The sequence below is a fragment of the Kribbella turkmenica genome (genome assembly GCF_004348725.1).
GTDB classification, from domain to species: domain Bacteria; phylum Actinomycetota; class Actinomycetes; order Propionibacteriales; family Kribbellaceae; genus Kribbella; species Kribbella turkmenica.
Map to the genome: position 1 here is coordinate 1 of NZ_SMKR01000003.1, position 56,541 is coordinate 56,541.

General features: G+C 69.7%; 54 protein-coding genes and 2 pseudogenes (1 of these 56 only partly in view). 37 read left to right on the top strand and 19 right to left on the bottom strand.

Annotated features, from left to right (window positions below):
* The 4 genes and pseudogenes from E1218_RS35850 to E1218_RS01065 all read left to right on the top strand — a co-directional run.
* Window positions 1–485 (top strand): annotated as a pseudogene (locus E1218_RS35850) (hypothetical protein); the annotation flags it as partial.
* Complete coding sequence (locus E1218_RS01055) at window positions 485–961, top strand: hypothetical protein (RefSeq protein WP_132315227.1); 477 nt, start codon at window positions 485–487, stop codon at window positions 959–961. The pseudogene E1218_RS35850 and the gene E1218_RS01055, both read left to right, overlap by 1 nt.
* Before the next feature lie 222 nt (window positions 962–1,183).
* Complete coding sequence (locus E1218_RS01060) at window positions 1,184–1,405, top strand: hypothetical protein (protein WP_132315229.1); 222 nt, start codon at window positions 1,184–1,186, stop codon at window positions 1,403–1,405.
* A complete protein-coding gene (locus tag E1218_RS01065; RefSeq protein ID WP_233711920.1) occupies window positions 1,402–1,800 on the top strand; it encodes a hypothetical protein in 399 nt (132 codons plus the stop codon). The genes E1218_RS01060 and E1218_RS01065 overlap by 4 nt, the downstream gene beginning before the upstream one ends.
* Before the next feature lie 161 nt (window positions 1,801–1,961).
* Here the strand turns inward: E1218_RS01065 and E1218_RS01070 are convergent, their stop codons facing one another.
* Window positions 1,962–2,270: a hypothetical protein gene (locus E1218_RS01070; RefSeq protein WP_132315231.1), complete on the bottom strand. Its 309-nt coding sequence runs from the start codon at window positions 2,268–2,270 to the stop codon at window positions 1,962–1,964.
* Between the two features lie 148 nt (window positions 2,271–2,418).
* Between E1218_RS01070 and E1218_RS01075 the strand changes: the two genes are divergently transcribed.
* Together E1218_RS01075 and E1218_RS01080 are read left to right on the top strand one after the other, a co-directional pair.
* The gene (locus E1218_RS01075) at window positions 2,419–3,408 is read left to right on the top strand and encodes an NAD-dependent epimerase/dehydratase family protein (protein WP_132315233.1); all 990 of its coding nucleotides are present in this window, start codon (window positions 2,419–2,421) and stop codon (window positions 3,406–3,408) included.
* An 11-nt stretch (window positions 3,409–3,419) separates the two neighbouring features.
* Window positions 3,420–3,911: a metallophosphoesterase family protein gene (locus E1218_RS01080; RefSeq protein WP_132315235.1), complete on the top strand. Its 492-nt coding sequence runs from the start codon at window positions 3,420–3,422 to the stop codon at window positions 3,909–3,911.
* A 35-nt stretch (window positions 3,912–3,946) separates the two neighbouring features.
* Here the strand turns inward: E1218_RS01080 and E1218_RS35855 are convergent, their stop codons facing one another.
* On the bottom strand, window positions 3,947–4,102 hold the full coding sequence (locus tag E1218_RS35855) for a hypothetical protein (RefSeq protein ID WP_165546543.1): 156 nt from the start codon (window positions 4,100–4,102) through the stop codon (window positions 3,947–3,949).
* Window positions 4,103–4,119: 17 nt separating this feature from the next.
* Here E1218_RS35855 and E1218_RS01085 point away from each other — a divergent pair, with 17 nt between their 5' ends.
* From E1218_RS01085 to E1218_RS01095, 3 genes are all read left to right on the top strand, one after another.
* Window positions 4,120–4,752, top strand: a complete 633-nt coding sequence (locus E1218_RS01085; protein WP_132315237.1) for a hypothetical protein — start codon at window positions 4,120–4,122, stop codon at window positions 4,750–4,752.
* Window positions 4,753–4,816: 64 nt separating this feature from the next.
* Entirely contained in the window at window positions 4,817–6,082 is a 1,266-nt protein-coding gene (locus tag E1218_RS01090) for an exonuclease domain-containing protein (protein WP_132315239.1), read from the top strand.
* Window positions 6,083–6,102: 20 nt separating this feature from the next.
* Window positions 6,103–6,639, top strand: a complete 537-nt coding sequence (locus E1218_RS01095) for an orotate phosphoribosyltransferase (protein ID WP_132315241.1) — start codon at window positions 6,103–6,105, stop codon at window positions 6,637–6,639.
* A 66-nt stretch (window positions 6,640–6,705) separates the two neighbouring features.
* On the opposite strand, the gene E1218_RS01100 is transcribed toward E1218_RS01095, so the two are convergent.
* Both E1218_RS01100 and E1218_RS01105 read right to left on the bottom strand, forming a co-directional pair.
* Window positions 6,706–6,966 carry a hypothetical protein gene (locus E1218_RS01100; RefSeq protein WP_132315243.1) on the bottom strand — a complete coding sequence of 87 codons (261 nt, stop codon included), beginning with the start codon at window positions 6,964–6,966 and terminating at the stop codon, window positions 6,706–6,708.
* Between the two features lie 75 nt (window positions 6,967–7,041).
* Window positions 7,042–7,530, bottom strand: a complete 489-nt coding sequence (locus E1218_RS01105; RefSeq protein WP_132315245.1) for an FBP domain-containing protein — start codon at window positions 7,528–7,530, stop codon at window positions 7,042–7,044.
* Between the two features lie 214 nt (window positions 7,531–7,744).
* Between E1218_RS01105 and E1218_RS01110 the strand changes: the two genes are divergently transcribed.
* Both E1218_RS01110 and E1218_RS01115 read left to right on the top strand, forming a co-directional pair.
* Window positions 7,745–8,296: a YceI family protein gene (locus tag E1218_RS01110; RefSeq protein ID WP_132315247.1), complete on the top strand. Its 552-nt coding sequence runs from the start codon at window positions 7,745–7,747 to the stop codon at window positions 8,294–8,296.
* Window positions 8,297–8,456: 160 nt separating this feature from the next.
* Window positions 8,457–8,960 carry a hypothetical protein gene (locus E1218_RS01115; protein ID WP_132315249.1) on the top strand — a complete coding sequence of 168 codons (504 nt, stop codon included), beginning with the start codon at window positions 8,457–8,459 and terminating at the stop codon, window positions 8,958–8,960.
* Window positions 8,961–9,108: 148 nt separating this feature from the next.
* Here E1218_RS01115 and E1218_RS01120 read toward each other — a convergent pair whose 3' ends face one another.
* Entirely contained in the window at window positions 9,109–9,657 is a 549-nt protein-coding gene (locus E1218_RS01120) for a hypothetical protein (protein WP_132315251.1), read from the bottom strand.
* A 419-nt stretch (window positions 9,658–10,076) separates the two neighbouring features.
* Here E1218_RS01120 and E1218_RS01125 point away from each other — a divergent pair, with 419 nt between their 5' ends.
* Window positions 10,077–10,439, top strand: a complete 363-nt coding sequence (locus E1218_RS01125; protein ID WP_132315253.1) for an MmcQ/YjbR family DNA-binding protein — start codon at window positions 10,077–10,079, stop codon at window positions 10,437–10,439.
* 18 nt (window positions 10,440–10,457) lie between these two features.
* The gene (locus E1218_RS01130) at window positions 10,458–11,516 is read left to right on the top strand and encodes a DUF2332 domain-containing protein (RefSeq protein WP_132315255.1); all 1,059 of its coding nucleotides are present in this window, start codon (window positions 10,458–10,460) and stop codon (window positions 11,514–11,516) included.
* Here the strand turns inward: E1218_RS01130 and E1218_RS01135 are convergent.
* Together E1218_RS01135 and E1218_RS01140 are read right to left on the bottom strand one after the other, a co-directional pair.
* Window positions 11,513–12,325 (bottom strand): MerR family transcriptional regulator, encoded by an 813-nt coding sequence (locus tag E1218_RS01135; protein ID WP_202865697.1) that lies wholly within the window; start codon window positions 12,323–12,325, stop codon window positions 11,513–11,515. The two genes, E1218_RS01130 and E1218_RS01135, sit on opposite strands and share 4 nt — an antisense overlap.
* A gap of 13 nt (window positions 12,326–12,338) precedes the next feature.
* Entirely contained in the window at window positions 12,339–12,827 is a 489-nt protein-coding gene (locus E1218_RS01140) for a VOC family protein (RefSeq protein ID WP_132315257.1), read from the bottom strand.
* 162 nt (window positions 12,828–12,989) lie between these two features.
* Here E1218_RS01140 and E1218_RS01145 point away from each other — a divergent pair, with 162 nt between their 5' ends.
* Together E1218_RS01145 and pgm are read left to right on the top strand one after the other, a co-directional pair.
* Window positions 12,990–14,456, top strand: a complete 1,467-nt coding sequence (locus tag E1218_RS01145) for a fused MFS/spermidine synthase (protein WP_132315259.1) — start codon at window positions 12,990–12,992, stop codon at window positions 14,454–14,456.
* Window positions 14,457–14,508: 52 nt separating this feature from the next.
* Window positions 14,509–16,134 carry a phosphoglucomutase (alpha-D-glucose-1,6-bisphosphate-dependent) gene (gene pgm, locus E1218_RS01150; protein ID WP_132315261.1) on the top strand — a complete coding sequence of 542 codons (1,626 nt, stop codon included), beginning with the start codon at window positions 14,509–14,511 and terminating at the stop codon, window positions 16,132–16,134.
* Here the strand turns inward: pgm and E1218_RS01155 are convergent.
* Window positions 16,131–16,517: a DUF3037 domain-containing protein gene (locus tag E1218_RS01155; RefSeq protein WP_202865698.1), complete on the bottom strand. Its 387-nt coding sequence runs from the start codon at window positions 16,515–16,517 to the stop codon at window positions 16,131–16,133. The two genes, pgm and E1218_RS01155, sit on opposite strands and share 4 nt — an antisense overlap.
* Window positions 16,514–17,251 carry a HipA family kinase gene (locus E1218_RS01160; RefSeq protein WP_132315263.1) on the bottom strand — a complete coding sequence of 246 codons (738 nt, stop codon included), beginning with the start codon at window positions 17,249–17,251 and terminating at the stop codon, window positions 16,514–16,516. Before E1218_RS01160 ends, E1218_RS01155 begins: the two co-directional genes overlap by 4 nt.
* Before the next feature lie 56 nt (window positions 17,252–17,307).
* Between E1218_RS01160 and E1218_RS01165 the strand changes: the two genes are divergently transcribed.
* Window positions 17,308–18,363 (top strand): carboxylate-amine ligase, encoded by a 1,056-nt coding sequence (locus E1218_RS01165; protein WP_233711921.1) that lies wholly within the window; start codon window positions 17,308–17,310, stop codon window positions 18,361–18,363.
* On the opposite strand, the gene E1218_RS01170 is transcribed toward E1218_RS01165, so the two are convergent.
* The 4 genes from E1218_RS01170 to E1218_RS01185 form a co-directional block, all read right to left on the bottom strand.
* Window positions 18,360–20,135, bottom strand: a complete 1,776-nt coding sequence (locus E1218_RS01170; protein WP_132315265.1) for a glycerophosphodiester phosphodiesterase family protein — start codon at window positions 20,133–20,135, stop codon at window positions 18,360–18,362. The genes E1218_RS01165 and E1218_RS01170 overlap by 4 nt on opposite strands.
* 259 nt (window positions 20,136–20,394) lie before the next feature.
* Window positions 20,395–21,483, bottom strand: coding sequence for a hypothetical protein (locus E1218_RS01175; protein WP_132315267.1), 1,089 nt, complete (start codon window positions 21,481–21,483; stop codon window positions 20,395–20,397).
* 20 nt (window positions 21,484–21,503) lie between these two features.
* The gene (locus E1218_RS01180) at window positions 21,504–24,788 is read right to left on the bottom strand and encodes a tectonin domain-containing protein (RefSeq protein WP_132315269.1); all 3,285 of its coding nucleotides are present in this window, start codon (window positions 24,786–24,788) and stop codon (window positions 21,504–21,506) included.
* A 161-nt stretch (window positions 24,789–24,949) separates the two neighbouring features.
* Window positions 24,950–25,882, bottom strand: coding sequence for a helix-turn-helix domain-containing protein (locus tag E1218_RS01185; RefSeq protein WP_165949075.1), 933 nt, complete (start codon window positions 25,880–25,882; stop codon window positions 24,950–24,952).
* 375 nt (window positions 25,883–26,257) lie between these two features.
* Here E1218_RS01185 and E1218_RS01190 point away from each other — a divergent pair, with 375 nt between their 5' ends.
* Window positions 26,258–26,818 (top strand): hypothetical protein, encoded by a 561-nt coding sequence (locus E1218_RS01190; RefSeq protein WP_132315273.1) that lies wholly within the window; start codon window positions 26,258–26,260, stop codon window positions 26,816–26,818.
* A 317-nt stretch (window positions 26,819–27,135) separates the two neighbouring features.
* On the opposite strand, the gene E1218_RS01195 is transcribed toward E1218_RS01190, so the two are convergent.
* A complete protein-coding gene (locus tag E1218_RS01195; RefSeq protein WP_132315275.1) occupies window positions 27,136–27,741 on the bottom strand; it encodes a hypothetical protein in 606 nt (201 codons plus the stop codon).
* A gap of 68 nt (window positions 27,742–27,809) precedes the next feature.
* Between E1218_RS01195 and E1218_RS01200 the strand changes: the two genes are divergently transcribed.
* The 9 genes from E1218_RS01200 (at window position 27,810) to E1218_RS01240 (ending at window position 36,734) form a co-directional block, all read left to right on the top strand.
* Entirely contained in the window at window positions 27,810–28,208 is a 399-nt protein-coding gene (locus E1218_RS01200; protein ID WP_233711922.1) for a hypothetical protein, read from the top strand.
* 90 nt (window positions 28,209–28,298) lie between these two features.
* The gene (locus tag E1218_RS01205) at window positions 28,299–29,414 is read left to right on the top strand and encodes a GNAT family N-acetyltransferase (RefSeq protein WP_132315277.1); all 1,116 of its coding nucleotides are present in this window, start codon (window positions 28,299–28,301) and stop codon (window positions 29,412–29,414) included.
* Window positions 29,386–30,336 (top strand): potassium channel family protein, encoded by a 951-nt coding sequence (locus E1218_RS01210; RefSeq protein WP_132315279.1) that lies wholly within the window; start codon window positions 29,386–29,388, stop codon window positions 30,334–30,336. The genes E1218_RS01205 and E1218_RS01210 overlap by 29 nt, the downstream gene beginning before the upstream one ends.
* Window positions 30,337–30,399: 63 nt before the next feature.
* Window positions 30,400–31,314: a zinc metalloprotease gene (locus E1218_RS01215; protein ID WP_132315281.1), complete on the top strand. Its 915-nt coding sequence runs from the start codon at window positions 30,400–30,402 to the stop codon at window positions 31,312–31,314.
* A gap of 124 nt (window positions 31,315–31,438) precedes the next feature.
* Window positions 31,439–32,428: a LacI family DNA-binding transcriptional regulator gene (locus tag E1218_RS01220; RefSeq protein ID WP_132315283.1), complete on the top strand. Its 990-nt coding sequence runs from the start codon at window positions 31,439–31,441 to the stop codon at window positions 32,426–32,428.
* Window positions 32,429–32,552: 124 nt separating this feature from the next.
* Entirely contained in the window at window positions 32,553–33,476 is a 924-nt protein-coding gene (locus E1218_RS01225; RefSeq protein ID WP_132315285.1) for a carbohydrate ABC transporter permease, read from the top strand.
* Window positions 33,473–34,306: a carbohydrate ABC transporter permease gene (locus E1218_RS01230; protein WP_132315287.1), complete on the top strand. Its 834-nt coding sequence runs from the start codon at window positions 33,473–33,475 to the stop codon at window positions 34,304–34,306. The genes E1218_RS01225 and E1218_RS01230 overlap by 4 nt, the downstream gene beginning before the upstream one ends.
* Before the next feature lie 8 nt (window positions 34,307–34,314).
* Entirely contained in the window at window positions 34,315–35,601 is a 1,287-nt protein-coding gene (locus tag E1218_RS01235) for an ABC transporter substrate-binding protein (protein WP_132315289.1), read from the top strand.
* Window positions 35,601–36,734, top strand: a complete 1,134-nt coding sequence (locus tag E1218_RS01240; protein ID WP_132315291.1) for an ADP-ribosylglycohydrolase family protein — start codon at window positions 35,601–35,603, stop codon at window positions 36,732–36,734. The genes E1218_RS01235 and E1218_RS01240 overlap by 1 nt, the downstream gene beginning before the upstream one ends.
* A gap of 3 nt (window positions 36,735–36,737) precedes the next feature.
* Here E1218_RS01240 and E1218_RS01245 read toward each other — a convergent pair whose 3' ends face one another.
* A complete protein-coding gene (locus E1218_RS01245; RefSeq protein ID WP_132315293.1) occupies window positions 36,738–37,565 on the bottom strand; it encodes a galactose-binding domain-containing protein in 828 nt (275 codons plus the stop codon).
* A 12-nt stretch (window positions 37,566–37,577) separates the two neighbouring features.
* Window positions 37,578–39,143: pseudogene (locus tag E1218_RS01250) on the bottom strand (alkaline phosphatase D family protein).
* Between the two features lie 80 nt (window positions 39,144–39,223).
* Between E1218_RS01250 and E1218_RS01255 the strand changes: the two are divergent.
* From E1218_RS01255 to E1218_RS01290, 8 genes are read left to right on the top strand one after another with little or no spacing between them, the layout of a single operon-like run.
* Complete coding sequence (locus E1218_RS01255; RefSeq protein ID WP_132315295.1) at window positions 39,224–40,525, top strand: ADP-ribosylglycohydrolase family protein; 1,302 nt, start codon at window positions 39,224–39,226, stop codon at window positions 40,523–40,525.
* Window positions 40,512–41,417 (top strand): ribokinase, encoded by a 906-nt coding sequence (locus tag E1218_RS01260; RefSeq protein WP_233711923.1) that lies wholly within the window; start codon window positions 40,512–40,514, stop codon window positions 41,415–41,417. Before E1218_RS01255 ends, E1218_RS01260 begins: the two co-directional genes overlap by 14 nt.
* Window positions 41,414–43,402 (top strand): SUMF1/EgtB/PvdO family nonheme iron enzyme, encoded by a 1,989-nt coding sequence (locus tag E1218_RS01265; RefSeq protein ID WP_132315297.1) that lies wholly within the window; start codon window positions 41,414–41,416, stop codon window positions 43,400–43,402. The genes E1218_RS01260 and E1218_RS01265 overlap by 4 nt, the downstream gene beginning before the upstream one ends.
* Window positions 43,399–44,610, top strand: coding sequence for a CaiB/BaiF CoA transferase family protein (locus E1218_RS01270; protein ID WP_132315299.1), 1,212 nt, complete (start codon window positions 43,399–43,401; stop codon window positions 44,608–44,610). Before E1218_RS01265 ends, E1218_RS01270 begins: the two co-directional genes overlap by 4 nt.
* Window positions 44,611–45,438, top strand: a complete 828-nt coding sequence (locus tag E1218_RS01275) for an HpcH/HpaI aldolase/citrate lyase family protein (protein ID WP_132315301.1) — start codon at window positions 44,611–44,613, stop codon at window positions 45,436–45,438. It abuts the gene before it with no gap.
* Window positions 45,439–45,447: 9 nt separating this feature from the next.
* Window positions 45,448–47,040 (top strand): phytoene desaturase family protein, encoded by a 1,593-nt coding sequence (locus E1218_RS01280; RefSeq protein ID WP_132315303.1) that lies wholly within the window; start codon window positions 45,448–45,450, stop codon window positions 47,038–47,040.
* Window position 47,041: 1 nt separating this feature from the next.
* Complete coding sequence (locus tag E1218_RS01285) at window positions 47,042–47,449, top strand: TIGR03668 family PPOX class F420-dependent oxidoreductase (RefSeq protein WP_132315305.1); 408 nt, start codon at window positions 47,042–47,044, stop codon at window positions 47,447–47,449.
* Window positions 47,450–47,506: 57 nt separating this feature from the next.
* Window positions 47,507–48,766, top strand: coding sequence for an RNA polymerase sigma factor (locus tag E1218_RS01290; protein WP_132315307.1), 1,260 nt, complete (start codon window positions 47,507–47,509; stop codon window positions 48,764–48,766).
* A 98-nt stretch (window positions 48,767–48,864) separates the two neighbouring features.
* Here the strand turns inward: E1218_RS01290 and E1218_RS01295 are convergent, their stop codons facing one another.
* Window positions 48,865–49,947, bottom strand: coding sequence for an SAM-dependent methyltransferase (locus tag E1218_RS01295; protein WP_132315309.1), 1,083 nt, complete (start codon window positions 49,945–49,947; stop codon window positions 48,865–48,867).
* A gap of 62 nt (window positions 49,948–50,009) precedes the next feature.
* Here E1218_RS01295 and E1218_RS01300 point away from each other — a divergent pair, with 62 nt between their 5' ends.
* Window positions 50,010–51,317 (top strand): acyl-CoA dehydrogenase family protein, encoded by a 1,308-nt coding sequence (locus E1218_RS01300; protein ID WP_132315311.1) that lies wholly within the window; start codon window positions 50,010–50,012, stop codon window positions 51,315–51,317.
* Window positions 51,317–52,525 carry an acyl-CoA dehydrogenase family protein gene (locus tag E1218_RS01305; protein WP_132315313.1) on the top strand — a complete coding sequence of 403 codons (1,209 nt, stop codon included), beginning with the start codon at window positions 51,317–51,319 and terminating at the stop codon, window positions 52,523–52,525. The genes E1218_RS01300 and E1218_RS01305 overlap by 1 nt, the downstream gene beginning before the upstream one ends.
* A gap of 94 nt (window positions 52,526–52,619) precedes the next feature.
* Here E1218_RS01305 and E1218_RS01310 read toward each other — a convergent pair whose 3' ends face one another.
* Entirely contained in the window at window positions 52,620–53,846 is a 1,227-nt protein-coding gene (locus tag E1218_RS01310) for an anthranilate synthase component I family protein (RefSeq protein WP_132315315.1), read from the bottom strand.
* Entirely contained in the window at window positions 53,843–54,427 is a 585-nt protein-coding gene (locus E1218_RS01315) for an anthranilate synthase component II (protein ID WP_132315317.1), read from the bottom strand. The genes E1218_RS01310 and E1218_RS01315 overlap by 4 nt, the downstream gene beginning before the upstream one ends.
* 139 nt (window positions 54,428–54,566) lie before the next feature.
* On the opposite strand from E1218_RS01315, the gene E1218_RS01320 reads away from it, so the two are divergent.
* Window positions 54,567–56,541: the 5' portion of a GcvT family protein gene (locus E1218_RS01320; RefSeq protein WP_132315319.1), read on the top strand. The gene runs 464 nt beyond the window's last position; the window shows 1,975 of its 2,439 coding nt (coding positions 1–1,975); its start codon is at window positions 54,567–54,569; the stop codon falls past the right edge of the window.

A 56,541-nucleotide genomic window follows, 5' to 3' on the forward strand; every position in this document is an offset into this window, starting at 1 on the left:
CCCTCCCGAAGCCCTCCATCGCCGGCTTCGACCCAGCCCTGGACCTCCACCCCCTCGGCCCCGATTTCGCTTCCGGTGTCCACGATCCGCTGCGCCGCTTTCTGGCGAAGGAACGTGAGCTCGCCGAGCGCCTCGACCAAGAGGGATGGCGCGTCGACGCCCGGCCCGAGAACCACACGACCCAGCGAGAGAAGAACCCGGACGCGACGCTGCGCCGGAGCGGATCCGACGAGGGGACGATCGTCGAGTTCAAGACGCTGGAGCGTGCCTCGCTGTCGGCGGTGAAGCGCAACATCCATCGCGCCCAGGAGCACGTCGGTGCGCACGGCGAGATCTTCATCGACGGCCGGAACGTCGAGCTGTCCGAGGCGATGGCGCACCGGGGATTCCGGATGGCCCTGGGCCAGCCTGGCAAGACGGTCTCGGCTGATGTTCATGTCATCCTCGGTGACGGGCGGTTGGTCACCTTCACGAAGGAGCGGTGATGTCGGCGAACGACAACGTGTTTCTGGCTGCGGACGAGCCGATCGGGGCGGTCGCCGAGTGGCTGGCCGTCGTCCTCGACCTCGAGCCGGTCGCGGATCCGGAGTTGAAGGAGCACGAACGCCTGTTCCGGACCTCCGCCGCCGGAGCACAGCGTGAGCTCGGCCTGCTGGTTCGTCCCAACCGCTACGCCGAGTCGGCCCCCGGGCCGGACGAGATCCAGGCGCTGGACAAGTACCCGGTGGATCTCGACATCCGGCTCGTCGGACCGAAGGACGAGAATCTGCAGCTGCGCGAGACCACGGTGGTTTTCGACAGGTTGGTTGCCGCGCGGAGCGACGTACCGATGCTGCTGATCCACAACCTGGACACGCTCGTCGCCGCGCATCTGCCCGGCACCGGCACGCACACCTTCAGCCCTCCGATCACCCCGGACGCTCCCGACCTCGAGACCTGGCGGCCCTGGGTCGTCGGCTGAGGCGGTGCGCGCACGCAGCGGCGATCGAGCGGTAGCCGGTAGGGGTGACGGGTCGAACAGGTGTGCGAAGTCGGGAAGTTCGGGGGAACCGCGTCATGAAGCTTCCCGGCGGCCGTCACTTCTTGTGAACCCATCCCCACAGGGAAGTGGAAGTGATCGGTGTGGAACTTTGTTCGATGTCGCTGACGGGAACGCGCCGGCCGGGTAGGCGGGTGCATTGAGATGTCCGATCCTGTTCCTCAACGTCGCCGCGTGCGGGTGTGGTTCGGGGACCACGTCGTCGCGGACTTCCGGGCGGAGGCCGAGGTGGCCGAACGCTATGCCGCGGTCATGTCGCGCCGGTTCGCCGGGCTGCGGGTGACCTGCGAGCCGATCCCCGGCGCCGAGCCGGGCCCGGACCGTGCGCTGCCGGGTGAGCGGCTGTGGGAGGTAGCCCCGAAATGACCTCTCGTCGCTTCCGGCTGATCCGCCATCACGACGTCTCCGGGGTGAGTGGCACCGGGCCGGTCGCCGAGGGCGTCCAGTTCACCGACGGGGCGGTCGCGCTCCGCTGGTACGGCGACTATCCGACGACCACGGTCTGGGACGGCATCGACTCCGTCGTCGCGATCCACGGCCACGGCGGCGCCACCGTCGTCGAGTGGATCGACGACGAGGAGCCGGGCCCCGACCCCGACCTGAAACTGCCACCCCGCGAGACCCTCCCGCCGAGACCTTGGCCGGAGCTGCACACCGGCCCCGAGCCACAGGACCCCGACCCCCTGCACCACGAGCGCGACAGCGGTTCGTACGGCAGTGCGCCGCCGAGCGGCTGGTCGTCGTACCGGGTGTTCCGCTGAGCCGGACCGGGTCCGGCGCCGCGGACCCGGTCCGAAGAACGGGCGGCCGGTGCCGAGTCCTTCCTTCCGGCACCGGCCGGCCGTACTCGTTGCCCAAGGCATCGGGCAGGGCTCGGGCCCAGCCGGACTCGCGGTGGCGGCTGGGCCCGAGGTTCGGTCGGTCAGCCGAAGTCCTGCCGGTGCACGACGTCGAGGTTGTAGAACGTCGGCTGCCCGTCGCACAACTCCATCAGCTTGGCCGCGTACTCGCTCGTGTCGGCGCGGTTGGAGTTCTCCATCGCCTCCTCATAGGACGCGAACTCGACCACGGCGAAGTACCGCCCGGGTTCGTCCCGGTCGGCGCCGGTGAGTTCGCGTGTCGGCGACGGGCCGTCGCCCGCCGCCATCCGGTTCTTGGTGAACTGCTCGCTGAGCGCCGCGACCTCGTCCGGTCTGGACGTGCGGTACTCGATGATCTGAACGAACGCCATTCTGTCCCCCCTGTGTCCACGGCCCCCGAACACGGTTGCCCTCTGCTTCGAGGCTGCGCCCGGATCGGCGTCACCGCAAGGCCTTTTCGCCTTCTGCCGTCAGCAGACCGTCTGGGAATCGTCCGCGGGCCCTGATTGGCTTGCGGACATGCAGATTCTGGTACTGGGCGGTACCGCATGGCTGGGCCGGGAGCTCGCGGCCCAGGCGCTGGCCCGCGGACATTCGGTGACGTGTGTGGCGCGCGGCGAGAGCGGCGAGGTGGCCGAGGGAGCGGCCCTCGTCCCGGCCGATCGCAGCCGCCCGGACGCGTACGACGCCGTACCCGATCGGGACTGGGACGCGGTGTTCGAGGTGTCGTGGCAGCCCGGGTTCGTGCGTGCGGCCCTGGCCGCGTTCGGGGCGAAGGCGAAGCACTGGACGTACGTGTCGTCGAACAACGCGTACGAGAAGTACGACACGCCTGGTGCCGACGAGTCCGCGGTACTGCGGAAGCCGGCCGAGCTCGACGTGGTCGACCGGGAGCAGTACGGCGAGGCGAAGGTCGCGTGCGAACTCGCGTCGGTCGGGGCGGTCGGGGACCGGCTGGTGATCGCGCGGGCCGGCCTGATCGGTGGGCCGGGGGACCGCAGCGACCGGGCCGGCGCGTGGGTGGCGCGGGCTGCCCGGGCACCCGAGGAGCCGCTGCTGCTGCCGGACACGCCGGACCTGGACACCTCGGTGATCGACGTACGGGATCTCGCGTCCTGGTTGCTGGACAACGCCGCCGGGGGACGGACCGGGACGTTCGACACGTTCGGGCCGGTGGTGCCGTTCGGGGAATGGGTCGAGTTGTCGCGCGAGGTCGGTGGCCACTCCGGGCCGGTGGTGCTCGCGCCGCGGGAGTGGCTGGAGGAGCGGCAGGTCGAGCAGTACATGGGGCCGGAATCGCTCGCGATGTGGCTGACCGAGCCGGGGTACGAGGGCTGGTCGAACCGGAGCGGTGCGGCGGCGCGGGCGGCCGGGCTGACGCATCGGCCACGGCGGGAGTTCCTGCGGGACACGCTGGCGTGGGAGCGCGAGCTCGGCCTGGAGCGCGAGCGGAAGGCCGGTCTGAGCCTCGCGCGGGAACAGGAGTTGATCCAGTCCCTGCGGGCGTAGAGAGTGGGCGCATGCGCTTGGTGCTGATCTCGGACACTCATCTGCCGGTCCGCGCACGGAAGCTGCCCGAGCCGGTCTGGGCCGCGATCGACCAGGCCGACGTGGTGATCCACGCCGGCGACTGGGTGAGCGTCGAGTTGCTGGACGAGCTGGAGGCCCGGGCCGCACGGCTGATCGGGTGCTGGGGCAACAACGACGGTCCGGAGCTGCGGGCCCGGCTGCCCGAGGTCGCCCGGGTGACGCTCGACGGGGTGTCGCTCGCGGTCGTGCACGAGACCGGGCCGGCCAAGGGCCGCGAGGAGCGGTGCGAGCGGGCGTACCCGGGTGTGGACGTGCTGGTGTTCGGTCACAGTCACATCCCCTGGGACACGACCAGCCGGGGCGGCCTGCGGCTGCTGAACCCGGGATCGCCGACCGATCGCCGCCGGCAGCCGTACTGCACCTACCAGACGGCGACGGTCACGTCCGGCCGGCTGGAGAAGGTTGCTCTCCACAACCTTTAGTCAGGGTGCCCCGCCACGGTGGGCAGGACCTGGAGCTAGGCGTTCGCCGCTTCCTTGACCCGGGTCTTGAGACGGTCGCGTACCTCTTCCGGCGTGTAGGCGCGGCGCTTCCGCTCGCCCCGCGCGATCACCACGCCCGTCGCGGCCACGCCGACGAGCCCTGCAAGCCCTACGACCTTCCATACCTTCATGGGACTAACCTAGCGACGTGGAGAGCCGGATTTCGCTGGATGACGCTACGGAACTGACACGAACCGGTGACATCTGGCTGTTCCGCGGGGGGAGTGCGGCCGACCGGGCCATCCAGCTGACCACGAACAGCCCCGTCAACCACGTCGGCATGGCGATCGTCGTCGAGGACCTGCCGCCGCTGATGTGGCACGCCGAGCTGGGCCGGTCCCTGCCGGACGTCTGGACGGGAAAGCATCACCGCGGTGTGCAGTTGCACGACCTGCGGGACGCGGTGCTGGTGTGGTCGCGGAAGTACGGTCAGCGGGCCTGGCTGCGGCAGTTGGACCATCCGGTGACGCGGGAGATGGAGGACGCCGTACTGCGGACCGTCGCGCGCCTCGATGGTACGCCGTTCCCGTCGACGGCCCGGCTGGCGTCGCGGTGGGCCCTTGGGCGGATCCCGGCGCTCCGGCGCGGATCCCGCGAGCTCGCGCTCGAGTCGGCGTACTGCGCCGAGGTGGTGGCGGTGACGTACGAGGAGATGGGGCTGCTGCACGGGCGGTCGCCGAGCTGGTACGACCCGGGGCGGTTCTGGAGCGGCGACGACCTCCGGCTGTCCTCTGGGGCCCGGCTCGGGGAGGAGATCGCGGTCGACGTCCCGGTGGAGTAGAACTGTCGGCGACCTGTGATTGGGTTGTTCCGGGTCGGTAACCGAGCCGGAGGAGTCGCCGCTGATGTACGCCGTCATCGACACCGAGACGACCGGCTTGCTGCCGAGCCATCGGCACCGGGTGATCGAGATCGCCGTCGTGCTGCTGGATGCGCGCGGGCAGGTGGAGCACGAGTGGGTGACGTTGCTGAATCCCCACCGCGATCTGGGCCCGCAGCACATTCACGGGATCCTGACCGCCGACGTGCTCGCGGCGCCGGAGTTCGGTGACGTCGCGCGCGAGCTCGGCGGACTGCTCGCCGGGCGGATGGTCGTCGGCCACAACGTCGAGTTCGACCTGGGGTTCTTGCGCGCGGAGTTCGGCCGGCTCGGGTTCGCGGTGCCGTTGATCACCGAGCGGTCGATGTGCACGATGGCGCTGGCCGGCTACCTCTACCCGGGCGCGAAACGGACGCTCGGGGCGTGTTGTGCGGCGGCCGGGATCTCGATCGAGGGTTGGCACTCGGCGCTTGCGGACACGCGGGCCACGGCGCAGCTGTTCGGTCGGTATCTGCACGCCTTCCCGTCGCCGCCGCCGTGGCAGTGGGCGTACGAGGAAGTGCGGCGGCTGCCGTGGCCCGCGTTGCCCGGGACTGCGTTCACGCCGACGGTGCGCCCGGTGCACGCCGGTGGCCGGCACGGATGGATGAGCCGGATCGTCGACCAGTTGCCGCGGGTCCCCGAGCCGCCGCAGGCCGACTCGTACCTGGCTCTCCTCGACGGGATCCTCGCGAACCGGGAGATCACCGCGGCCGACGCGGACCAGCTCGTCCAGGTCGCGACCGAGCTCGGGCTGGCGCGGTCCGAGGTGCGCGACCTGCATCGGTACTACGTGACCTCGCTGGCCGAGGCCTCCTGCAGCGACGGCGAGATCACCGCCGACCAGCGTGCCGATCTCGACCGGGTCGCGATGATGCTCGGGCATCGGGTGTCCGACGTGGACGACGCGCTGCTGCGGGCGAGCTCCGGTCGGTACGTCGTGCCGGCCCGCCCGGGGTCCCATGGGTTCCCGCCGGGCAGCACGCTGGTGTTCACCGGGGACATGATCGAGCCGCGTGCGGTGTGGTGGGATCGCGCCGTCGCGGCCGGCTTCGCCCCTCAGGAGGCGGTCCGCCCGGACACCACCTTCGTCGTCGCCGCGGACGTCGACAGCCTGTCCGTCAAGGCCCGGGCCGCCCGCTACTACAACGTCCCGATCATCTCGATCGAGGATTTCCGCCGCCTGCTCCCGGACTCGCGCCCCATGCCGACTGCCTCGCGCCCCACGCCCACCGAACGCCAGGCCGGCTGAGCCGTGGATAGGGTGCGGGCGTGAAGATCGCGGAGTTGGGACGACGGGTGCACGCGACCGCGCACCTGACCGGGCGGTTCGTGCTGCGCTCGGGGCAAGTGGTCGGGGAGTACTTCGACAAGTACCAGTTCGAGGCGGATCCGGTGTTGCTGGACGCGATCGCGGAGGCGATGGTGCCGCTGGTGCCGGCGGACACCGAGGTGCTCGCCGGGCTCGAGCTGGGCGGCATCCCGGTGGTGACCGCGCTCGGCCGCCGGACCGGGCTGCCGTGTGCCTTCGTCCGGAAGCAGGCCAAGGCGTACGGGACGCAGCGGCTCGCGGAGGGCGCGGAGACGGCCGGCCGACGCGTCACCGTGGTCGAGGACGTGGTCACCACCGGCGGCCAGATCGTCCTGTCCACCGAGGAGCTCCGCGCCCGGGGCGCGTGGATTACCGGCGCCCTGTGCGTGATCAACCGCAACCAGGCGACGCCTCAGCCGCTCACCGACGCCGGCCTCAGCCTCCGGGCCCTGTTCACCTCAGCGGACCTGGCGGCCTACACAACAGCGGCCGGCTGAGCCGTCGCGCCGCGTCCGTCGTGAGCCGAAGCCGCCGGCTGCGAGCCGCTCGGTACGCCGCAGGACTCACTCCGTCTCGTCGACGGTCTCCCGTTCGATCTCGAAGCGGAGTTGCTTGCCGGAGCGGATCCGCTCGACGGCCGCCAGGCAGGCCGCTTCGCTCATCCCGACGCCGATCTCACCGAGTTTGTGGCGCAGTACCAGCGCGGCGTCCTCCGCGGAGCGGGCGCTGGACTCGTTGATGGCCTCGATGGTCGTGGCGGTGAGCTTCTCGCGGATGTCCGGATGAACCTCGTGGATCTCGTGCGTGATTCTGAACTCCGTCATCGCGACTCGCTCTCCCTTCGCCCGTGTGGACCTGCCGCTGCCACCAGCGTAGATCCAGGTACCCACTGCGGAAGCTCAAGCGAGGACGCGATTCACGAATCCGTCGAGTCGGGCGGTGAGCCGCTCGGCCCGGACCTCGGGGGCGGCGGTCTCACCCTGCGGAACCTCGAGCTCGCGCAGGCCGCGCAGGTAGAGCGAGCAGGCCAGGTCGGCGCAGATGTACAGGCCGACCGTGTTGCCGTCCCGGCCGGCCGCACCCGCCCGCCGGGCCGCGAACAGTGCCACGTCGGTCACCTGGTGCGCGGTGTGGCAGAGGTCGCACAGCCCGGTGCCGCGGCGCGGCTTCCCGGTCGCCTGGGTGTTCAGCGCGATCCCGGTGACGTCGCCGTCGCGGCGGACGACGAGGTACGCGCGGTTGGGCGCCTTCGGGTCACGCCAGCCGAGGTAGTCCAGTGACTCCCAGGGAAGGTCGGCGAATGCCCGGGGCAGCGTCATGGCCTTCACCAGGCTCTTGGACGAGTTGACGAACGAGCGCCTGATCTCCTCGACGCTGAGCGGTTGCACGACAGTCCTCCGATCTTCGACCACACATGACACCCGCCGGGCCGCCGGGCCCGCAACCGAATAACGGCTGGTGCCACGGCAACGGCCAGGTCCGCGATCCGGGTCGTGGCCGGGTTATGTCCTGACAGGCGGACACCCGGAGTGGACATTCGGCGGAAGTGGGTGAAAACTGGACTATGCAAACTTCAACTAATCTCTCTGGAGGAATTGTTCGATGGCCAGCGAGTACGCCGCTCTGACCGGTGACTACACGATCGACACCGCCCACAGCCGGGTCGGGTTCGTCGCCCGGCACGCGATGGTGACGAAGGTGCGGGGGTCGTTCAACGAGTTCGAGGGGTTTCTCCACCTCGACGGCGAGAACCCGGAGAACTCGTCCGGGCGGGTGACCATCCAGGCCAAGAGCATCGACACGCGCAACAGCCAGCGGGACGACCACCTGCGCAGCAACGACTTCCTCGACATGGACAACCACGCCGAGATCACGTTCGCGTCGACCGCGGTCAAGCACAACGGTGGCGCGGACTTCACCGTCGTCGGCGACCTGACCGTGCGCGGCGTGACGAAGTCCGTCGAGATCCCGTTCGAGTACACCGGCTCGGCCACCGACCCGTTCGGCAACCAGCGCGTGGGCCTCGAGGGCTCGGTCGTCATCAACCGCAAGGACTTCGGTGTCAACTGGAACGCCGCCCTTGAGACCGGCGGCGTTCTCGTCAGCGAGAAGGTCACCCTGGAGATCGAGGTCTCCGCGATCAGGAACAGCTGACCACCGGCGTCGGCAGCCCGCGGATGACCCCGGTCGTCCGCGGGCTGTCTGCTGTCCGGGGTTTGTGGAGGTGGGATCACGATCGGGGTGTGGGCGGTTGGGTGGCCCGGCGGAGTGGGGAGACTGGGGGTAAGTGCCGGCTAGGTCGAGGGGTCCGCCGATGATCGACACGAGATGGGGGCGTTGGTTGGCGCCGCTGTTCGGGCGGCGGCGTGCTGGACGGCGTACGCCCGAGGCGTTCCGGCCGCGCGGGACGAGCTCGCGGGTGAGCCGGCTGGCGGCGCGGTACGACGCCGAGGTCGACGCGGCGCTGCAGCGGCTGTGGCCGAAGGCGCGGATCTATCACGACCGCGAGTTCACCCGGGACCGCGCCGACTACCTGCTGGTGGTGCGTGGCCGTGGCGTGATGGTCGAGACGAAGGTGAAGAGCGACCCTGGTGTGTTCCGCGGCTCGACGCTGCCGCCGCTCCTCGACCGGTTGCGACGTGACGGTCGCCGGCTGGTCGTCGTCCTGAATCAGGGAGACCCCACGCCGGCACGGGCGCTGGTCGCCGAGAAGCTGGGCGACAAGGGCTGTGTGGTCGTCTGGTCGGGCCCGGAGCACGACGACGATCTCCGCGACGCGGTGGAGGCCATGCTGCGCCAGATGGTCCGGCACGCGTGAGGGGAACGCAGCAGCGCGGAGACCTGGTCTCTCCGCGCTGCTGCGGCTCCGGCCCACGAGGTGTGCCGTCAGGCAGCGAGCCGGAGGTGCGATGGGTCGAGCGTGCTGCGGGCGAAGCGGCCGCAGTGGTTGGTGCGGTGCCGAGGTGTCAGCAGGCGTTCGGCGTGGTCCTGCCGCCGTCGACCACCCAGCGGCCTTGGAGTTGCTGTACCCGCATCTCGTCGAGCCAGCGGGTCGGGGTGGTGTCCGGGAGGACCGAACGGCCTCTCGAGTTGACGGTCCGGGCCGCGGTGGTGTCGTAGCAGGCGCTGACGATCACGCCGCTCGACGCGAGGGTGCGCTTGGCCCAGAGCACCTTGGTGGTGCCGGTGTTGCGCAGCTTCTTGGTGCGGAAGTACGTCGCCTGGGCGCTGATCGAGGTGAACAGGTTCGGCGTCATCACCACTGCGAGGTGCTTCGTCTTCCGGCCGCCGCTGCGCATCATCACGTCGAGGGCGACCCGGTAGTCGTAGTACGCGTCGACGACCGGGTCGGCCTGGCCGGCGCTGTCGACCTGCTCGGTGAGCCCGTCCTTCGACGCCTTCTTGGCGCCGGGAGTCGAGGCGGCGACGTCGGACGATGCGTCGTCGTCGCCGCACCCGGCGAGCATCAAAACCGGGATCAGCGTGGCGGTCACCACCAGGTTCCGAATGCGCATGTGGTCCGAACCTCCTGTCGGGCGCGGCGTGGCGGCAGGCGCCGTCGGGCGCCCAGGTGTGCACTGTGCGTGGACGCCGTCCGGCACTGACCGTGTAACGGCGCGACACGCACGGTGGTCACTGTGAGCTGAATCACATCGTTCTCGTGGCGTATAGCAGCCGGTTCGCTCCCTGGGCCGGATGTCCGGCCGGCCGTTCGCTCCTGGCCGGTCTCAGGACCCGAGACCCTGGGAGTGGCGATGACGGACACGTTGACCCAGACCGGTATCCGGGCGCAGGACCTCTCCGGCCGGCCTGTACCGCTCGATCCGGTTCCGGCAACTGTGACTCCGGACGGACTAGGGTCGCGAACGTGACCGCTGACGGATGGCGTACGAAGCCGGTGTGATTCCTGGGCCACGCCACTGAGGGAGGACAGATGGAGGCGCTCGAACGGCTGCGGGGACTGTGTCTGGTGATGCCGGAGACGACGGAACGGCTGAGCCACGGCGAACCGACCTGGTTCGTGCGGGACAAGAAGGCGTTCGTGATGTTCGCGAACCAGCATCACGACGACCGGGTCGGGTTGTGGTGCGCGGCGCCGCCCGGAGTCCAGGAGTCGTTGGTCGAGGAGGATCCCGAGCACTTCTTCCGGCCGCCGTACGTCGGTCATCGCGGCTGGCTCGGGGTCTATTTGGACGTGGACCACGTCGACTGGGACCACCTCGAGGATCTCGTCGAGAGTGCGTTCCGGCAGGTCGCTCCGAAGACGCTGATCGCCAAGCTGGACGCGTCGTCGTGACCGGGCAGCGTGGCGCCCGTGGGTAATGCGCGGACGCTCGCCGAGGTGTACCGGCGGTTCGAGTCCTCACCGCTGTACGAGCGGATCGCTGGCGCCTTGAGCGACTCCGAGGAGGCGCTGCGGGCGATCGAGACGGCGCCGGCGCGCAAGCGGCAGCCGGCGGCGGTCCTGGCCGCGCTGCACGACCTCGCCCTCTCCGGCCGGGCCCCGGCGTTGGCTGCCGCGTACGACGCGACTGGTGATGCAGCAGCACGTGATCAGGCTGCTGCGGCGGCGGTTGACACCGTGCTCTCCATGACCGATTCGGTCGTGCAGATCGCCGTACGGCGACCCGTGCGAGCGAACGAAGCCGGACGTGGCGCCGTGCTCTATCCGGTGGTCGCCGAGGCGGCTCGGCGGGTTGGTGCGACCGCGATCGGGCTGATCGATGTCGGCTGTTCGGCCGGGCTCAATCTGACGGTCGACCGCGTGGGAATCGCGTACAGCAACGCCCGATCGCTGGGTGACCCGTCGTCGCCGGTGCAGCTGTCGTGCTCGGTCGTGGGGGACCGGCCGGTCCCAACGCAGGCGATGCCCGAGGTCGTGACCCGGATCGGCGTCGACGTCGATCCGGTCGACGTGACCGACCCCGACGAGGCGCGCTGGCTCCGAGCGTGCCTGCCGCCTGATGAGTCGGAGAAGCTCGCACGGCTGGAAAGAGAACTGGCGTTGGCAGCGTCGGCGCCTCCAGTGCTGCTCGGAGGCAACATCGTCGACCTGTTGCCCGAAGCCCTCGCTCAGGTGCCCGCGGACGCCCTGCCCTTGGTCACGACGACGTGGGCGCTGTCGAAGTACTCACTCGAGGACCGGCTGCGGTTCCTGCAGCGCCTCGACGAAGCGGCGACCGAGCGGGCGGTGGCCTGGGCGTCGGCCGAGGGGGTCGGAGTCGCGCCGGCCATCCCGACGCTGGGCGACCGACGGGCGTCCGGCCACAGCATCCTCGGGCTGGCGGTCTTCGAGGCGTCGACCTTGAGCACCGAGGCCGTCGGCCGCTGCTGGTCACAAGGTCGCCTGATGTCCTGGCTCGGCGGCTCCTAGGTCCAGGTCGCGGTGTCTGGATCGATGCCGTGAGCAGCGGTGTTGGCATAGACCAGCGCGTGCAGCCACTGGGCCAGTCCGGGGGACAGGGAGTCGTAGTACCTGAGGTAGCCGGGTTCGCTGACGAAGGATCTCGCCAGACAAGCGTGCATCGCCGGCGTGCAGTCGAAGTACCGGGAGAACGACGTACGGTGCCGCTCGGCCAACGCGTTCCCTTCGTCGGAGCCGGGTACGACGCCCGCCCGGTGAGCCGCGGCCAGATCGGCGTTGAGGACCTCGGTGTCAGCCACGACCTGGCGCCAGTCGTCGGGCGTCAGTCCGCTGGTGCGTTCGACGTACTGCGCCCACTGTTTGGTGTCGCCCCACCGGTCCTCGGCCTCCTGGACCCACTCGGGTCGCCAGTCGGTGCCGAAGATCTCCACCTGCTCCCGAGGCGTCAGCTTCAGCCCCGAGCTCGAGGCGGCCAGCATCCGGTCGACGGCTTCGGCCATGGTGTGGAGGTGGGAGATGCGCTCGGTGAGCTGGAGGCGTTGCCGGCGGAGGTGCTCGCGGGCGTCCGCGGCCGGGTCGTCGAGGATCCGGCCGATCTCGGCCAGCGGGAGACCGAGCTCCCGGTAGACCAGCACGCGGTGGATGCGGGCGATGTCGTCGGCGGAGTAGACCCGGTAGCCGGCCGGCGTTCGTTCGCTGGGCCGGACGAGGCCGACCGCGTCCCAGTGGTGCAGGGTCCGCACGCTGAGGCCGACCAGTCCCGCCGCCTGGCCGACCGTCAGCTCGTCGGGATCGGAGGTCTGCTCTGGTGAGGTCACCCGGGTCAGTCTGTCAAGGAAGGGGGATCCCCCAGTCACGCAGGTTGTCCGCCTCCGGGCTCGCCGGGTCGAGCGGCCGCGCGGCAGTCATCGTCACTCGCGCGTTCTCCGGGGTGGTCACGGTCAGCTCGACCGAGTTCCAGGGCATCACCTCCGGCCCGGAAGTGCACCCCGGGACCAGCTCCTCGCAGCGGGTGGCGATGTCGGCGAGCTGGTTCAGCACCGCGGCGAAGCTGACGCCCTGGACGGCGGCGGAGGCGGCCGGTACCCCGGGCACCAGAAGCACGTCCTGGAACGCCCATCGGCGCAGGTGGGTCACCTGCTCACCCGGCGCGGAGAAGAGGTCGGCGAACCCGAGCCCGCGGATCCAGAACTCCTTCGACGCCGCCAGGTCTCCGGTCGGCAGGACGACGAACATCGGCATGGGGTAGATCTCGCGGCAGATCCCGGGCGCGACCGTGTCGGGACCGGGCAGCGGAACGGGGCTCACGAACTCGTTCATGCGTCCGATCGTCCGGCCTGACGCTACGTCAGGGTCAACCCGGCAAATCGGCGGCGACCCGTCCCGGGTCGCGGCGTGGGCTGGGCGCGCTGGAGGTGGGAGAGGGGTCACTGCCTGCCTGACGGCCCGGGAGTGTTTCGGATCGGCAGATAGGGTGACGCGGTGAGTACGCGTGACGTGGGATCGCGGCTGGCCATCGGGCTGGCCTTCGGCAGTTCGGCTGCCGTGATGGTGCTGGAACTGGTCTCGCTGCGGCTGGTGGCGCCGTACATCGGGCTGACGCTGGAGACGAACACCGCTGTGATCGGGGTCGCGCTGGCCGCGATCGCGACCGGTGCGGCGCTGGGCGGCAGGTACGCCGACGCCGTGGAGCCGCGCAGGACGCTCGGGCCGCTGATCCTGATCGGCGGAGCCCTGGTCATGCTGATCCTCCCGGTCGTGCGCTGGACCGGCGAGGCGCTGCGCGGTGGCGGGACCGATCTGGTGTTCCTGGTGCTCGCGGTTGCGCTGTTCGTGCCGGCGGCACTGCTGTCGGCGGTGACGCCGATGGTGACCAAGCTGCGGCTGTCGACGCTGGCCCAGACCGGTACGGTCGTCGGCCGGCTCTCGGCGTACGCGACCGTCGGTGGAATCGCGGGCACGGTGCTGACCGGGTTCGTGTTCGTGTCGGAGGTCCCGGTGAGCACGATCCTGCTGGCACTGGGGGGTCTCCTGGTGGTCTCCGGGGCCGTTCTGACCGTCGTACTGCGGGGTGCTCGGGCGGCGGCGAAGCCCGTGGCGCTCGCGCTCATCGGCGCGACCCTGACCCTGGTCGCACCGCGGCCGTGTGAGGTCGAGACGGCGTACCACTGTGCACGCGTGGTGGCGGACCAGAACCGCGAGAGCGGGCGCACGCTCTACCTGGACCAGCTGCGGCACTCGTACGTCGACCTCAACGACCCGACATACCTCGAGTTCGCCTACATCAGGAACTTCGCCGCGGCGATCAACGGGACCTGGCCGGACAACCGGCGGCTGGACGCGCTGCACATCGGCGGCGGTGGGCTCACCATGCCCCGCTACCTGACCGCGACCCGGCCGGGCAGCCACAACAAGGTCTACGAGATCGACGGCGCCGTCGTCGAGTTGGACAAGAAGGAGCTCGGTGTCCGGACCGGGCCGGAGCTGGACATCTCGGTCCGCGACGGGCGGCTCGGCGTGCGAGCCGAGGCGACCGACAGCGACGACGTGATCATCATGGACGCGTTCAGCGGGGTGTCCGTGCCGTGGCACCTGACCACCCGCGAGCTGGTCGCGGACATCCGCCGCGTGCTCCGACCGGACGGCGTCTACCTGGTCAACGTCATCGACTTCGGCGGCCTCGCCTTCGCCAAGGCCGAGATCGCGACGCTGCAGGCCGAGTTCCCGCACGTCGCCGTGGTCGCCCGGGAGGACGAGCTCGCGGGGCAGTCCGGCGGCAACTTCGTCCTGGTCGCGTCGGACCGGCCGATCGACGAGCAGGCGATCGCCGAGCGCCTCGCACCCGGGATGCGGGTGCAGGGCGAGCTCGCGGACTTCGTCGGCGAAGCGCCGGTGCTGACCGACGACTACGCACCGGTCGACCAGCTGCTGACGCCGTACAGCAGCTGACCGGAACCGCCCCGAGTTGTGCTCGCGGGCCGGGGCTTGTTGCATGTTCCCCATGCACCCACGCGCAGGCCAGCCCGCTCAGCCCGAGGACCTCGTCGACATCGAGGCGCTGCTCAAGGCGTACGACGACATCACCCCGGACGTGGACGACCCCGCCCAGAAGGTCGTCTTCGGTACGTCGGGACATCGCGGCTCCAGCCTGGACGGCGCCTTCAACGAGGCGCACATCCTGGCGATCACGCAGGCGATCTGTGAGTACCGGGCCGGTGAAGGCACGTCGGGACCGCTCCTGGTCGGCCGGGACAGCCACGGGCTGTCCGAGCCCGCCTGGCGGACCGTGCTCGAGGTCCTCGCCGGCAACGACGTACAGATGCTGGTGGACAGCGCCGACCGGCTCACGCCGACCCCTGGGGTGTCGCACGCGATCCTGCGGCTCAACCGCGGTGCCGGTGCCGGTGCGGACGGCATCGTCATCACGCCGTCGCACAACCCGCCGCGGGACGGCGGGATCAAGTACAACCCGCCGCACGGCGGCCCCGCCGACTCCGGCGCGACCGGCTGGATCGCGGCACGGGCGAACCAGCTGATCGCCGGCGGCAACCGGGAGGTACGGCGGAAACCGTTCGAGCAGGCCCGGTCCGAGGCCGGGGAGTACGACTTCGTCGGCCACTACGTCGACGACCTGCCGTCCGTGCTGAACCTGGACGCCGTCCGCGCGGCCGGGGTGAAGATCGGTGCGGACCCGCTCGGCGGTGCCAGCGTGGACTACTGGGCGGCGATCGCCGACCGGCACGACCTCGACCTGACCGTGGTCAACCCGGCGATCGACCCGGCCTGGTCGTTCATGACGCTCGACCACGACGGAAAGATCCGGATGGACTGCTCCTCGCCGTACGCGATGGCCTCACTCGTCGCACAGCGCGACCGGTACGACGTGGCCACCGGCAACGACGCGGACGCGGACCGGCACGGCATCGTCACCCCGGACGCCGGGCTGATGAACCCGAACCACTACCTCGCCGTCGCGATCTCCTACCTGTTCGCCAACCGCCAGTGGGGTCCGGACGTCGCGGTCGGCAAGACCCTGGTGTCGTCGTCGCTGATCGACCGCGTGGTCGCGGACCTGGGCCGGCGGCTGTGGGAGGTGCCGGTCGGCTTCAAGTGGTTCGTGCCGGGGCTGATCGACGGGTCGGTGGGGTTCGGCGGCGAGGAGTCGGCCGGCGCGAGCTTCCTGCGCTTCGACGGGACGGTGTGGACGACCGACAAGGACGGCATCCTGCTGGCGTTGCTGGCGGGCGAGATCACCGCGGTGACCGGCGAGACGCCGTCGCAGGCGCACGCGAAGCTGGTCGAGCGGTTCGGCGCGTCGGCGTACTCGCGGGTGGACGCGCCGGCGACGCGCGAGCAGAAGGCGAAGCTGTCGGCGCTGTCCGCGGACGCGGTGACGGCGACCGAGTTGGCCGGTGAGCCGATCGTGGACCGGCTGACGAGCGCCCCCGGCAACGGGGCCGCGATCGGTGGGCTGAAGGTCACCACCGAGTCGGCGTGGTTCGCGGCGCGGCCGTCCGGGACCGAGGACCTCTACAAGATCTACGGCGAGTCCTTCCAGGGCGCCGAGCACCTCGAGCAGGTCTTCGCCCAGGCCCGCGAGGTGGTCTCGACCGCCCTCGAGAGCTAACGCACGAAGGAGTCGAGCAACCGGTCCAGGTCCGCGGCGGGGTCGTTGGTGAGCCCGCTGTGGATCGGTCCGGGGTGTACGACGGTACTGCGGGGCGCCGCGAGCCACCGGAAGCGTTCGCCGATCTTGGTAGCCGCGGCCGGGCCACCGTCCGGATCGCCCGCGCAGATCGCCCGGATGTGGTCCAGCGACGCGCACACCACGTCCACGTCGACGGCCGGGTCGAGCGCCCTGAGCCGCGACGGCTCGACGTCCCAGGCAGCGCCGAGGAAGTCCAAGGCGCGGCAGTACAGCACCGCGCCGACGTTCACGAACTCGCCGCGGTGGATCCGCGGCGCGGCCCGCAGGATCACGTAGTCGAAAGGCACCAGCTCGGCGCTCACCGGGCACCTCCCGGCAGCCAGGCCGCCCGGCTCTCCAGGCGGGCGGTCAGGTGACCGAGGTACCGCTCCCGGTCCCCGTCGTCGATCCACTCGTCCGGCACCAGCCCGATGACTTCGGTCAGCAGCGCCGGCGTGATCGCCGCCGCCAGTTCCGCGTCCACCGCCGGTACGCCGGCTGCGGCGACCGAGAACACGTGGTCCGAGGCGTCGTACGGCTGTCCGGCGAACTTCTCCGCGGACATCCAGGAGTGGTGGAAGTACAACGCGGCTCCGTGGTCGATCAGCCAGAGGTTCTTGTGCCAGACCAGCAGGTTCGGGTTCCGCCAGGAGCGGTCGACGTTGGCGACGTACGCGTCGAGCCAGAGGATCCGGGCCATTCCCGCGTCCCCGGGGTTGCCGGCCGAGCCGTCGTACCCGAAGGAGCCGGGGAGGAAGTCGACGGCCAGGTTCAGTCCCGCGCTGCGCAGCAGCAGTTCCTGGATCTCGAAGTCCGGCTCGGACTTGCCGATCGCGGGGTCGAGGTGCATCAGCTTGAGCTCGGGCACCCGCAGGCCGAGGCGGCGGAACAGCTCGCCGACGACGATCTCGGCGACGAGGGCCTTCGGGCCCTGGCCAGCACCGGTGAACTTGAGTACGTAGGTGCCGAGATCGTTGCCCTCGACAACACCGGGCAGCGAGCCGCCCTCGCGCAGCGGCAGCACGTAGCGGGTCGCGGTGACGGTCGGCAGGCTCACGCCGCAGAGCCTAGTGACCTCGTTTCCACCATGGGCCGCCCGGGTACCAGCCTGGCGTGACTCATTCTTTGATCGGAGTCGAAGAAGAGCTCCTGCTCGTGTCCGCCACCGGTGATCCGCTGCCTCGCAGCAAGGCGGTCGTCGAGGAACTGCCGGAGCTGGACGTCGCCCTCGAACTGACCAGAGCCCAGGTCGAGATCAACAGCCCGGTGTGCCGGACGGCGGCCGAGTTGCACGCGCACCTGTCCGACATGCGCTCGGCGCTCGCGCGGGCGGCGGCCGAGGAGGGCGCCCGGCTGCTCGCCATCGCGGTGCCCCCGCAGGGCAAGGCGATCCAGTCGATCACGAAGAAGCAGCGGTACCAGGAAATGGCCGCCAGGTACGGGCAGTTGGCGCGCGAGCAGGCCGTGTGCGGGTGTCACGTGCATGTCGACGTACCCGACAGGGAGGCGGCGACCCGCGTCAGCAACCACCTGCGGCCGTGGCTGCCGACCCTGCTGGCACTGACGGCGAACTCGCCGATCTATCTCGACGAGGACACCGGCTTCGCGAGCTGGCGGTGGCTGATGTGGTCGCGTTGGCCGTCGTCCGGCCCGCCGCCGTACTTCGAGTCGGCGGAGCACTACGACGCGCTGGTGGCGATGCATCTCGCGGCCGGGACGCTGATGGACGAGCAGATGGTCTACTGGGACGTCCGGCCGTCGTCCCACCTGCCGACCGTCGAGGTCCGGGTCAGTGACGTACCGCTGACGGTCGACGAGACGGTGCTGCTCGCGACACTCGTCCGTGCGTTGGTGATGACCGCGCTCGAGGACGGCACGAAAGGCCCGACGCTGGAGCCCGAGGTGCTGCGGGCCGCCTACTGGCTGGCGGCCCGTGACGGTCTCACGGCCGACGGCCTGGACGTCCTGCGCGCCGGGCTCGTGCCGATGTCCCAGGCCTTGGATGCGTTGCGCAAGCATGTCGAGCCGGCGCTGCAGGAACTCGGTGACGCCGACCTGGTTGAAGACGGCATTCAACGGGTAATCATTCACGGCAACGGAGCCGTCCGCCAACGCAAGGCCTTCCGTGAGGGCGCCAACCTCATCGCCCTCACGGAAGTCAAACCCTAGCGGCGGAGGAACGACTCCAGTCCGTGCAGGTCGTCGGTGTTGATGTGGTCGACGCCTGCCGCCTTCAGCTCGCTCCAGAGCGCCTCCCGAGCCATCCCGCGCACGTCCGGCGTCGCCCAGAACCGCACCCGGTAGCCGGCGTGGTGCGCCCGGACGACGATGTCGTGGAGCTTGGTCCGTTCGGCGGCCGGCATCGGGCCCAGACCGGTCCAGGTGAAGTTGTTCGTCCAGTTGTCGCTCAGCAGCGGCATGAGGGACGCCGGCATCCCCGACGGCAGGTCGCCGAGCCGGCCGTCGTACCCGGCGTACCGGACCTTCTGCGCCCGCAGGACGTCGAGCGGCCGGTTCCCGCTGATCACCGAGGTCACGGCGCCCTTCAGCACGCGCCCGTTGATGAACACCGTGCTGATCCCGCGGTACTTCGTCAGCGCCTTGTCGATGGCGGCGTACGTCGAGGGGCCGTCGCTCTTGATGTCGATCAGCAGCTGGAAGTCCCGGCCGTGCTTGTACACCTGCCCGTGGTTCGCCCGCACCCGCTCGGCCAGCGGCTGCAGGTACAGGCTCTCCAGCGTGCGCCCGGGGACGGCGTCCTCGAGGTCGTGCGTGACCCGCAGTTCGCCGTCGATCAGCCACACGTCCGCCTCGACACTGTTGAAGCCACGGTCCAGCGCGTCCTGCAACGGCCGCCGGTGCTCGTAGTCGTTGTGCGCGTGCGCCGCGGGCAGCGCGCGTACGGCGGGAGCGTCGTACGACCGCGGCAGCCGGTAACCCTCGGACCGGACGACGTCGCGCAGCCGGTCGGGGTAGTCGGTGATGATCCCGTCGACGCCCTTGTCGATCAGCGACCGCATGGTCGCCGGGTCGTCGACCGTCCACGGCACCACCTTCATCCCGGCCTCGTGCGCGGACTCGACCATGTCCTCGGTGACGTACGGCCGGTAGGTCGGGTCGGTGACCTTGCCGTCCTGCGGAAAGCCGTGCACCGGCGAGATCGCGGACGCGCCGAAGGACTTGGTCGCCTTGACCAGGTCGCCGCCGAAGTCGTCGATGTCGATTCCGCCCAGCCACGGCGACCGGCCCGGCTGACCGACCTGGAGGAAGTCGTAGTTCGTCAGGGCGACCAGCGGCAGTTCGGGCGCGACCTGGCGCATCCGCATCAGCGCGCCCCAGTCGAAGCTCTGGATCGTCACCTGCCGGGCGATCCGGGCCTTCCGGATCTCCTGGGACACGACCTGCACGAACTGCTCGCGGGGGGCGGTCTCGGACGGTGCGCCGGCTTCCACCTTGGTCTCGATGTTGAGCTTCACGCCGTACGCGTGGAAGCGGTGCACGAGCGCGAAGACGTCCCGCAGTTCCGGCATCTGAGCGCCCGGGTCGGGCCGCTGGCCGGGGTGGTTCGGCAGCGTCTGCGAGCCGCAGTCGAGCTGCTCGACCTGCTTCAGCGACAGCGTGTTGATGTACTTGCCGACGTACGGGTACTCGGGATCACCCGGGGTGTACGGCGCGGTGTCCTTGCACTTGGTGCCGGCGATCCGCCGGTCGTGGGTGACGACCGCGTGGCCGTCCTCGGTGATCTGGACGTCGAGCTCGAGCGTGCTGACGCCGAGCTCGAGGCCGTGGGAGAAGGACGCGATCGTGCTTTCCACCGTGAGTCCGAGGCCACCGCGGTGGGCCTGGACGTCGAACTCGCCGCGGGCGGCGGCGGCCGGTGCGGCCGGGAGCACCCCGGCGACGAGGGCTAGCGGAAGCAGCGCGCGGGTGAGGCGGCGCATGGGGGTCTTCCTTCCAGAGGGGTGTGGGCGGACGCCCCCTGAGGCTGGCTGCCACAGGGAGACCTGTGCCTTCGTGAAGGTAACCCAGAAAAGGCCGGCTGGTGACCTTCGCGTGTCGCGCAGCGACTACGGAGCGGATAGGACTACCCGGCGCACCGACTGGCTCTCAGCCGTCAGGGTAAGTGCGACCGCCAGGGCGGCGATGCGCTTCACAGGTCGCCAGCTGATGGGCAGGCTGGCAAGCTAAGCCGCGTTTCGCCTAGGCTGTCACACCGGTCTTTCTCATCAGAGTGAACAGGGATTCCACCATCGGCATGATGCCCTCGCCGAGGTCTTCCAGGGAAATCATGGGGAGACGGACGCCTGTGCCCTCGGATCTCTTCAACCAGGCGTGGTCCAACTCGTCATCACGCACGCGCCATGTGCGATGCACGTGAAGGTGTTCGCCGGCCAGGTTGTCGTACTCACCTTGGTACAGCTGTACCTTGAGCTGCAGCTTCTCGCGGGCGGATTCGGCATCGAAAACCCTGGGCTCACGGTTCTTCTTGTCGCGTTTACGGTCGTCCCACAGACCGAGTGCGTCTCTGGCGAGAGGCACTTCCCGGGCGATGTCACCCAATCCCGGGTTGGCGTATGTACCTCTCGGGGACCGTTTCTCCCCGCCGAACAGATCGCCAGCCCTTTCTATCCCGAACTGGCCGGCCTCGACGCCGTTGCGGATGAGGCTCGCCACGTCTGCCTTCCCGGGCAACTCTCCGGCCAGACCGTTCGTAAGACCGGCGCCGACCATCGCTCCAGCTCGAAGTACCAGGTCTTTGATGAGCGTCGTCTTGCCGATGATGAGCTCGTCCCGCCGTCCACTGCCCTGGATGTAGTGGCTGATACCGACTTCGGCGGTCAGCTCGCCTGACGGGATGTCATCACCCCAATTGTCGTGGTTCAGGTTGAGTACACAGAGGATCGAGCCCGCCCCCGCCCGACTGTATTGCCTGGTCAGGTCTGCCAATCTGCCAATCTGGATGACGTTGTGATTGTCTAGGCTGAAGTACCGCACGTCCCGCCATCGGTCGCGCTCGGTCTCCTGGAGCTGAGCGTTCCAAGGATAGGCGGTCTTCAGTTTTTTCCGTCCCTGGTAGAGATCGCCGGCGTACTCGTAGATCCGCTCCGACTCGACATCGACCCGATAGAACCCGGGCTCGATCGGCCGGGCCGGCCCGGTCTCCGGGTTCAGTTTCTGCTTGAGGGCGGTCGCTTCTTCATGGAAGAAGCCCTTGAGGGTGTCCAAGAACGCCTCGCCAGGTTTGTTGACGGCTCCGGTGCGAGTGCTGGAATCTCTCGAATCTGGCATGGTCAGCTCCTTCAGCTCCTTCAGCTCGAGTGGCCGGCGGCCCACCGCAGGATTTCGTCCCGTGGGGTTTGGCGGATCCGCTCCTCGACAGTCGCTTCGTCGACGTTCAGACTGGCGGCGATCTCCGGGATCCTGGTGTACAACCTCTTCATCGTGGCCGCTGCGAACGACTCGGTCTCGACCGCTTCGCCCGGCTCGCCGTCGGACCACGAGTCGTCGTCCAGCTTCTCGGACCTGGCCCGTTGGCCGTGCCCACGTTCGAGCCCTCTCCGGCCCGTCCCGAGCCGGCGGTCACGTCGCCGGCCACCGCCGGTGTTGTGCAGCGCGCCGTACTCGGTGATGTTGCGGCCTGCAGTGACTCCACCGATGGCGTCGGCGATTCCGTCGGCGCCGGCGATCTTGGCGAGGACGGCGCCCTCGGGGCCGAGCAGCATGGGTGCGGCCTCGATCGCGAGGTCGGCCATCCGCTCCAAGTGGTCGGCCGCGATCTTCATCGCGGCGGTAGCATTCTTGCCGCCGGCCTGGTCGCTGCTTGCGGCGAGTTCGAGACTCTTGCCGAGCAGTTCCTGCGCCCCGGACAGTCCACTCATGTCGCGGAAGAGGTTGGCGGTGGCCACTGTACGCAGGATGGCTTCGAGTCCGGCGGGTTCGGGCAGAGGCTGGAGCGGATTGATCCGCGCGGCTGGTGCGGCCATCGCTGCGGGAGTCAGATCGGGCTGGACCGCCCGGCTGTCGGTCGACACGGGCGCGATCTCGCTCGCCAGAACCGGAATCGGCGAGTCCTGCCAGTTCCAGAACCGGGTCGCGTCGAGTTTCTCCGCGGAGTTGGCACGACCCAGCACCGCCTCGGCGAACACCCCACGGCCGGGCAGGCCGAGCACCATCGGGTCAGGCTCGTCGTCGAAATCCACGTTGGCCTCCAACCACGTCCTGCGTTCCCTCGTGCTGGCAAAGTGCCAGCGGAAGGCGAGGTAGTTGCCGGTGATGGCGACCGGTTGCGGATCCAGGCAGACGGCCAGCGGGACCGGATCGCGCTTGCTCTCTGGTGTGTAGTGGTAGGTGGCGAGCATCCGGCTGAGTTCGAGCTCGCCGGCGTGGGCCCAGATGACGCGGCTGTAGAACGCGGCGTTGTCGTTGAGGTGGTCGAGGATGTCGGCGGACGCCGCCTCGGCCCGGACCCAGAAGCCCAATGTCGCGAGGAATCGCTGCTTCCCGGTGGTGGATCCCACCTCGCCGAACAGTCCACACAGGGTCGAGCCACGAACGTCCAGAGAGATCTCCCTGGCTCCTGTCACCGGCTCACCAAAGATTTGCTCGCCGGAGTTGCTCTTGACGACGATCTGGCGCAGATTGCCGGCGACCACGCGCATCGTCAACGCGATCAGCCGATCGCCGGTAGGGAACTTGTGGGTGGCCGAGTTCAGCTGCAGGGCCGGATCAGTTTCGCCGAAGTTGAAGTTCTCCCCAGCCGCTCCGGTGGCGCCTCGCATGGTCAGCTGGATCCCTCGCAGCTTATCCTTGTCCCACCAGACGGTCAGTGCCGCTGCCTCGGCTTTGTCGTCGTGCTTCTCGAAGCCGGAGACGTCACGTGTCAGGATGCGGACGGGGGAGCCATCCGGAGTCAGCGCCCACAGCTCGCTCCCGGAGACCGGGGCTGCGACCTTGAGCTTCTCAGCGCCGGTGTAGGTCCGGTGGTCCCAGCCGGCGCCGTTCCATTGATAGAGATCGTTGCCGGCATTGACCCCCCACAAAGACCCGTCGGAGGCGCCGGCGATCTGGGTCAGTACACCGCCACGCTCGTCCCACCGCCGAGTCTTGGAGTTCCATTCGTACGGCTGGCCGTTCGCGTGCAGGCACCATGCGACGTCCCGCCCGACGGCGGCGATGCTGCCGCCGGGCTCGCCGCCGACGTCTTGGCCCATCGCCTCCCAGTTCGACCCGTCACGGCGGTAGCGGCCACCGGCGGGTCCGCTGCCCCAGACCGCGCCGTCGGCCGCGGCCGCGATCGCGACCAGACCGCCGGTCGCCCGGCCACGATCGATCTTGGTCCAGGTCTGTCCTTCCAGCCGATAGATGTCTTTGTTCGTCATCGTCACCCAGACCGAGTGTGCTCCGCCGACGGCGATCGCTGCACCGCCTTCGGCCGGCAGGCCCGGTACGGCAACCCAGGAGTTGGTCGGCGGGTCCCATCTCTCTGGCTGTCCATTGGTGAGGCCGAGTCCCCAGACGGCATCCGCAGATGCCGCGAGGTGCTTGAACTTCCCCGGCTTGATCTCGATGACCGCGGCGGCCGTCGCACCGGGAGCGACCGTCACGGTTCCCGAACTTGCGGCGGTCATCGCCACCTTGGTCTGGAACGGATCCGTGCCCGCCATCCGATCCTTCCAGGCCTTCGGCGCGGCCAGTGCGAGGACGTCGGCGTACCGCTTCAAGATGTTGGTGGTGAACGTCAGGATCTTCATCGGGATGAAGAGACAACGGTCGACCTGGACCGGTTTCGTGGTGACCTCGTAGACCTGCACGACTTCGTAGTACTGCATCGTGAGTGCGTGCATGTGGTTGTAGTTGGTCACGACCCTGGTGCTGGCTTTCGCGCCTTCGACCTGGTCGGTCTCCTGCACTACCGCGACGTGCTGGTTCCGGACCGCGGTCGCGACCTGGCGGGTACGGCCGGCGATGTCCTGTGCCGTTCGGCCCGCGACTTCCCGAGTGCCCGACGAGCGTGCGACCGCGGTCGCGGCGCCCATGCTGCTGGACAGGCTGCCCTGGTAGCCGTTGCTGAAGATGCCGAGCGATACGCCACCCGTCGCCGCAACGGTCGCCGATGCCGCGATCTGGCCGGTGGTGGAGTCACCGAACTGCTGCTCCAGCGCAACCGAGTTGGCGACCTCGGCCACCGAGCGATCGAAGACGGCGTCCTCGCCGGTCTTCTCTGCGACGTCCACTCCTTCGTCACGGGCGCCTTTGTCGCGCCGGGTCCAGTCGACCACGGCCACCCTGGTGCTCTCCCCTGGTGCCAGGGCCAGGCTGTGCAGAAGGCGTCCGAGGGTGACCCCGAGTGAGCGCCATCGCTGCTCGGTGGTGATGATCAAGCCTTCACCCGGACGGTCGAACAACTTCAGTTCACCATCGTCCTTCCCGAGGTCGACGGGCTCGTTCAGTTCGACCAAGGCGTCCTGCTCGGCATCGGGAATGTCAGTCAGAACAACGGTCTGATACCGGACGGTCTCGGTCGGGTAGCTGCCGGTTGCGGGTAGCAGGTCGGGCGGAGCCTGCCCGTCGTCGGCTGGGATGAATTCGGGCATGACAAACCTCCACGGCGAACAGTGGGCCCGGCTTTGCGACAGGCCGTGCGCTCTGCCGGACGACGGTACGTCGGCACGCGGGTACTGATCGGCGTGCGGACCCAACTCCGCACGCAGAGTCAAGATCCACGGCCGGTCGGCTGTCGACTCTGCACGAATCGTCAAAAAGCGTGCTCGTCCGTGCGCCGGGCCTCGCGAGGAGTCTGGCCGAACTCGGCATGGAACAGCCGGCTGAAGTGCGCCGGACTCGGCAGGCCGACATCGGCACCGATCTCGGCGATGCTGCGATGCCGGTGCCGGGGGTCACGCAGTAGCGTCCGGGCCCGCTGGAGCCGGCGCCGCCTGATCGTGGTGGCAACTCCCTCGCCCTCATCGGACAGTAACTGGTACAAGGCGCGCCTGGACATGTGCAGCGCGGCTGCGATCTCGTCAGGACCGAGCCGCCGATCGGCGAGGTTGGCTTCGATGAACCTCCATACCTGGAGCCGCCTGGCCGCGGCGTGCTCAGTGCCGTCCGTGCTGATGCCATGGAGGGAGTGCACGAGCATCGTGATCAGCGAGACGCTGATGGTGTCCAAGTTTGCGGTCGCCGTGTGAGACAGGTCCTCCAATCGGCCGAGCATGCCGATCAAGACGGGTCGGACCAGGGATTGGAAGACCGGCGAGCGTTCGAGTTGTTGCCGCGCGGTAACCCGATCGATCGCCCGATCGGGCAGCTCTACGGACGTCCGAGGCACGTTGATTTGAATCGTGCGGAAGCCAGCTGGATTGCGCCAGTAGCCGCCGGTGCGGCCGTAAAGAACCGGCGAGCCGTCCGTCAGCGACATGTCCTGCCCATGCCAGTGGCCGGTCACGCCCCGGCCGCGAACGAACATCGCGACTCGCAGCAGATCACTGGCCTCCGTGGCCTCCGGCCGCCAGCTGCCGACGGCCGGACCGCAGTGCAGCTCGATGATGCTCGTGTCGCCGCATGCAAGAACCTCCCCCAATGATCGGAAATCAGCCGGGATCCGGTCGATCGGATCCAGCCGCATCGTCGCGATCGCCGCCTCTGAGTACCAGGTCCGCCAATAGTCGAACCGCTCCCTGGGCAAGATCCCCGGCGTATCGAACCGTCGGTGGTGCATTGGCCCCGTCATGGCATTTCGTCCCATCGCTTATCACGACAGCCGAACTACGACCGCCTCGCGAGCAGCCGCATCAGCCCCGACGCTGCACGCGAAGGCCTTCCCCAGAACCACATGTGAACACCCGGTTCGCCTCCGTGAACGGGTTCAGTGAGAATTGTGGCGCCCAGAGGTGCTTCGCGGCGATTGCGGACGCGACGTGTCTCACATAGCGACACCCGCTAAGACGTCAAGGTGTGGAACTGGGGATCGTCGGTGACGTTATATCAGGCTTGGGAACCGGCACATCGAGAGCTGATACGAAGGTTGGATTGCGGCTGGGATCGTGACGGGACGTCCCGGATGAAGTACGAGCCCGCGCGTCGGGACGGCGACTCGATCTGGAGCAACTTCCCCAGCTGGTCCGATGCCGAGTCGGAACACTCCTCGCGGCACGGGTTTCGTCTACTTGCTGGGACCGAGCTGCTCGCCGACGGCCTGTCGCTGGGGGAGTACGGTGCTGCGGGCAAGGTACTGGGATGTGCCGGTTGCGGCGACGATCTGATCTGCTGTAACGGGCAGATGGGCCGGCTGCGCGGAGACTACAAGTGGAAGTCGCCGACCACGCCCGAAATTCAGGAGCTCAGCAGCCGACGCGGGCAAGCCGATACCGTTGATGTTCCCGGACTACGATCTGTCGGTCGACCTACGCGGCCGGGCACGCTGCGTGCCGTATTTCCCATCAGCATCACCACCGAGTCGGCCAATGCTACAGATCGGGTCGTTTCGCCATGGCGCAAGCTTGGACTTTCTAGACAACGGCGCGACGCGGACGCAGATCCCCTCCTGAACCTCGGTTCCGAGGTCGCCGCGCGGCCGACAGCACCGAAGCCACCGACATCGTCACCCTCGAGATCGCCATGACCGACTTCAACCACGAGGCAGTAATCCAAACCCTCCCCGCTCTACCGAGTCCGCTGACCCGAGAGCGAATTCTGGATTTCTGCTCGCTTCCGGCGAGCTCGCCGACGGAATCCACGACTGGACGGGTGCTGAGCGAGTTTGTTGGGCGTCGGACCGGGAAGCGCCTCACGGCGCGTGGCCGCTCGTAGCGGCTTATTTTGGGACCCGGGGCTTACGCCGGCCCGACACCTCGATCAGTGTAGCGGGTGCCGAAACCCCTTGTCCTGTGGTGATCTCGGGCCGCAAGACGCCATAGCATCCGAAGCGAGAACCCGCAACTACCAGAGCTGTCCGGCGCGTTCGGTGCGGGCCGCGGTCTGCAGCTGATCCGCCGTCTCGACCAGCTTCGATGCCGACAGCACCTGGTCGTGGCCGTCGTCGGCGAGATGCGCCCGGCCGGTCGCGACGATCCGCGCGAACGCGGCCGCCCGGTCCAAGGTGGTGGCGAAGTCCCCGGTCGCGACCCCGCGCAGTACGGCGTCGACCATGTCCCGGACCTCGGTCGGCCCCGGCGGCTCGGCGACGCCGGCGACCACGGCGTGCACCTCGGCGTACTTGCGTCCGGTGGCGAACTCGCGGGAGACGCCCTCTGCGTTCGAGTGCACCCAGGAGCGCAGCAGGTAGAGCCGCCAGAGCGCGCCCGGCAACGAGTCGGCCGGCGCGTCCGACCAGAGCTCGGCCAGCTCGTCGAGGCCGTAGTCGTCGGCCAGCTTCACCACCCGCGCGTGCACCTCGGCGTCGTCCGAGGACCGGGCACCACGGACCAGCAGCTCGGCGGTCCGGTGCGCGGCCTCGGTGACCGCCGCGGGGTCGGCGGCACCGGGGAGCGACTCGAACAGCTTGTTGCCGGGCATGATCGGACGGCGCGGGTTGGGGGAGGTCACGCGCTCCATGGTGCCCGACGCGGCGAAGCACCGCATTCCGACCCGGCACAGTCAGTACGCTCGGTGGTATGGCAGGTGCAGGTGACAAGCGCGGGCGACTGGCCAAGAACCTGGTCAAGTACGGCGTCCGGTACGGGCCGCTCGCCGTCGAGGCGATCAAGCACGGGCGCGAACCCGCCCAGCAGGCCGTCCAGGCCGCCCTCGCCAAGCGCGCCGCCCGGAAGAAGGCGGTCGAGCACGCGCTCACCGTCCGCGACGGGTCCTTGCTGAAGGTCATCAGGGACGGCCAGGCGATCTACTTCGTGTTCAGCGGCGACGCGATCGTGACGACGTACCCGCCGGTGCCGCAGAACACCTACCCGGAGATGCTGCGGCATGCCGACCTGGACAAGCGTGAGCCCGCGGTCGTGCTGGCCGCCCGTCGACCGGTGTTCGGCGCCCGGCTGCCGAAGATTCGCCGGCGCTGAAACGTTGACGCGGGCGTAACATCCCGGACCCGGCCGGGCAACAGGCGGGCCGCAGAGTGGAAGGACGTTTCCACGAGGGAGGGCGTCCGCATGCTCTGGAAGATCAGGACCGAACTCGCCGACCGGCCCGGTGCGCTGGCCGAACTCGCTGCACGATGTGGTGCGGACGACATCAACATCCTCAGCCTGGAGGTGTTCACCGCCGAGACCGGCGCGGTCGACGAGCTGGTGGTGTCCACCGGTGTGGGCTGGACCGCCGACGACCTGGCCGCCCTGGTCGCCGAGGCGGGCTGCTCACGGACGACGGTTCGTCCGTGCCAGGCCGGCGTGCTGAGTGACGCGCCGACGCGCTACCTGCGCGCCGTACTGCGGCTGATCGACGACCCGGTGTCCGTCGACGAGGAGCTCGGCAACCTGCAGGGGTTCGACGAGTACACGCCGGCCGAGTGGGCGCGGGCCGACGTCCTGGTGGAGATCGCGGGGCGGCTGGCCGAGCGGTTCGAGGGGTCCGTGGTCGAGGGGCCGCGCCCGGGCAGCGGGGTACCCGAGCTGCGGATGTCGACGGTCGAGGACGCCGGGGCGGTCGTCGCGATGCACGAGCGGTGCTCGTACGAGAGCCGCACCCGGCGCTACCACGTGCCGATGCCGAAGCTGACCCACCGCACCGCGCGGCACCTGTCCGCACCCGCCGGCGGGGTCTCGATCGTGGCCGTGGTCGGGGACGCCGTGATCGGGATGGCGACGGCCGCCCCGTGGGAGGAGCTCGGGAGTACGACGATGGAGGTCGCCGTCCTCGTCGAGGACGGCTGGCAGGGCCAGGGCCTGGGACTGCAACTCCTCCGGCGGCTGGTCGTCGAGGCGCGGGCCCTGGGTGCGGACCGGGTCGTCTGCGTGGTGCAGCCGGAGAACCACGCGATGCTCCGGACCCTCGAGCGGCTCCGGATGCGGTCCAGAGTGGTCCAGGACGGCGACAACCTGACCGTCACTGTCGCCCTGTCCGACCAGAGCCTGTCGCATGCGGTGGATCGGCCCCCGGTGCAATATCGTCAGTCACGTGCCACCCCTTTCCCTCGGCCGCAATCCCCACGGTCTGCTGGTCAACCTGCCCGCGAGCACACGCTCGCCGCTCTTCCAGCTCTTCAGCCGCTTCCTGGTCGCGCTGGGGCTGCTGACGGTCATGGTGCTGATCGTGGTGGTCGACCGTGACGGGTACAAGGACAGCTTCGACGGCAGCGTCGGGGTCATCGACGCGATCTACTACGCGACCGTGACACTGACCACCACCGGGTACGGCGACATCACCCCGGTGACCCCGACGGCGCGGTTGATCAACGCCTTCATCGTCACCCCGTTGCGGATCTCGTTCCTGGTGGTGCTGGTCGGCACGACACTGGAAGTCCTGGCAACCGAAGGTCGTCGCATCATGCGCGACACCCGATGGAGGAGGCGCATGAAGGACCACACGATCGTCATCGGCTACGGCACCAAGGGCCGGTCCGCCGTCCAGACGCTGATCAGCAACGGGGTCAAACGCGAGAGCATCGTCGTGATCGACCCGCGCGCGCAGGCGATCGGTGACGCGGGCAACGACCAGATGGCGGCGTTCCACGGCGACGCGACGAACCGGACGGTGCTCCGCCGGGCCGAGGTGATGACGGCCCGCGAGGTGATCGTCACCACCGACCGCGACGACGCGGCCGTGCTGGTCACCCTCGCGGTCCGGCAGCTGAACCAGGACGCGCACATCGTGGTCGCGGTCCGCGAGGAGGACAACGTCCCGCTGCTGCGGCAGAGCGGTGCCGACGCCGTGGTCACGTCCTCGGAGGCTGTCGGCCGGCTGCTCGGCCTGTCGGCGGTCAGCCCGAACCTGGGCGAGGTGATGGAGGACCTGCTCACGTACGGCGAGGGACTCGAGGTGGCCGAAAGGCCGGTGCTCGGACGCGAGGTCGGCAAGCCTCCGTCGGCCGTGCCGGACCGGGTGGTCTCCGTCGTCCGCGACGGCCGGGTCCACCGGTACTACGACTCCAGCGTCTCGGTGCTTGCCGCGGGCGACAAACTCATCGTCGTCCGCCCGGCCAAGGAAACCCCGTGGGCAGAACGCCCCGGCGCCGACGAACAGGACGAGTGAACTCTTCCACCAGCGGCGCTCGAGTGCTTGTCTCGGAGAAGTGAACCGAGGTGGTGAGGCGATATGCGGTGGAAGAAGCGGGTGGCGGGCGTCACGGTCGCGGCGCTGGTGTGCCTGGGGCTGACCGGCGGCCAGACTCAGGCGGTCGAGCCGCCGGGTAACGAGTGGTTCGCACCGTGTGACCCCGGTGCGGGCGAGGCACAGGCGCGGGGCGGACCGGCCCGTGAGCCTCATCTCGGGCAGGAGCACAAGGATCTTCCGGTCGCGGCGAAGGGCAAGGCCGGGCGCGACTTCAAGGCGACCGTTCCGGTGTACTTCCACGTCGTCACCGATGGGTCGACCGGTGCGTTGACGAAGGCGCAGATTTCCGCGCAGATCACCGTGCTCAACAAGACGTTCGCGGGGGCCGAGGGCGGCGACGACACCGGCTTCAGCTTCCGGCTCGCGGGCGTGACCCGGACCGACAACGCGGCCTGGTTCTACGCCGGCCCGGGCGGCACCAACGAGCACAGCATGAAGCGCTCCCTGCACACCGGTGGACCCGGTGACCTGAACCTGTACTCGACGACCGCGGGTGCAGGTCTGCTGGGCTGGGCGTACCTGCCCGACATCGTGACCAAGCCCGGTCAGGCCTACCTGGACGGCGTGGTCGTCGACTGGGAGTCCTTCCTCGGTACGTCGACGAGGTACGCCGGCGCGTTCGACCAGGGTGAGACGACGACGCACGAGGTCGGTCACTGGCTCAATCTCGAGCACACCTTCTACGGTGGCTGCAGCGCGCACGGCGACTTCGTCGAGGACACGCCGGCGCAGAAGACGCCGAGCAGTGGATGCCCGGTGGGCAAGGACACCTGCAAGGCGCCGGGCCTCGACCCGATCCACAACTACATGGACTACTCGTTCGACTCCTGCTACACGCAGTTCACCCCCGGCCAGTCGCAGCGCATGGCCGACTCCTGGCTCCTGTACCGGGCGTAGCGGACGGCGGGCACGGACGCCGGATCACGACCGGGTCTCGGGGGAGGCCCGGTGTTGACGGCGCCTGCCCGCCGTCTTAGTGTCTGACCTGTAAACGATTACAAGAACGATTACAGGAGGCCGTGTGAGCCGCCCGACGATCGCCGCGGTCGCCCGGGCCGCCGGTGTCTCGGTGGCGTCGGTGTCGCGCGTGCTGAACGGGTTGCCGGCCACCGGGGAGATGACCGAACGGGTCCGGCGGGCGGTGCAGGAGCTCGGGTACGTGCCGGACGCGCGGGCCCGGTCGCTCAAGGTCGGCCGGACGTTCCAGCTCACGCTCGCGGTCGCCGACGTCGGGAACCCGGTGTACGTGACGATGATGCGCGCGGTCGAGGAAGTCGTCTCCGCCGCCGGCTATCGCCTGGTGGTGACGACGACCGGCCGGGACGTGGTCGACGAGGTCGCGCTGGTCCGGGGAATGGCCCGTGGGTACGCCGACGGGCTGGTGATCAGCCCGCTGCGCGTCGACGACGACCTGATCAAGTCGATTCGCGAGTGCGAGGTCCCCGTGGTCGTCGCCGGTAACGTCCCCGCCAGAGCGGGGGTCGACACGGTCCGCGCCAACTCCCCGAAGGGCATCCGGTTGGCCGTCGACCACCTGGTCGCCCGCGGCCGCCGCCGGATCGCGTTCCTCAACGGCCCCGCCGACACAGTCCCCGGCACGGCTCGCGCCAAAGGTTTCGCCGACGCCCTGAAAGCCCACGACCTGCACCCCGCCGCCACGGCCGAAGCCGCCGACTTCACCTTCCCCGCCGGCCGCGCCGCCGCACCCCGGTTGCCGGCCGCCGGCAAGCTGGATGCGGTGATCTGTGCGAACGATCTGCTGGCGGTCGGCGTGATGCACGAACTGGCGGCGAATGGGCTTCGCGTGCCGGAGGACGTCGCGGTGGTGGGGATGGACGACAGCGAGCTGGCCGAGCAGAGTTTTCCGCCGTTGACGAGTGTCAACCTGGGGTCGGCCGAGCGGGGGCGGCGGGCCGCCGAGTTGCTGTTGGCAAGGATCGAGGACAGTACGCGGACGCCGCGGCGGATCGTCGTACAACCCTCCCTGAGCGTGCGGAGGTCGACTCCGTGACCGTATCGATGCCACGCCTCCGGCGCGGCGGGTCATGGAGCTGTTGCTCCCGGCCTTCCCTCGTCGCTGCGGTCGCTGCGGTCGCTGCGCTCCCTCCGCTCCTCAGTCCAGGCCGGGAGGCTCCATGACCGCGACCATCACCGCGCCGCCGGAGACACCGGTGCGGAAGACCGGCCGGCCGAAGCAGAACCGGGAGGCGATCTTCCTCTTCCTGCCGGCGCTGCTGCCGGTGCTGCTGCTCAGCGTCTACCCGCTGATCCGCGGCATCGCGCTCGGCTTCACCGACGCCCGCGCCGGGCTGAACGTCGACACCAGCTTCGTCGGCTTCGACAACTTCGCGAAACTGCTGCAGAACGACCTGTTCTGGTCGTCGTTCCGGATCGGCGTCATCTGGACCCTGTCGGTGACGATCCTTCAGTTCGTCGCCGCGCTCGGCCTGGCGCTGCTGCTGAACACCGACATCAAGTTCCGCGGCGTCGCCCGGACGCTGGCGCTGATCCCGTGGGCGATGCCTCCGGTGGTGGTCGCGATCATGTGGCGGCTGCTGCTGCACCCCACCAACGGCCCGGTCAACGAAGTACTGCAGACCCTCAACCTGACCGACCAGCCGGTCAACTTCCTCGGCGACTTCGGTACGGCGCTGCCGGCCGTGATCGTGGTCGGCATCTGGGTCGGCATGCCGATGACCACGGTGACGCTCCTGGCCGGCCTCCAGGGCATCGACCGGTCGCTGTACGAGGCGGCCGCGGTCGACGGGGCGGGCGTGTGGAGCCAGTTCTGGAACATCACCCTGCCGCAGCTGAAGACCGTGATCGTGGCGATCACCAGCCTGGACCTGATCTGGAACTTCAACTCGTTCGGCCTGGTCTACGTGCTCACCGCCGGCGGCCCGGGTGGCAAGACGATGCTGCCGATGCTGTTCGCCTACAACGAGGCGTTCCGCTACGGGAACTTCGGGATGGCCGCGGCGATGGGTGACGTGATGGTCGTGATCATCATCGTGTTCCTCGCGTTCTACCTGCGGAACCGGCTGAGGAGCCAGGCATGAGAACCCGTCCGGTCGCCCGCACCCTGCAGTACGCCGCCGTCGTCTGCTACCTGGTGTTCCTCGCGTTCCCGCTGCTGTGGCTGCTGTCCAGCTCGCTGAAGTCGCCGCGGGAGTTCGCCGGTATCACGCCGAGCCTGCTGCCGAAGGACGTCGACCTCGGCAACTACAGCGACGCGCTGAGCGAGCAGGGCCTCGTCCGCGGGCTGATGAACAGCCTGCAGATCTCGATCGCCAGCACGATCCTGGTGCTGGTCGTGTCGCTCCCGGTCGCCTACGCGCTGGCCCGGTTCCGCAGCCGGCTGCGGCCGGTGACGAACGGCTGGATCCTGGTCAGCCAGGTGTTCCCGGTGATCCTGATCGTGATCCCACTGTTCATGATCCTGCGGCCGCTGCACCTGACGAACACGATCCCCGGCGTGGTGATCGTCTACATGGTCTGGTCGATGCCGTTCGCGCTGTGGATGCTGCAGGGCTACGTCGCCGCCGTACCGCGGGAGCTGGAGGAGGCCGCGTCGGTGGACGGGGCCGGGCGGCTGCGGACGATCGTCTCGATCGTGATGCCGCTGCTGCGGCCGGGGCTGATCGCGACCGCGATGTTCACCTTCATCTCGGCGTGGAACGAGTTCTTCTTCGCTCTGGTCCTGCTGCAGGACCCGGAGCTCAAGACGCTGCCGCTGGTCCTGGCCCGCTTCGTCGGTGCCGAGGGCCAGGTGCAGTTCGGTCCGCTGGCTGCCGCGTCCGTACTGGCGACGGTACCCAGCCTGGTGTTCTTCGCCTTCCTGCAGCGCCGGCTGACGTCCGGCCTGCTGAGCGGCGCAGTCAAGGGTTAGGAGAGGCAATGAAGAAGGTACTGACCGCGTTGCTCGCGGCGGGTGCGCTGGTGACGCTCGCGGCCTGCGGCGGCAACAGCGACGACGGCTCCGGAGACTCCGGGTCGTCGAACGAGAAGGTGACGCTGAAGTTCCAGAGCCTGGCCTTCCAGAAAACCACGGTCGCCGCGACCAAGAAGATCGTCGCGGACTGGAATGCCGCCAATCCGAACATCCAGGTCGAGTACGTCCAGGGCAGCTGGGACTCGGTCCACGACCAGCTGGTCACCCAGTTCCAGGGCGGTACGGCGCCGGACATCATCCACGACGAGTCCGCCGACATCACCGGCTTCGCGAACCAGGGGTATCTGGCCGACCTGTCGCCGTACCTGAGTCAGGAGACGAAGGACGCCGTACCGCAGGGTGTCTGGGACACCGTGAAGACCGGCGACGGCAAGATCATCGCGGCGCCGACGCTGCTGCAGTCGTACGTCGTGTTCGGCAACTCCGCGTTGCTGAAGCAGGCCGGGATCAGTACGACGGGTGACTCGCTGAGCTGGGACCAGTTGCAGGCGGACGCGAAGAAGCTCACCACCGGCGGCAAGTACGGCCTGGGCTGGGGACTGAAGAGCCCGACCGCGACCGTGCTGAACCTGGGGATGAACTTCGACGCGCAGTTCTTCGAGGGGTCCGGCCGGGACGCGACGGCGAAGATCGGCGACCCGGAGCTCGAGGTGCCGAAGCGGATCCACGCGATGGCCTACACGGACAAGTCGATCGAGCCGACCTCGCTGACCCAGAGCGGTTCCGACGTGCTGCCCGGCTTCTTCGCCGGCAAGTACGCCATGGTTGTCGGTGGCAACTACGCCGCGCAGCAGATGGTCGAGCAGGCGCCGAAGGGCTTGCGGTGGGAGGTGCTGCCGCCGCTGAAGGGCGACAGCACCAAGCAGGCGGCGAACCCGCAGACGCTGTCGGTCCCGGCCGAGGGCAAGCACATCGAGCAGGCCGCCAAGTTCATCGACTACTTCATGAAGGCCGAGAACCTGGCCGCGGTCGGTCAGGGTGACTGGCTGATCCCGACCACCCAGGCGGCCCGGGACGCGATCCTGAAGTCGACCGGCGGCAAGAACGGCTGGGAGCAGACGCTGGCCGGGGCCGGCGAGCTGACGAAGGCGCCGTTCCAGAGTGTGGAGAACTACCCGAAGTGGAAGGACCAGATTGCGACGCCGGCCTTGCAGGAGTACCTGGCGAACAAGACCGACCTGGCCACGCTGGGCAAGAAACTGAGCGATGGATGGGGTCAGGTCAACAGCTGATGTCCCTGCTCGAAGACAAGGCGACAGGTGCCCTCGTCGGCGCCGCGGTCGGTGACGCGATCGGCGGTGCCGTCGAGGGCTGGACCCCGGAGGCGATCCGGGAGCGCCACGGGGGCTGGGTGACCGGCATCGTCGGTCCCTGGTACGACGAGTGGCGGACCGCCCGGCCGATCGCGCCGTACCACAAGGGTGATGGCCACATCACCGACGACACCTTGATGACCCACGCGCTCGTCGAGGTGTACGACGAACGCCGGACCCACCTGGACGCGTACGCGATCGCGGACCTGCTGGTGCCGAAGATGCTGACCGGGCGCCGCTGGGTGCCCGAGTTGGAAGCCGACGCGCTGCTGCTGCACCGGGTGTTCCTGGCCGAGAAGTGGTTGGTCACCCGGTTGCACTACGGCCACGTCGATCCACGTGAGGCCGGTGTCGGCAACATCGTCAACTGCGGTGCGGCGATGTACATGGCGCCGGTCGGGATCGCCAATGCGGGCGATCCGGAGGGCGCCTACGCGGAGGCGATCGACGTCGCCGGGGCTCATCAGTCGAGCTATGGGCGGGAGGCGGCCGGTGTGTTCGCGGCCGCCGTCGCCGCCGCCATGGTGCCGGGGGCGACGGCTGCCTCGGCGGTGGACGCGGCGCTCGCGCTGGCCAAGGACGGCACCCGGCGGGCCGTCGGGGCGGTGGCCGACGCGGCCGACGGCATCATCGACTGGGAGCAGGCGATCCCGCTGCTGCGCAAGGCCGTCGAGCCGTACGACCTGGTCGGTCCGGAGTACCGCGACCAGTCGATGGACGCCCGCCGGCCGAGCCGGACGAAGTCGATCGAGGAACTGCCGGTCGCACTCGGGTTCGTCCTGGTGTCCGGCGGCGACGTACGCCGGGCTGTCCTCGGCGGCACGAACTACGGCCGGGACGCGGACTCGATCGCCTCGATGGCCGGTGCGATCACCGGTGCGCTCAGCGGCCTGGACGGCGTACCGGCGGACTGGGCGGCCGACATCGCCGAGGCGAGCAGGACCGACCTGGTGCTGCCGGGTCGGGTGATGGCATCGGTCGCCGAGGACATCCGCGCGGCCGACGCCGAGCGTTGGGCCCGGCGGACGGCCGCGATGGACGCACTGGTCTGAATGTCAGGAGCTGTACGCCTCGAGTTCGACGATGCGGGAGTACCCGTGGTCGTTGGAGTCTTGGATGACAAGTCGCACCGCGTTGCTCGTGACCGGGTCGAACGAGACCGTCACCCACCCCTGGGTGTTGTCCCGGACCACGCCGACGGTGGCCCACTCGGAGCCGGTGCGCACCTGGACGTCGAAGTCGCGGATCCCCATCACGGACGCGGGGTAGCGGGCCGAGTCGAGGGTGTGCAGGACGACCCGGCCGACGGAGACCGGTGTGACGAAGTCGACGCCGTAGGTGTCCGGGAAGACGCCCTTGGTGGCGTCGTGCCAGCCGCCGGCGCCCCACTGCGCGGAGTCGGCGTTGCCGTCGACGCCACCGCAGAGCCGCATGTTGCCGTGCGTGGACGAGGCGGCGGCCTGCTCACCGAGGAGCAGGTTGTCGCCCGGCCCCTTCGGCGGCGCGGGCCGGATCGCGACCGGTGCGGTCAACTGCTCGCGCCCGGCCTGCAGCCTGATGTCGTACGTCGCGGGCGCGGTCCCACGCGGGACCGTCACCTCGAGCGGCGCCTTCACGAGTTGGCCGACGGGCAGGTAGCTGGAGAACTGGTGCCGGGACAGCATCAGCTCAGGATCGCCGCTGATCCGCATGTCCGCGACGGTCGCCTTCCGGCCGGTGTTGGTCATGCCGAGGGTGAGCTTGCCGGACGGGAAGCAGGGCAGCGGCACCACCTCGACCGGCTGCGGCGTGGCACTGATCTCGACCTGCTTGTTGCCGCTGGCAACGGCAGCGGCCGGGACGAGCAGAGTGAGCGGGAGGGCGAGCAGGGCGGCGCGTCTCATGACGGGTTCCGTTCAGGCCAGGTGGGTTCCGGGACGGCCGTCCTCGACGACCAGGGTGGCGCGGGTGGACGCCGTACCGCCGGGGGTGGTGACCCGGTCGACGATGCGGAACTCCGACGTCCACCGGCTGCGGTCCAGCCGGCAGCTGAGGTAGCCGCGCCGGACGTTCTGGAACTTGACGTGGGGGTTCTCGGCCAGCAGTGCGCGACCGGTGGCGTCCTCGTCGACGCCGTCCTTTCCGGACGAGATCGACGTGGTGACGAACTCGCTGCCGACCGCGGGCGCCGCCGGATCGGCGAAGTTCATCCGCAGGTCGGAGGCGATGCTGCGGTGCAGGTCCCCGGTCAGGACGACGAAGTTGCGGACACCGCGGTCGCGGACGCCGGACAGCACCCGGTCGCGGGAGGCGGCGTACCCGTTCCAGGTGTCCATCGGCAGCTCGAAATCGGGACCCGTCCTGCGGTCGAGCTGGGCCATCGCGACCTGCTGGGCGACCACGTTCCACCGGGTGGGGGAGCGGTGGAGGGTGTCCAGCAGTCAGCGTTCCTGCTCGTCGCCGGTGATCGTCCTGGACGGGTCGGTCGACACCTCGTCCGGCGGCAGCCAGCCACCGGTCCTGGTCTGGTCGTCGCGGAACTGCCGCGTGTCCAGCACACTCAGGTCGGCGGTCCGGCCGAAGCGGAGGTGGCGGTGCAGCCGGATGGACGGTCCGTCGGCGGACTGGTCGAGCCGCAGTGGCATGTGTTCCCAGTACGCGCGGAAGCCGTTGGCACGCCGGACCAGGAACTCGTCGTGCGGCAGTCCGTCCTCGGAGACGTAGTCGGCCCAGTTGCCCTCGACCTCGTGGTCGTCGAGCGTGACCACCCACGGCGAGGCCGCGTGCGCGGCCTGCAGGTCGGGGTCGGTGCGGTGCAGCGCGTACCGGGCGGGGTACTCGTCCAGCGTGAAGATCTCGCCGGCGAAGTCGACCGGTACGGCCTGGTTGCGGACGCCGGCCGTCGGACCTACCCCGACGTCGTGGATGTAGTCGCCGAGGAACAGCACGACGTCGTGGTCGCGCCGGACGACATCCTGGTACGCCGTGTAGTAGCCGTCGTAGTACGCCTGGCAGGAGGCGACCGCCATCGTCATCGCGGGCTCCTCGTGCGGCGCCGGCGCGGTCCTGGTCCGGCCCACCGGACTGATCTGGCCGCGCGCGCGGAAGCGGTAGAAGTGGTGTCGCCACGGCCGCAGACCACGGACGTCGACGTGCACGGTGTGTGCGTACTCCGGCCGGGCGTGCGCGGTCCCGCGCCGGACGACCCGGTGGAAGGTGTCGTCCTCGGCGACCTCCCACTCGACGTTGACCATGCGGTCGTCCACGCCGCCGAACGGTTCCAGCGGGCCCGGGGCGAGATGGGTCCAGATCACCACGGCGTCCGGCATCGGGTCGCCGGACGCGACGCCGAGGGTGAACAACGGGCGGTTGTCGGTGCGATGCGGTATTCCTACTGCTTCACCGATGTCGGGAAGGGTGCCGGTCAGTGCGAGCGCGGCGGCGGCGCCGGCCGCGGTGAGGAAGCTGCGGCGGGTGGACATGACAGGGAGTATCGGGCGGCCGTGACACGACGTTCCAGGGACGCGTTTCGCCTGCTGCAACAAGGGAAGGAAGGAGCGCGATGAGACTGACCTGGGTGCAGCCGGAGGATCTGCTGCCACACCAACTGATTCAGTCCCGTGCCGAAGGGGTGGACGTCGCCGACGTCGAGGAGCGCTGGCGCACGGCCGGCGGTACGGCGGACGCGCCGGCCTCGGGGGCGTCGGACGAGCCGGCCTCGCCGGAGCTGCGGTCCCTGGCCCGTGAACTGATGGCCGAGCTGGACCGGCGGTCGACCGGCTGGCAACCGCCGGACATCCCGGACGTCCCGGTGCTGACGGGTACGGACGACCTCGAGCAGCGGACGCTGAACGCCTGGCTCGGCCGTGCCGCCGGGAACCTGGTCGGGAAGCCGGTCGAGAAGATCCCGCGCGAGGGCATCCGGGAGATCCTGGAGTCGTCCGGGCAGTGGCCGCTGTCGCAGTACATCACCGCGGTCGGCGTACCGGAGGAAGTGCAGCAGCGCTGGCCGTGGAACCGGCGGTCGAAGCCGACCAGCCTGCGCGAGGTCATCGACGGCATGCCCGAGGACGACGACCTGAACTTCGCGATCCTGGCCCTCCGGCTGCTGGAGCGGCACGGTGCGAAGCTGACCACCGAGGACGTCGCGCAGGCGTGGCTGGACGACCTGCCGGCGGGCCGGGTGTTCACCGCCGAGCGTGTTGCCTACCGCAACCTTCTCGAGGGGGTCGAGCCGTCCCGGGCCGCCGTCGTGGGCAATCCGTTCCGCGAGTGGATCGGTGCCCAGATCAGGACCGACGCCTACGGCTGGGCGCGCCCGGGCGACCGGACGGCCGCGGCCCGGATCGCGCTGGTCGACGCCCGGCTGAGCCACACCGGAGCGGGTGTGGACGGGGCGTTGTGGGTCGCTGCCATGTCGGCAGCCGCACTGGTGCTGGACGATCCTCGCGAGGTGGCCGTCGCCGGTCTCGACGTGATCGCCGCCGACGGTGCGATCGCCCGGGCCGTCCGCTTCGGGTTGGCGCTGGCGGACAGCGAGCTGGACGACGCGCTCGACGTCCTGCACGCGGAGTACGGCGACCTGCATTGGGTGCACGCGGTGAACAACTCCGCGCTCACGGCGTACGCGCTGACCGCGCCGACCTTCGCCGACGCGGTCGGTCGCGCGGTGATGGGCGGCTGGGACACCGACTCGGCCGGCGCCACGGTCGGTGCGGTGTTTGGCGCCGTCCGCGGGGTTCCGGCAGAGTGGTCTGCACCACTGGACAACCGGCTGGCCACGAGCCTGCCGGGGATGAACCAGATCGCGATCGACGAGCTGGCGGCGAGGACTGTGGAGGTGGCCCGGGGTGGTGGAGTCTGACGTGGTGGTCGTCGGCAGTGCGAACGTGGATCTGGTGCTGCCGGTCCAGCGGATCCCACGCCCCGGCGAAACCGTCCTCGCGGGCGCGATGACGCGCGGGCCCGGCGGCAAGGGCGCGAACCAGGCGGTCGCGTCGGCTCGGGCGGGTGCACGAACTGCAATCGTTGCCTCACTCGGCGTGGACGACGCCGGCGACGTGCTCCGCGACGCGCTCTCGGAGTCCGGCGTCGACCTGTCCCTGGTCGCGTCCTCGAGCGGCTGCCCGACCGGTACGGCGATCATCACGGTCGACGAGTCCGGCGAGAACTCGATCGTGGTCGCGCCGGGTGCGAACGGCGAGCTGACGCTGTCCGGCGACGCGGCCCGGGCGGTGGGCCGGGCGAAAATCGTCCTTTCCCAACTGGAGATCCCGTTCGGGACCGTCCAGGAAGCGGCCGCGACCAGCTCGTACTTCATCCTGAACGCGGCGCCGGCCGCCGAGCTGCCCGACGCCCTGCTCGCCGACGTCGACCTGCTGGTGGTGAACGAGACCGAGGCCGAGCTGATCGGCGGCGCCGACCGGGTCGCGCTGCTCGAACGGGTGCCGGCCGCGGTCGTCACCCTCGGCGGTGCGGGAGCGGTGATCCTGACCCGTGGCGACGACGAGACCGTGGTTCCCGGCGTACCGGTGGACGTGGTCGACACCACGGCCGCGGGAGACACGTTCTGCGGTGTACTGGCGGCAACATTGTCTGCCGTGTCAGCTACCGACGCGATCACCGCACGCGACCTGACGAATGCTGTCCGACGCGCTAACGTTGCTGCTTCACTGAGTGTTCAGGCCGCGGGGGCGATTTCCTCGGTGCCTCACGGGGATGCGATCGACGCGCGTTATGCGGAGGTGTACCTGTGAATCCGCTCGAGCCGCGGCCCATCGATCTGCCTGCCAAGGTGGACCTCGGGCTCCGGGCCGACCTGGCCTTCCTCGACGACGCCAAGATCCTCGGCGCGCCGGAGGACCCGGCCGACCTGCCGCGCTGGCGCGGCAAGCTCGCCGAGTGGTTGATCGGGGCGTACGACCGGACGCAGTACGACGGCACCCACTACGAGGACCCCGGCCGGGAGTGGACCCAGACGGCGTACTCGGTGGCGCTCGTCTGGCTCTGGGACGACCAGTTGTACGACGTCGAGACCGGCAAGTTCACGCCGGAGAAGTTCGTCCGGCACGGGATCGACGACTTCGGCGGGTACGACGCGGTCGTGCTCTGGCACGCCTACCCGGTGATCGGGATCGACGACCGCAACCAGTTCGACTACTACCGCGACGTCCCGGGGCTGCGGGAGCTCATCGACGACCTGCACCGGCTCGGGCTGAAGGTGTTCTTCGACTACAACCCGTGGGACGTCGGCACCCGCCGGGCCGCGCGCTCCGACGCCGACGAGTTCGCCGCGCTGGTCACCGACTACGCGGTCGACGGCGTCTTCCTGGACACGTTGAAGGAGGGTGACCCGGCGTTCACCCGCGCGCTCCGCGCGGCGAACCCGGCGATCGCGTTCGAGGGCGAGTCACGGTTGCCGATGGCAAGGATCGGGGACCACGCACTGTCCTGGGCGCAGTGGTTCGCCGACACCAAGGCGCCCGGTGTGCTGCGCGCGCACCTGTTCGAGCGCCGGCACATGATGCACCACACCCGCCGCTGGAACCGGGACCACAGCGACGAGCTGCAGTCCGCCTGGGTGAACGGCGTCGGCATGCTGGTGTGGGAGTCGGTGTTCTCCGTCTGGGTCGGCTGGAACGCGCGCGACCGGGCGACACTGCGCCGGATGGTCGCCGCCCAGCGCGCCTTCGCGCCGGTGCTGATCAACGGCGACTGGATCCAGCTGACGCCGGAGGTGCCGGACAAGGCCCGCGAGCACGGCGTCTACGGCTCCCGCTGGGACCTGGCCGACATCACCTTCTGGACGCTGATCAACCGCGACGAGCAGGACTTCGAGGGCATCGTGCTGCGCTCGGAGGACCAGGTCGGCGACTGGTACGACGTGACCTCGGGCGTCCCGATCACGGCCGACGACGACGGCGTGCACCTGGTCGTGCCGGGCCGTGGCGTCGCCGGGATCGTCCGGGTCGGCGCGACCGCCGGATCCAACTGCCGGGCGACCGCCCGCCGGCTGGGCACGCTGCCGCGATCGCACGTCAAGGACTCCGCGTTCCCGATGTCGCCGGCCCGGCGGATCGAGGTGCCGGAGGTCTCCGCTGACGCGTCCATCGGCCCGGCGGTCGCCGTACCGGCGGGCGAGCACGCGCTGATGGTCCGGCACCGGCGGCGCGAGACCGGGCTGTACGACCAGGCGCCGTACGTGGACGAGTGGAAGCCGCTGCCGCCACGGCTGCACGACCTCCGGACGGTGCGGCGCGAGGTGACCCTGCCAGGCATCTCCGTCGCGGTGTCCGAGGTGACGAACGACCAGTACGCCGAGTTCGTCGCCGCGACCGGCTACCGGCCGCGGATCCCGAACCGGTTCCTGAAGCACTGGGTGGACGGTGCCCCGGTCGCCGGGACCGAGGACCACCCGGTGACGTACGTCGACCTGCCGGACGCGCGCGCGTACGCCGCCTGGCGCGGTGGGCGGCTGCCGACCGAGGACGAGTGGCAGGTCGCCGCCGGGCTGGACGGGTTCACCCGGGCCGAGCCACTGGTGTGGAACCTGACCGAGAGCGAGCACCGGGACGGGCGCAGCCGGTTCTGCATCCTCAAGGGCGGCTCGTACTATGTCGCCGAGGGCTCCGACTGGTACGCCGACGGTGGGCCGAAGGATCCTGAGGTGAGCTTCAAGCTGGTGCTGACCGGTGGTGGTCTCGACCGGGCCGGGACGATCGGTTTCAGGGTTGCGGGATGAACGGTGATCGACCGGAGGGCCTTCGGCCGGCGGCACTCGACGGGGTGAAGGTGCTGGAGGCCGCGACGCTGTTCGCGGGGCCGCTGGCGGCGACGTTCCTCGGCGACTTCGGGGCCGACGTCACCAAGATCGAGCACCCGGCGCGGCCCGATGCGGCCCGCACGCACGGTACGTCGAAGGACGGCGTCGGGCTGTGGTTCAAGACACTCGGCCGGAACAAGCGGCTCGCGACCCTGGACCTGTCCCGCGGGCGCGAGGTCTTCCTCGACCTGGTGCGGCGCAACGACGTCCTGGTGGAGAACTTCCGGCCCGGAACGCTGGAGCGGTGGGGTCTCGGGCCCGACGCCCTGCTCGAGGCGAACCCGCGGCTGGTGATCGCCCGGGTGACCGCCTTCGGCCAGGTGGGCCCGTGGTCGAAGCGGCCCGGGTTCGGCTCGCTGGCCGAGGCGATGAGCGGGTTCGCGGCCGTGACCGGTGAGCCGGACGGTCCGCCGACGCTGCCGCCGTTCGGGCTGGCCGACGGGATCACCGCGCTGGCGACCGCGTACGCCGTCCTGGTCGCGCTGCGCGAACGTGATCGGTCCGGCCGGGGCCAGGTGATCGACATGGCGATCATCGAGCCGATCCTGATGATGCTCGGCGGCGGCATCACGGCGTACCAGCAGACCGGTTACGTCCAGCCGCGGCTGGGGAACCGCTCGTCGAACAACGCGCCGCGCAACGTCTACCGGACGGCGGACGGCCGCTGGGTCGCGGTGTCGACCAGTTCGCAGAGCATCGCCGAGCGAGTGGTCACGCTGGTCGGTCGCCCGGACCTGGTCGCCGAGCCCTGGTTCGCGACCGGCCGGGAGCGTGCGCAGCACGCCGACGAGCTGGACGAGGCGGTCGGGTCGTGGATCGCCGAACGGTCGCTGGACGTGGTGATGGCGGAGTTCGAGAAGGCGGAGGCCGCGGCCGGGCCGGTGCACGACATCCGCGGCATCATGGCCGACCCGCAGTACGCCGCCCTGCGGACGATCGTCGCCGTGGCCGACGAGGAGCTCGGGGGACCGGTGCAGATGCAGAACGTGCTGTTCCGGTTGTCGGCGTCACCGGGAGCGATCCGCTGGGCCGGCCGGCCGCACGGCGCGGACACCGACGACGTGCTCGCCGAGATCGGCGTGACCCCGGAGCAGGTCGCGGCGCTGCGCGAAGCCGGCGTGGTCTGAGTGCTGACCGCGCTGTACGTCCCGGCGAACCGGCCGGACCGGTTCGCTAAGGCAGTTGCCGCCGGTTCCGACCTGGTCGTGTTCGACCTGGAGGACGCGGTCCCGGTCGACGACAAGGCGGACGCCCGCGGCTGGGCGGTCGCCTGGATCGCCGCGAACGCCACCGGTGCGGTCGAGGTCCGGGTGAACGCGCCGGGGACACCCTGGATCGAGGACGACCTGGCCGCGGTGGCCGCCGTCCCGCGGATCCGGGTCCGGGTGCCGAAGGTCGAGAGCGCCGCCGAGGTGCACGCCGTGCTCGAACAGGTGCCGTCGGCAAAGATCACCGCGCTGATCGAGTCTCCGCTCGGGCTGGAGAAGGCGTTCGAGATCGCCTCGGCGGATCCTCGCGTGGTCGCCGTCGCACTGGGGGAGGCGGACCTCGCCGGCTCGCTCGGCGTCGACGGCTCTGCCGGGCTGGCGTGGGCCCGCAGCCGGCTGGTGACCGCGTCCCGGGCGGCCGGACTGGGCGCTCCGATGATGTCGGTCTATCCGCACGTCAACGACGCCGACGGGCTGCGGCGGACGAGTCTGGAGGGCCGTGCGCTCGGGTTCGTCGGCCGCACGGCGATCCACCCGCGGCAACTGGCGACGATCGTGGAGTGCTTCACACCGACCGCCGTTCAGGTGGCCGAGGCGGAGGCTCTGCTCGCGGCCGTCGAGAAGGCCGGGGTGACCGAGGGCGGGGTGATCGTGCTGCCGGACGGCCGGATGGTCGACCCGGCCATGGTGGGGCGCGCCCGTGAGGTGAGCACCCTGATGCGGGAGATCGAAGCACGCTCCGGCTAGTCTCGACGTATGCTCCCGCGCAGTGTTGACGCCGTGGTGATCGGGTCGGGGCCGAACGGGCTGGTGAGCGCGATCGGCCTCGCCGACGCGGGCTGGGACGTGCTGGTGCTGGAGGCCGCGGAGGCCTTCGGCGGTGCGGTCCGGTCGACCGAGAGTGACGGCTGGATCAGCGACCGTTTCAGTTCGAACTACCCACTCGGCGTGGCGTCACCGGTGCTGCGTGCGCTGGAGCTCGACAAGCACGGCCTCCGCTGGTCCTACGCGCCGTTGCCGCTCGTACACCTGATGGACCCGAACGGCGGCTCGGTCGCGGTTCACCCGGACCCCGAGAGCACCGCCAAGTCGATCGGCGCCGACCACCCGGGTGACGGCGACGCCTGGCTGCGGCTCTACCAGCAGTACGTCGAGATCCGCGAGCCGCTGCTGAAGGCGCTGCTGACGACCTGGCCGCCGGTCGTGCCGGGGATCAAGCTGGCCCGGAAGCTGGGATCGGTCGGCGAGTTGTTGCGGTTCGCCCGGTTCATGGCGATGCCGATGCACCGGATGGGCCAGGAACTGTTCGCGGGCTCGCGCGGCCCGGCGCTGCTCGCCGGCAACTCGCTGCACGCCGACGTGCCGCTGTCGGGCAGCGTCAGCGGCACCATGGGCTGGCTGCTGGTCATGCTGGCGCAGGACGTCGGCTACCCGGTCGTCACCGGCGGGTCCAGCGGCCTGGCGACAGCCCTGGTCCGCCGCGCCGAGCGTGCCGGAGCCTTGCTCGTTCCGAGTACGCCGGTCACCGCGATCGAGCTGTCCGGCGGGCGCGTGACCGGCGTCCGCACGGCCTCCGGTGAGACGGTCGTGGTGAAGCGGTCGGTGATCGCGGACGTGTCCGCGCCGGCCCTGTACGACCAGTTGTTGCCAAGTGCAACGATTCCGGCCGGGTTGCGCCGGGACCTGGACGAGCGCTTCCAGTGGGACTACCCGACGGTCAAGGTGAACTTCCGGTTGAGCGGGCGGGTGCCGTGGCGCTCGGAGGAGGCGCGGTCGGCCGGCGTCGTCCACCTGGCCGGAACGGCGGACGACCTGATCCACCTGTCCGCCGACCTGGACACCGGGCGGTTGCCGTCGCAGCCGTTCCTGCTGATCGGGCAGACCACCACGTCGGACCCGAGCCGGTCCCCCGAAGGGACCGAGGCGCTCTGGGCCTACTCGCACCTGCCCCGCGGCGTCGGCGACGACGAGTCCGCGGTCAAGCTGGCGCACCGGATGGAACGGGCGATCGAGCGGTACGCGCCGGGTTTCAGCGACCTGGTCATCGACCGTGACGTGCAGCGGCCGAGTGAGCTCGAGTCCGGCAACGCGGCGCTCAGCCTGGGCGCGGTCGGCGGCGGGACCATGCAACTCCAGCAGCAGTTGGTCTTCCGCCCGACCATCGGTCTCGGCAGCCCGCGGACCTTCGTGTCCGGGCTCTACCTCGGCAGTTCCGCGATCCACCCGGGCGGTGGCGTCCACGGTGCCTGCGGCCATCTGGCGGCCCGCACCGCGCTCCGCGACGCGTCCGTCGTCGGCCCGCTGACCCGGGCCTTCCCGGCCGCTGCCCTTCGCCGCCTGCAGCGCTGACGTGCGACTCGACGAAGCCGACTGCCGGGCTCGCGTCGCGGCTGCGCGGGTGGGGCGGTTGGCGACCGTCGGCGCCGACCTGCGGCCCCACGTCGTACCGGTGACGTACGCGGTGCACGGCGACGAGGTGTTCGTCGGGATCGACCAGAAGCCGAAGACCACGACCGCGCTGAAGCGGCTGCGCAACATCGCCGAGAACGATCGCGTGGCGGTCCTGGTCGACGAGTACGACGAGGACTGGACCCATCTGTGGTGGGTACGGCTCGACGGCGTCGCGCGGGTGCTCGCGGAGTCGCCGGCCGCGGTCGGCCTGCTGCGGGCGAAGTACCCGCAGTACGACGCCGATCCGCCGCGCGGGCCGGTGATCGTCGTCCAGGTGGACGGCTGGTCCGGCTGGTCCTACACCTGAGTCGCGATCAGCCTAGGGTGGGGTGGGTCGGTCGGAGCGCGGACGGAGGGGCAGCGGGTGGGTGACGGCGTGGGTGTGGAGGGACTGCTGCGGGAGTTGGCGCCGCAGGTGCTGGGTTTTCTGGCCCGGCGCTACGGCCAGTTCGATCTCTGTGAGGACGCCGTGCAGGAGGCGCTGCTCGCGGCGGCGACGCAGTGGCCGGTGGACGGCGTACCGGCGAATCCGCGCGGCTGGTTGATCACGGTCGCGACCCGGCGACTGACCGACCAGTTCCGCAGCGAGAACGCGCGGCGGCGGCGGGAGGACACGGTCGCAACGATGGCCGGGCCGGAGGAGCTGGTGTCGCCCGGTGCCGACACCGACGCGGCGCCTGAGTCCGACGACACCCTGACGCTGCTGTTCCTGTGCTGCCACCCGGCCGTCACCCCGGCCTCGCAGGTCGCGCTGACGCTGCGCGCGGTCGGCGGTCTGACCACCGCCGAGATCGCCCGGGCGTTCATGGTGCCGGAGGCGACGATGGCGCCACGGATCAGCCGGGCGAAGAAGAGCATCAAGGCGGCCGGCAGCCGGTTCGTGATGCCACCGGAGGAGGAGCGGGCAGATCGGCTGCGGGTGGTGCTCCAGGTCCTGTACCTGATCTTCAACGAGGGCTACACCGCGAGCTCGGGCGAGGAACTGCAACGCGTCGAGTTGACCGCCGAGGCGATCCGGCTGACGCGGATGCTGCACGACGTACTCCCCGGCGACGGCGAGGTCGCCGGTCTGCTGGCACTGATGCTCCTGACGGATTCCCGGCGGACGGCGCGGACGACGGCCGACGGCGGCCTGGTCCCGATCGACGAGCAGGACCGGTCGCTGTGGGACCGCCGGCAGATCGAGGACGGGGCCGCGCTGATCCTGCGCACGCTGTCGCGGGGTGCGGTCGGTTCCTACCAGTTGCAGGCGGCGATCGCGGCGATCCATGCCGAGGCCCCGAGCGCGGAGGAGACGGACTGGCGCGAGATTCTCGCCCTGTACCTGCTGCTCGAGAAGATGACGCCGAACCCGATGGTCACCCTGAACCGCGCGATCGCCCTGGCCCAGGTCGAAGGTCCGCAGGCCGGCCTGGACCTGCTCGCGACCCTCGACGACAACAAGTTCCTCACCGAGTCCCACCGCCTGGACGCCGTTCGTGCCCACCTGCTGGAGCGCGCGGGGGATCTCGCCGGTGCGCACGCTCTCTACCTGGCCGCGGCGCGCCGGACCACCAGCCTTCCGGAGCAGCGGTACCTGGCTGCCAAAGCCGCCGGCATCTCGCAGCAGACCACCGGCGGCTGAGCGGGTTCAGGCTGCTTCGGCGACCTGCTCGTTCTCGGCGGGTTCCGTCCCGGCGGGCGAGGGTTCGTCGCACAGGTGCGCGGAGCCGGGGCGCTCGGTCAGGGGATCAGCCGGTAGAAGCGCAGGTAGTCGTGCTCGACCGGAAGAACGTCGAGGTCCCGGAAGCCCGCCTCGGTCGCATAGCGGCGAAGGGTCGACCGGCGCATCACCGCACCGGTCGCGGCGCTCCGTGGGTCACCCATCGCGCCGGGCAGACAGGCCAGGACACTCCAGCTGTAGTGGTACCGCTCGAACTCCGACGCCGGCGCCGTGAACTCGTCCTCGACGAGCTCGTCGACGACCAGCACGACCCCGCCGTCGGCCAGCATCCTCCGCGCACTCGCGAGGGCCTCGACCGGACGCGACATGTCGTGCACGGCCTCGATGATCGTCACCAGGTCGTAGCCGGTCGTGCGTGAGAGCGCCGACGCGTCCGCGACCGCGAACCTGACCCGATCGGCGACACCCGCTTCCTCGGCGTGCTTCCGCGCCGCGGCGATCGCGTCCCCGTCGAGGTCGAACCCGTCCACGGTGACCCGGGGATACGCCTGCGCGACCGCGATGGCCGCCCACCCGGTTCCGCAGGCGATGTCGGCCACGCGGGCCGCTGGGTCCGAACGGAGCCGACGGTCGATCTCCGGGATCGCCGGCAGCCACTCCTTGGCCAGCAGGTTCAGGAACAGCGGCCGGTTCCACTCCGCCCGGCCTTCCGGCTCCCAGGCGAGCGGAGGCGGGGCATCGCCGGTCCGGAACGCCTCGACGAGATCGGGCAGCGCGCGCCCGGCGCGAGCGATCTCCACGCCTTGGTGGGCCTGGTAGCGAACGTCGTCCGGATCCGCGAGGACCGGGATGTGGTCGGCCGGCAGCGTGTACCGGCGTACGTCGGGTGCCGCGCCGGTGTCGTCGACGTCGAGGAGCCCGCAGGCGGCGTGGTGCTCGAGCCACTCGCGGATGTAGCGCTCCGCGGTGCCCGTGCGGGCCGCCAGCTCGACCGAGGTCGCTGGGCCCTGCTCGGCCAGGGACTTGTACAGGCCGAGCCGTTCGCCGACGTAGATCGTGTAGATCTCCAGGGCCGCGCCGGCGTGCCGGAGCAGGCGATCCGCCAGCGCCTTGGTTCGGTCGTCCGACTCGTTCGAGGGCATGCAGGGATGGTAGTGGTCTGGGTCACGTGACCTGGGTTGTAACTTCGGTTTACAGTGGCGGTATGAGCCGCCAGGAACGGACCAAGGGCCGGCGGGACGCGATCGGGGTCGGGGTGGCGCTGCTGAACCGGCTGGCGAACTCGCGGGCGATCGACCGGCTCGGATTGCGGAAGCAGACCGAGCGGGCAGTCTTCGAGGCCACCCGCACCGGGTTCCGGACGGCCGGCGCGCTGACCCGCAGCTTCACCGCCGCGGCCAAGCACGCGCAGCCGTCGCGGCTGCCGGCGGCGAAGGGCACCGGCCGGTTCGACCTGACTCCGACCGAGGACCAGCAGATGGTCGTCGAGGTGGTCAGGGAGTTCGCCGCCGAGGTCCTGCGTCCCGCCGCGGCCGACGCGGACACGGCCTGCGCGACCGACCCGAAGGTGATCGAGCAGTCGGCCGAGCTCGGGCTGAGCCTGATCGAAGTACCGGAGGATCTCGGCGGCATCGTCACCGAGCGGTCCGCGATGACCGGAGTGCTGGTCTCCGAGGCGATGGCGCACGGCGATCTGGGCCAGGCGGTCGCGTGCCTGGCGCCTGCGGCGGTGAGTACGGCGATCTCGCTGTGGGGTGACCAGACGCAGCAGGCGACGTACCTGCCGGCGTTCACCGGCTCGTCGGTGCCGGCGGCCGCGTTGGCGATCCTCGAGCCACGGCCGTTGTTCGATCCGTTCACCCTGCGGACCCGCTGGGATCGTGGTCGTCTGACCGGGATGAAGTCGCTGGTTCCGCGTGGCGCCGACGCTGAACTGCTCGTGATCGCGGCTCAGGTGGGGGAGCAGGGGCCGGCGTTGTTCCTGGTCGAGTCCCGCCATCCGGGCGTGACGATCGAGGCCGAGCCGGCGATGGGCCTGCGAGCGGCGTCGCTGAGCCGGGTGATCCTCGAGGACGTCCCGGCAGTGCAGTTGGGGACGTTCGAGGACTATGCCGCGTGTGTGCGGCTGTCCCGGCTGGGGTGGTGCGCGCTGTCTCTCGGCACGGCGAAGGCTGTCTTGGACTACGTCACGCCGTACGTGAACACCCGGACGGCCTTCGGTGAGCCGATCAGTCACCGGCAGTCGGTCGCGTTCATGGTGGCGAACATCGGCATCGAGCTGGAAGGCATGCGGCTGGTCACCTACCGGGCCGGATCGCGGGCCGAGCAGGGGCTCCCGTTCGCTCGTGAGGTCGCGCTGGCCCGGCGGTTGTGCACGGACAAGGGCATGCAGATCGGGACCGACGGCGTACAACTCCTCGGTGGGCACGGGTTCGTGAAGGACCATCCGGTGGAGCGGTGGTACCGCGATCTGCGGGCGATCGGCGTGATGGAAGGTGGGGTGCTGGTCTGATGATCAACCTCGAGACACCTCGCAAGTTCCGGGCCTTCGTCAACCAGGCGCACCAGGTCGCCGCGGAGATGCTCCGGCCGAACTCGCGCAAGTACGACCTGGCCGAGCACGCCTACCCGGTCGAGCTGGACATGCTCGCCGCGATGGTCGACGGACTAGGTGCCTCGGGCACCGGTTCGGGCGCCGGCGCGGGCGGGGTACGCCGTCCGGCGGACGCCGCCGACGGGGTCGTGAACGGATCCAACCTGTCGTCCGTGCTGTCGATCATGGAGATGTGCTGGGGTGACGTCGGGCTGCTGCTGTCGATGCCGCGGCAGGGACTCGGCAACTCCGCGATCGCGTCGGTGGCATCGGACGAGCAGTTACGCCGCTTCGACGGCGTCTGGGCCGCGATGGCGATCACCGAGCCCGGCTGCGGATCCGACTCGGCGAGCATCCGGACGACCGCGCGCCTCGACGGCGACTCGTACCTGCTGGACGGCGAGAAGATCTTCGTGACCGCGGGCGGCCGCTGCGACGCGGTCGTGGTGTGGGCGACACTCGACAAGTCGCTCGGCCGCGCGGCGATCAAGTCGTTCGTCGTACCGAAGGGTACGCCCGGGATGACGGTCGAACGGCTGGACCACAAGCTCGGCATCCGCGCCTCGGACACGGCCACGATCCGCTTCGAGAACTGCCGGGTGCCCGCCGGCAACCTGCTGGGCTCACCCGAGATCGACACCGGCAAAGGCTTCGCCGGCGTCATGCAGACCTTCGACAACACCCGTCCCCTGGTCGCCGCGATGGCCGTCGGCGTGGCCCGTGCCTCGATGGAGCTCACCCGGGAGTTGCTCGCCGGGGCCGGGGTGGAGGTCGACTACGACCGCCCGGTCCACCGCCAGCCGGCCGCGGCAGCGTCGTACCTCGCGATGGAGGCCGACTGGGAGGCCGCCTACCTGCTGACCCTGCAAGCCGCCTGGATGGCCGACAACGGCAGACCCAACTCCCTCCAGGCCTCCATGGCCAAGGCCAAAGCCGGCCGCACCGCCAACGACATCACCCTCCGCTGCGTAGAACTCACCGCCCCCCTCGGCTACTCCGAAAACCACCTCCTCGAGAAGTGGGCCCGAGACTCCAAGATCCTCGACATCTTCGAAGGCACCCAGCAGATCCAGCAACTCATCGTCGCCCGCCGCCTCCTCGGGAAGACGTCAGCCGAGCTGAGATAGCCTTGCCTACAAGGGATTCGGCTGCGAACCCGCAGCACTACATCAGGACACGCTCGATTCGGGCGTCCGGCCCGCGGATGCGCCCCAGGAACACTCACTCCGTCGAGCCTAGTGAAGCCACCAGGCGTTCTGCCTTCCACGTGGCTTCGGCATATTCCTCCTTCAGATCGGATTGCACGGTGATGCCGCCGCCGGTTCCGAGTTGCCACATGCCGTCGCCGCTGGTGGTAAGGCTACGGATCACGACTCCGAGGTCGGCTCTGCCGTCGCCGGAGATCCATCCGAAGGCCCCCGCATAGACACCGCGTGGCGTTGCCTCGACTTCACGGATCACTTCCATCGTTCGTTGTTTCGGGGCGCCGGTCATCGAGCCGGCGGGGAAGAACGCGCGCAGGGCGCCGACAGTGCTGACGTCGTCACGCAGGTGCCCTCGCACGGTGGAGACCAGTTGGTGTACAGAGGGGTAGGACTCGACATGCATGAGGTCGGGTACCTCGACGGTCCCGGGCCGGCAAACCATGCTCAGGTCGCTGCGGAGCAGGTCGGTGATCATCAGATTCTCGGCCCGGAACTTCGGGTCCCGCACGAGCAGCCGGCGCAGCCGCTCGTCGTCGGCAGGGGACGTGCCACGCGGCGTGGTGCCCTTGATGGGCCGGGTCTCGATGTGCCGGCCGGCGTCGATGGTCGCGTACCGCTCGGGTGACGAGCTGAGCAGCCAGTGCCCCTGATGCTGGATGAAGCCGGCGTACGGCGCGGGGTTGAGCCGGCGCAGCCGTAGATAGGCGTCGACCGGCGAGAGGCCGGCGGCGAAGTCGGCGCGGTACGTCAGGTTGACCTCGTAACTGTTGCCGGCGTGCAGGTGCTCCTGTACGGCGGCGAACGCCGCGGCGTACCAGTCAGGCACGACCGGGTCGGTCGGAGGGAGTCCACGAGGTGCGGGGCTGGTGATGCCTGCGTGCTCGACCACCTGGATGTTCCGGGTGTGCATCCACACGGCGTCGGGCATCACCGAGTCGACGTCGGTGAGGGCGGGTAGATCCGATCTGCAGGCATAGCCGAAGTACCCGACCCACAGGCCGTCTTTGCCCGAGGCCAGTTCCTGCTCGAGGACCGCGAACACATCCGTTCCGACGACTCTCGCCGTACCGCCGGCATGACGGGTCACTTCCCGGCGGGCTGCCCGGTAGGTGATCGAGGTGTCGTCATCGCCGAGCCAGCCGAGCAAAGAGCGATTGCCCGACCACGGACGCGCGGCGCCACCGTCCAGCCAGAAGCACCGTTCGCGCCGGGCTGCCATGTCGGTGAAGCACGCGACGTTCATGGTGTGCCGATGAAGTTGGCGATCAGCCGCGTCCCGAACTCGCTGAGCACGGACTCGGGGTGGAACTGGACACCGTAGAGTGGCAGCGAACGATGCTGCACGCCCATGACGACCCTGCCCGCGTGCGGATCGTCGCAGGACGCGGTGACGGTCAGCTCCGGCGTGATTCGAGTCGCCGCCAGCGAGTGGTACCGGACGACCGAGTACGGCGACGGAATGCCCGCGAACAGCCGGCTGCCGTCATGCTCGAGGGTCGCGACGCTGCCGTGCGCCGGGGGAATCCGCTCGACCGTCCCGCCGTACGAGGTCACCAGACCCTGCATGCCGAGGCACACGCCGAGGACGGGAACGGTCGCGGCCCGGACGACTTCCTTGCCGACGGAGAAGTCGGCGTCCACGTCCGGATGCCCGGGTCCGGGCGAGAGGACGACGCCGTCGAACGAGAGGACGTGCCGGGCCGACGTCCGGTCGTGCTGCACGACCGCCGGCAGTACGCCGGTCACGGCGGCCAGCAGATGAACGAGGTTCCAGGTGTACGAGTCGTAGTGGTCCACCACGACGACGTGCGGCACCGTCTTCATTTGCGCAATGTATCGCGCAATACGCAACAAGCCTAGGCTTAAAACTTTGGTTGCCGGAGGTCTTGACGACCTCACAGGGCCGGCTGCATTGTTGCTTGTGTCGCAATTGAGTGCAGGATACGCAACAGGAGGCTTCAGTATGGTCGGACGCCGAACGGTCATCATTGGTGCCGGAGTCGTGGGAGCGGCCCTCGCGGACGAGCTGTCCGCACTCGGCTGGACGGACATCACCGTGGTCGACCAGGGCGACCTGCCGGCCACCGGCGGCTCGACCTCGCACGCCCCTGGGCTGGTCTTCCAGGCCAGCGGCTCCAAGGTCCTGACCGACCTTGCGCGCTACACGGTCGAGAAGTTCGTTTCGCTCGAGCACGAGGGACAGTCGTGCTTCCTCCAGGTCGGCGGCCTCGAGGTCGCGACGACGCCGGAGCGCCTGGCCGAGATCCACCGCCGGCACGGCTGGCTCACCTCCTGGGGCATCGAGGCGGAGGTCGTGGACGCGGATCGGTGCGTCGAGCTGCACCCGCTGGTCGATCGCGAGCGGGTGCTCGGCGGACTGCACTGCCCGACCGACGGCTTGGCCAAGGCACTGTGGGCGGTCGAGGCGCAGATCGAGCGGGCGAAGAGCCGGGGCGTGCGGTTCCGGCCGCGCCACGAGGTCACCGGTATCGCGGTCGAGGACGGCAGGGTCGCCGGCGTCGACACCGACCACGGCCAGATCCCGGCCGAGGTGGTCGTGTGCTGCGCGGGCATCTGGGGTCCGAAGGTCGCGGCGCTGGTCGGCATGACCCTTCCGCTGACGCCGCTGGCTCATCAGCTGGCGTGGACCGGCCCGATCCCGGCGCTGTCCGGCCAGACCGAGGAGGCGATCCGCCCGATCCTCCGGCACCAGGACGCGGACCTGTACTACCGCGACCGGTACGACCAGCTCGGCATCGGCTACTACGGCCACCGCCCGATGCCGATCGACGCCAACGACCTGCTCTCCGTCAAGGACGCCGAGGTGATGCCCTCCGTCCTCGACTTCACCCCCGACGACTTCGCTCCGGCCTGGGACGAGACGCAGGCGCTGCTCCCGCCGGCCGCGGAGACCAAGATCGAGGAGGGGATCAACGGCATCTTCTCCTTCACGCCGGACGGCATGCCGTTGCTCGGCGAATCACCGGAGGTGCCCGGCTTCTGGGTCGCGGAGGCGGTGTGGGTGACCCACTCCGCCGGCGTCGGCCGGGCCATGGCCGAGTGGCTCGCGAACGGATACAGCGAGAGCTTCGACCTGCACGAGTGCGACCTGAACCGGTTCGAGAAGTTCCAGCTCGCCCCGGAGTACGTCCTCGAGCGCGACTGCCAGAACTTCGTCGAGGTCTACGACATCCTGCATCCGCTGCAGCCGATGGACTCGCCGCGCGCGGTCCGTACCTCGCCGTTCTACCCCCGGCAGCAGGAGCTCGGCGCGTACTTCCTGCCGGCCACCGGCTGGGAGCGCCCGCAGTGGTACGAGGCCAACCAGCCGTTGCTCGAGCGGTACGACGTACCGCAGCCGAACGACTGGGCCGCGAAGTACTGGTCACCGGTGGCCGGCGCCGAGGCCCTGGCGACGCGCGAACGCGTCGCGATGTACGACATGACCGCGCTCAAGCGCCTCTCGGTCACAGGTCCCGGCGCGACCGCGTTCCTGCAGCGCCTCTCGACAGGCAACGTCGACAGGTCCGTCGGCTCGGTCGGCTACTCCCTGCTGCTCGATGTCGACGGCGGCATCCGCAGTGACGTCACGATCGCGCGTCTCGGTGCGAACGAGTACCAGGTCGGTGCCAATGGTGCTCTCGACCAGGACTGGTTCAACCGCTTCCTGCCTGGCGACGGCTCGGTCGTCATCACCGACATCACGCCGGGCACGTGCTGCATCGGCCTGTGGGGACCGAAGGCCCGCGATGTCCTCAGCAAGCTCACGGATGCCGACCTGACCAACGACGGCCTGAAGTACTTCCGCGCGGCCCGCTTCAGCATCGGCAACGTCCCGGTCACCGCGATGCGTCTCTCGTACGTCGGTGAGCTCGGCTGGGAGCTTTACACGACGGCCGACCTGGGCCTACGTCTCTGGGACACGATCTGGCAGGCGG

Bases quoted from the DNA above. Each gene is read 5' to 3' on its own strand.
- E1218_RS01055 (WP_132315227.1), top strand. From the start codon at position 485: ATGTCGGCGAACGACAACGTGTTTCTGGCTGCGGACGAGCCGATCGGG.
- E1218_RS01060 (WP_132315229.1), top strand. From the start codon at position 1,184: ATGTCCGATCCTGTTCCTCAACGTCGCCGCGTGCGGGTGTGGTTCGGG.
- E1218_RS01065 (WP_233711920.1), top strand. From the start codon at position 1,402: ATGACCTCTCGTCGCTTCCGGCTGATCCGCCATCACGACGTCTCCGGG.
- E1218_RS01070 (WP_132315231.1), bottom strand. From the start codon at position 2,270: ATGGCGTTCGTTCAGATCATCGAGTACCGCACGTCCAGACCGGACGAG.
- E1218_RS01075 (WP_132315233.1), top strand. From the start codon at position 2,419: ATGCAGATTCTGGTACTGGGCGGTACCGCATGGCTGGGCCGGGAGCTC.
- E1218_RS01080 (WP_132315235.1), top strand. From the start codon at position 3,420: ATGCGCTTGGTGCTGATCTCGGACACTCATCTGCCGGTCCGCGCACGG.
- E1218_RS35855 (WP_165546543.1), bottom strand. From the start codon at position 4,102: ATGAAGGTATGGAAGGTCGTAGGGCTTGCAGGGCTCGTCGGCGTGGCC.
- E1218_RS01090 (WP_132315239.1), top strand. From the start codon at position 4,817: ATGTACGCCGTCATCGACACCGAGACGACCGGCTTGCTGCCGAGCCAT.
- E1218_RS01100 (WP_132315243.1), bottom strand. From the start codon at position 6,966: ATGACGGAGTTCAGAATCACGCACGAGATCCACGAGGTTCATCCGGAC.
- E1218_RS01110 (WP_132315247.1), top strand. From the start codon at position 7,745: ATGGCCAGCGAGTACGCCGCTCTGACCGGTGACTACACGATCGACACC.
- E1218_RS01115 (WP_132315249.1), top strand. From the start codon at position 8,457: ATGATCGACACGAGATGGGGGCGTTGGTTGGCGCCGCTGTTCGGGCGG.
- E1218_RS01120 (WP_132315251.1), bottom strand. From the start codon at position 9,657: ATGCGCATTCGGAACCTGGTGGTGACCGCCACGCTGATCCCGGTTTTG.
- E1218_RS01125 (WP_132315253.1), top strand. From the start codon at position 10,077: ATGGAGGCGCTCGAACGGCTGCGGGGACTGTGTCTGGTGATGCCGGAG.
- E1218_RS01140 (WP_132315257.1), bottom strand. From the start codon at position 12,827: ATGAACGAGTTCGTGAGCCCCGTTCCGCTGCCCGGTCCCGACACGGTC.
- pgm (WP_132315261.1), top strand. From the start codon at position 14,509: ATGCACCCACGCGCAGGCCAGCCCGCTCAGCCCGAGGACCTCGTCGAC.
- E1218_RS01170 (WP_132315265.1), bottom strand. From the start codon at position 20,135: ATGCGCCGCCTCACCCGCGCGCTGCTTCCGCTAGCCCTCGTCGCCGGG.
- E1218_RS01175 (WP_132315267.1), bottom strand. From the start codon at position 21,483: ATGCCAGATTCGAGAGATTCCAGCACTCGCACCGGAGCCGTCAACAAA.
- E1218_RS01180 (WP_132315269.1), bottom strand. From the start codon at position 24,788: ATGCCCGAATTCATCCCAGCCGACGACGGGCAGGCTCCGCCCGACCTG.
- E1218_RS01190 (WP_132315273.1), top strand. From the start codon at position 26,258: ATGAAGTACGAGCCCGCGCGTCGGGACGGCGACTCGATCTGGAGCAAC.
- E1218_RS01200 (WP_233711922.1), top strand. From the start codon at position 27,810: ATGGCAGGTGCAGGTGACAAGCGCGGGCGACTGGCCAAGAACCTGGTC.
- E1218_RS01205 (WP_132315277.1), top strand. From the start codon at position 28,299: ATGCTCTGGAAGATCAGGACCGAACTCGCCGACCGGCCCGGTGCGCTG.
- E1218_RS01210 (WP_132315279.1), top strand. From the start codon at position 29,386: ATGGTGCTGATCGTGGTGGTCGACCGTGACGGGTACAAGGACAGCTTC.
- E1218_RS01215 (WP_132315281.1), top strand. From the start codon at position 30,400: ATGCGGTGGAAGAAGCGGGTGGCGGGCGTCACGGTCGCGGCGCTGGTG.
- E1218_RS01225 (WP_132315285.1), top strand. From the start codon at position 32,553: ATGACCGCGACCATCACCGCGCCGCCGGAGACACCGGTGCGGAAGACC.
- E1218_RS01230 (WP_132315287.1), top strand. From the start codon at position 33,473: ATGAGAACCCGTCCGGTCGCCCGCACCCTGCAGTACGCCGCCGTCGTC.
- E1218_RS01235 (WP_132315289.1), top strand. From the start codon at position 34,315: ATGAAGAAGGTACTGACCGCGTTGCTCGCGGCGGGTGCGCTGGTGACG.
- E1218_RS01240 (WP_132315291.1), top strand. From the start codon at position 35,601: ATGTCCCTGCTCGAAGACAAGGCGACAGGTGCCCTCGTCGGCGCCGCG.
- E1218_RS01245 (WP_132315293.1), bottom strand. From the start codon at position 37,565: ATGAGACGCGCCGCCCTGCTCGCCCTCCCGCTCACTCTGCTCGTCCCG.
- E1218_RS01255 (WP_132315295.1), top strand. From the start codon at position 39,224: ATGAGACTGACCTGGGTGCAGCCGGAGGATCTGCTGCCACACCAACTG.
- E1218_RS01270 (WP_132315299.1), top strand. From the start codon at position 43,399: ATGAACGGTGATCGACCGGAGGGCCTTCGGCCGGCGGCACTCGACGGG.
- E1218_RS01280 (WP_132315303.1), top strand. From the start codon at position 45,448: ATGCTCCCGCGCAGTGTTGACGCCGTGGTGATCGGGTCGGGGCCGAAC.
- E1218_RS01295 (WP_132315309.1), bottom strand. From the start codon at position 49,947: ATGCCCTCGAACGAGTCGGACGACCGAACCAAGGCGCTGGCGGATCGC.
- E1218_RS01300 (WP_132315311.1), top strand. From the start codon at position 50,010: ATGAGCCGCCAGGAACGGACCAAGGGCCGGCGGGACGCGATCGGGGTC.
- E1218_RS01305 (WP_132315313.1), top strand. From the start codon at position 51,317: ATGATCAACCTCGAGACACCTCGCAAGTTCCGGGCCTTCGTCAACCAG.
- E1218_RS01310 (WP_132315315.1), bottom strand. From the start codon at position 53,846: ATGAACGTCGCGTGCTTCACCGACATGGCAGCCCGGCGCGAACGGTGC.
- E1218_RS01315 (WP_132315317.1), bottom strand. From the start codon at position 54,427: ATGAAGACGGTGCCGCACGTCGTCGTGGTGGACCACTACGACTCGTAC.